Source organism: Adonisia turfae CCMR0081, assembly GCF_011009555.1.
GTDB classification, from domain to species: Bacteria; Cyanobacteriota; Cyanobacteriia; order Phormidesmidales; family Phormidesmidaceae; genus Leptothoe; species Leptothoe turfae.
The window spans coordinates 1,277,910-1,335,580 of sequence record NZ_QXHD01000004.1; the positions used below are offsets into that span (position 1 = coordinate 1,277,910).

The 57,671-nt window shown below is 47.5% G+C and carries 54 protein-coding genes (1 of these 54 only partly in view); 33 read left to right on the plus strand and 21 right to left on the minus strand.

Annotation, left to right across the window (positions count from 1 at the left end; translation table 11 throughout):
- The 13 genes from DXZ20_RS09590 to DXZ20_RS09650 form a co-directional block, all read left to right on the plus strand.
- Window positions 1–224: hypothetical protein (locus DXZ20_RS09590; protein ID WP_250565700.1), on the plus strand; the 224-nt coding region annotated here is incomplete at its 5' end.
- 95 nt (window positions 225–319) lie between these two features.
- Window positions 320–1,615: a S8 family peptidase gene (locus DXZ20_RS09595; protein WP_163697822.1), complete on the plus strand. Its 1,296-nt coding sequence runs from the start codon at window positions 320–322 to the stop codon at window positions 1,613–1,615.
- A 120-nt stretch (window positions 1,616–1,735) separates the two neighbouring features.
- Complete coding sequence (locus DXZ20_RS09600) at window positions 1,736–2,563, plus strand: hypothetical protein (RefSeq protein ID WP_163664373.1); 828 nt, start codon at window positions 1,736–1,738, stop codon at window positions 2,561–2,563.
- 123 nt (window positions 2,564–2,686) lie between these two features.
- A complete protein-coding gene (locus DXZ20_RS09605) occupies window positions 2,687–4,366 on the plus strand; it encodes a hypothetical protein (RefSeq protein ID WP_250564932.1) in 1,680 nt (559 codons plus the stop codon).
- Window positions 4,367–4,508: 142 nt separating this feature from the next.
- A complete protein-coding gene (locus DXZ20_RS09610) occupies window positions 4,509–5,540 on the plus strand; it encodes a hypothetical protein (RefSeq protein ID WP_163664375.1) in 1,032 nt (343 codons plus the stop codon).
- Window positions 5,541–5,594: 54 nt separating this feature from the next.
- A complete protein-coding gene (locus DXZ20_RS09615) occupies window positions 5,595–7,970 on the plus strand; it encodes a hypothetical protein (protein ID WP_163697824.1) in 2,376 nt (791 codons plus the stop codon).
- Window positions 7,960–8,292, plus strand: a complete 333-nt coding sequence (locus DXZ20_RS09620) for a hypothetical protein (protein WP_163697827.1) — start codon at window positions 7,960–7,962, stop codon at window positions 8,290–8,292. The genes DXZ20_RS09615 and DXZ20_RS09620 overlap by 11 nt, the downstream gene beginning before the upstream one ends.
- Window positions 8,282–9,046: a hypothetical protein gene (locus tag DXZ20_RS09625; RefSeq protein ID WP_163697829.1), complete on the plus strand. Its 765-nt coding sequence runs from the start codon at window positions 8,282–8,284 to the stop codon at window positions 9,044–9,046. The genes DXZ20_RS09620 and DXZ20_RS09625 overlap by 11 nt, the downstream gene beginning before the upstream one ends.
- 197 nt (window positions 9,047–9,243) lie before the next feature.
- Complete coding sequence (locus DXZ20_RS09630; protein ID WP_163697831.1) at window positions 9,244–10,524, plus strand: hypothetical protein; 1,281 nt, start codon at window positions 9,244–9,246, stop codon at window positions 10,522–10,524.
- 90 nt (window positions 10,525–10,614) lie between these two features.
- The gene (locus DXZ20_RS09635; RefSeq protein WP_163697833.1) at window positions 10,615–11,874 is read left to right on the plus strand and encodes a hypothetical protein; all 1,260 of its coding nucleotides are present in this window, start codon (window positions 10,615–10,617) and stop codon (window positions 11,872–11,874) included.
- 107 nt (window positions 11,875–11,981) lie between these two features.
- Entirely contained in the window at window positions 11,982–14,210 is a 2,229-nt protein-coding gene (locus DXZ20_RS09640; protein WP_163697835.1) for a hypothetical protein, read from the plus strand.
- A gap of 184 nt (window positions 14,211–14,394) precedes the next feature.
- Window positions 14,395–14,610, plus strand: coding sequence for a hypothetical protein (locus DXZ20_RS09645; RefSeq protein WP_036019430.1), 216 nt, complete (start codon window positions 14,395–14,397; stop codon window positions 14,608–14,610).
- A gap of 287 nt (window positions 14,611–14,897) precedes the next feature.
- Window positions 14,898–16,352, plus strand: a complete 1,455-nt coding sequence (locus DXZ20_RS09650) for a cation:proton antiporter (RefSeq protein WP_163664389.1) — start codon at window positions 14,898–14,900, stop codon at window positions 16,350–16,352.
- 13 nt (window positions 16,353–16,365) lie between these two features.
- Here the strand turns inward: DXZ20_RS09650 and DXZ20_RS09655 are convergent, their stop codons facing one another.
- Window positions 16,366–17,637, minus strand: a complete 1,272-nt coding sequence (locus DXZ20_RS09655; protein ID WP_163664391.1) for an adenylate/guanylate cyclase domain-containing protein — start codon at window positions 17,635–17,637, stop codon at window positions 16,366–16,368.
- 891 nt (window positions 17,638–18,528) lie between these two features.
- Here DXZ20_RS09655 and guaD point away from each other — a divergent pair.
- Window positions 18,529–19,872: a guanine deaminase gene (gene guaD / locus DXZ20_RS09660; RefSeq protein WP_163697837.1), complete on the plus strand. Its 1,344-nt coding sequence runs from the start codon at window positions 18,529–18,531 to the stop codon at window positions 19,870–19,872.
- A gap of 196 nt (window positions 19,873–20,068) precedes the next feature.
- On the plus strand, window positions 20,069–20,650 hold the full coding sequence (locus DXZ20_RS09665) for a PAS domain-containing protein (protein ID WP_163697839.1): 582 nt from the start codon (window positions 20,069–20,071) through the stop codon (window positions 20,648–20,650).
- Here DXZ20_RS09665 and DXZ20_RS09670 read toward each other — a convergent pair.
- From DXZ20_RS09670 to DXZ20_RS09685, 4 genes are all read right to left on the minus strand, one after another.
- Window positions 20,642–20,890 (minus strand): hypothetical protein, encoded by a 249-nt coding sequence (locus tag DXZ20_RS09670; protein WP_163664398.1) that lies wholly within the window; start codon window positions 20,888–20,890, stop codon window positions 20,642–20,644. The two genes, DXZ20_RS09665 and DXZ20_RS09670, sit on opposite strands and share 9 nt — an antisense overlap.
- 222 nt (window positions 20,891–21,112) lie before the next feature.
- Window positions 21,113–21,766 carry a response regulator transcription factor gene (locus DXZ20_RS09675; protein ID WP_250564933.1) on the minus strand — a complete coding sequence of 218 codons (654 nt, stop codon included), beginning with the start codon at window positions 21,764–21,766 and terminating at the stop codon, window positions 21,113–21,115.
- A gap of 322 nt (window positions 21,767–22,088) precedes the next feature.
- Window positions 22,089–23,057, minus strand: a complete 969-nt coding sequence (locus DXZ20_RS09680) for a sensor histidine kinase (RefSeq protein ID WP_163664402.1) — start codon at window positions 23,055–23,057, stop codon at window positions 22,089–22,091.
- A gap of 336 nt (window positions 23,058–23,393) precedes the next feature.
- Window positions 23,394–24,194, minus strand: a complete 801-nt coding sequence (locus DXZ20_RS09685; protein WP_163664404.1) for a pre-peptidase C-terminal domain-containing protein — start codon at window positions 24,192–24,194, stop codon at window positions 23,394–23,396.
- Window positions 24,195–24,272: 78 nt separating this feature from the next.
- On the opposite strand from DXZ20_RS09685, the gene DXZ20_RS37350 reads away from it, so the two are divergent.
- The gene (locus tag DXZ20_RS37350; RefSeq protein WP_250565701.1) at window positions 24,273–24,671 is read left to right on the plus strand and encodes a hypothetical protein; all 399 of its coding nucleotides are present in this window, start codon (window positions 24,273–24,275) and stop codon (window positions 24,669–24,671) included.
- Window positions 24,672–24,825: 154 nt separating this feature from the next.
- The gene (gene glgB / locus DXZ20_RS09695; protein WP_163664406.1) at window positions 24,826–27,126 is read left to right on the plus strand and encodes a 1,4-alpha-glucan branching enzyme; all 2,301 of its coding nucleotides are present in this window, start codon (window positions 24,826–24,828) and stop codon (window positions 27,124–27,126) included.
- Between the two features lie 56 nt (window positions 27,127–27,182).
- On the opposite strand, the gene DXZ20_RS09700 is transcribed toward glgB, so the two are convergent.
- Both DXZ20_RS09700 and DXZ20_RS09705 read right to left on the minus strand, forming a co-directional pair.
- On the minus strand, window positions 27,183–27,434 hold the full coding sequence (locus tag DXZ20_RS09700; protein ID WP_163664408.1) for a hypothetical protein: 252 nt from the start codon (window positions 27,432–27,434) through the stop codon (window positions 27,183–27,185).
- A 144-nt stretch (window positions 27,435–27,578) separates the two neighbouring features.
- Complete coding sequence (locus tag DXZ20_RS09705) at window positions 27,579–28,748, minus strand: metallophosphoesterase family protein (RefSeq protein ID WP_163697841.1); 1,170 nt, start codon at window positions 28,746–28,748, stop codon at window positions 27,579–27,581.
- A gap of 123 nt (window positions 28,749–28,871) precedes the next feature.
- Between DXZ20_RS09705 and DXZ20_RS09710 the strand changes: the two genes are divergently transcribed.
- The gene (locus DXZ20_RS09710) at window positions 28,872–30,488 is read left to right on the plus strand and encodes a tetratricopeptide repeat protein (protein ID WP_163697843.1); all 1,617 of its coding nucleotides are present in this window, start codon (window positions 28,872–28,874) and stop codon (window positions 30,486–30,488) included.
- Window positions 30,489–30,493: 5 nt separating this feature from the next.
- Here the strand turns inward: DXZ20_RS09710 and DXZ20_RS09715 are convergent, their stop codons facing one another.
- On the minus strand, window positions 30,494–31,993 hold the full coding sequence (locus DXZ20_RS09715; RefSeq protein ID WP_163697845.1) for an ISKra4 family transposase: 1,500 nt from the start codon (window positions 31,991–31,993) through the stop codon (window positions 30,494–30,496).
- Window positions 31,994–32,187: 194 nt separating this feature from the next.
- On the opposite strand from DXZ20_RS09715, the gene DXZ20_RS38720 reads away from it, so the two are divergent.
- A complete protein-coding gene (locus DXZ20_RS38720) occupies window positions 32,188–32,370 on the plus strand; it encodes a hypothetical protein (RefSeq protein WP_348917934.1) in 183 nt (60 codons plus the stop codon).
- Between the two features lie 27 nt (window positions 32,371–32,397).
- A complete protein-coding gene (locus DXZ20_RS38725) occupies window positions 32,398–32,781 on the plus strand; it encodes a Uma2 family endonuclease (RefSeq protein ID WP_431732098.1) in 384 nt (127 codons plus the stop codon).
- A gap of 224 nt (window positions 32,782–33,005) precedes the next feature.
- Here the strand turns inward: DXZ20_RS38725 and DXZ20_RS09725 are convergent, their stop codons facing one another.
- A complete protein-coding gene (locus DXZ20_RS09725) occupies window positions 33,006–34,850 on the minus strand; it encodes a hypothetical protein (RefSeq protein ID WP_163697847.1) in 1,845 nt (614 codons plus the stop codon).
- 5 nt (window positions 34,851–34,855) lie between these two features.
- Complete coding sequence (locus DXZ20_RS09730; RefSeq protein WP_163697849.1) at window positions 34,856–35,425, minus strand: hypothetical protein; 570 nt, start codon at window positions 35,423–35,425, stop codon at window positions 34,856–34,858.
- 370 nt (window positions 35,426–35,795) lie between these two features.
- Between DXZ20_RS09730 and DXZ20_RS09735 the strand changes: the two genes are divergently transcribed.
- Both DXZ20_RS09735 and DXZ20_RS09740 read left to right on the plus strand, forming a co-directional pair.
- Window positions 35,796–36,263: a type I restriction enzyme HsdR N-terminal domain-containing protein gene (locus tag DXZ20_RS09735; protein WP_163697851.1), complete on the plus strand. Its 468-nt coding sequence runs from the start codon at window positions 35,796–35,798 to the stop codon at window positions 36,261–36,263.
- Entirely contained in the window at window positions 36,260–36,928 is a 669-nt protein-coding gene (locus tag DXZ20_RS09740; protein ID WP_250565702.1) for a hypothetical protein, read from the plus strand. Before DXZ20_RS09735 ends, DXZ20_RS09740 begins: the two co-directional genes overlap by 4 nt.
- A 124-nt stretch (window positions 36,929–37,052) precedes the next feature.
- Here the strand turns inward: DXZ20_RS09740 and DXZ20_RS09745 are convergent, their stop codons facing one another.
- The 4 genes from DXZ20_RS09745 to DXZ20_RS09760 all read right to left on the minus strand — a co-directional run bounded on the left by DXZ20_RS09745 (window position 37,053) and on the right by DXZ20_RS09760 (window position 41,516).
- Window positions 37,053–37,286 carry a hypothetical protein gene (locus tag DXZ20_RS09745; RefSeq protein WP_163697855.1) on the minus strand — a complete coding sequence of 78 codons (234 nt, stop codon included), beginning with the start codon at window positions 37,284–37,286 and terminating at the stop codon, window positions 37,053–37,055.
- A 410-nt stretch (window positions 37,287–37,696) separates the two neighbouring features.
- Entirely contained in the window at window positions 37,697–38,590 is an 894-nt protein-coding gene (locus DXZ20_RS09750; protein ID WP_163697857.1) for a Uma2 family endonuclease, read from the minus strand.
- A 185-nt stretch (window positions 38,591–38,775) separates the two neighbouring features.
- Window positions 38,776–40,824 (minus strand): hypothetical protein, encoded by a 2,049-nt coding sequence (locus tag DXZ20_RS09755; RefSeq protein ID WP_163697859.1) that lies wholly within the window; start codon window positions 40,822–40,824, stop codon window positions 38,776–38,778.
- Window positions 40,825–41,099: 275 nt separating this feature from the next.
- A complete protein-coding gene (locus DXZ20_RS09760; RefSeq protein ID WP_163663794.1) occupies window positions 41,100–41,516 on the minus strand; it encodes a Fur family transcriptional regulator in 417 nt (138 codons plus the stop codon).
- A gap of 318 nt (window positions 41,517–41,834) precedes the next feature.
- Between DXZ20_RS09760 and DXZ20_RS09765 the strand changes: the two genes are divergently transcribed.
- From DXZ20_RS09765 to DXZ20_RS09775, 3 genes are all read left to right on the plus strand, one after another.
- Window positions 41,835–42,407 (plus strand): peroxiredoxin, encoded by a 573-nt coding sequence (locus DXZ20_RS09765; protein ID WP_163663792.1) that lies wholly within the window; start codon window positions 41,835–41,837, stop codon window positions 42,405–42,407.
- 292 nt (window positions 42,408–42,699) lie between these two features.
- On the plus strand, window positions 42,700–43,698 hold the full coding sequence (locus DXZ20_RS09770) for an NAD(P)/FAD-dependent oxidoreductase (RefSeq protein ID WP_163663790.1): 999 nt from the start codon (window positions 42,700–42,702) through the stop codon (window positions 43,696–43,698).
- A 112-nt stretch (window positions 43,699–43,810) separates the two neighbouring features.
- A complete protein-coding gene (locus tag DXZ20_RS09775) occupies window positions 43,811–44,689 on the plus strand; it encodes a phosphatidate cytidylyltransferase (protein ID WP_163663788.1) in 879 nt (292 codons plus the stop codon).
- Here the strand turns inward: DXZ20_RS09775 and DXZ20_RS09780 are convergent.
- Window positions 44,686–45,438, minus strand: a complete 753-nt coding sequence (locus DXZ20_RS09780) for an LmeA family phospholipid-binding protein (RefSeq protein ID WP_163663786.1) — start codon at window positions 45,436–45,438, stop codon at window positions 44,686–44,688. The genes DXZ20_RS09775 and DXZ20_RS09780 overlap by 4 nt on opposite strands.
- A 375-nt stretch (window positions 45,439–45,813) precedes the next feature.
- Between DXZ20_RS09780 and DXZ20_RS09785 the strand changes: the two genes are divergently transcribed.
- From DXZ20_RS09785 to DXZ20_RS09800, 4 genes are all read left to right on the plus strand, one after another.
- A complete protein-coding gene (locus DXZ20_RS09785) occupies window positions 45,814–47,022 on the plus strand; it encodes a DUF4912 domain-containing protein (RefSeq protein WP_163671631.1) in 1,209 nt (402 codons plus the stop codon).
- A 182-nt stretch (window positions 47,023–47,204) separates the two neighbouring features.
- Window positions 47,205–47,792 carry a hypothetical protein gene (locus DXZ20_RS09790; protein WP_163697860.1) on the plus strand — a complete coding sequence of 196 codons (588 nt, stop codon included), beginning with the start codon at window positions 47,205–47,207 and terminating at the stop codon, window positions 47,790–47,792.
- 10 nt (window positions 47,793–47,802) lie between these two features.
- Complete coding sequence (locus DXZ20_RS09795; protein ID WP_163703452.1) at window positions 47,803–48,183, plus strand: C6orf136 family protein; 381 nt, start codon at window positions 47,803–47,805, stop codon at window positions 48,181–48,183.
- 24 nt (window positions 48,184–48,207) lie between these two features.
- Window positions 48,208–48,969 carry a class I SAM-dependent methyltransferase gene (locus DXZ20_RS09800; RefSeq protein ID WP_163697862.1) on the plus strand — a complete coding sequence of 254 codons (762 nt, stop codon included), beginning with the start codon at window positions 48,208–48,210 and terminating at the stop codon, window positions 48,967–48,969.
- A 95-nt stretch (window positions 48,970–49,064) separates the two neighbouring features.
- On the opposite strand, the gene DXZ20_RS09805 is transcribed toward DXZ20_RS09800, so the two are convergent.
- Window positions 49,065–50,240: a TRC40/GET3/ArsA family transport-energizing ATPase gene (locus DXZ20_RS09805; RefSeq protein WP_163663781.1), complete on the minus strand. Its 1,176-nt coding sequence runs from the start codon at window positions 50,238–50,240 to the stop codon at window positions 49,065–49,067.
- A gap of 388 nt (window positions 50,241–50,628) precedes the next feature.
- On the opposite strand from DXZ20_RS09805, the gene DXZ20_RS09810 reads away from it, so the two are divergent.
- Both DXZ20_RS09810 and ruvB read left to right on the plus strand, forming a co-directional pair.
- Window positions 50,629–51,036, plus strand: coding sequence for a hypothetical protein (locus DXZ20_RS09810; protein WP_163697864.1), 408 nt, complete (start codon window positions 50,629–50,631; stop codon window positions 51,034–51,036).
- Between the two features lie 86 nt (window positions 51,037–51,122).
- Entirely contained in the window at window positions 51,123–52,280 is a 1,158-nt protein-coding gene (gene ruvB, locus DXZ20_RS09815) for a Holliday junction branch migration DNA helicase RuvB (protein WP_163663760.1), read from the plus strand.
- A gap of 35 nt (window positions 52,281–52,315) precedes the next feature.
- Here ruvB and vapC read toward each other — a convergent pair whose 3' ends face one another.
- Both vapC and DXZ20_RS09825 read right to left on the minus strand, forming a co-directional pair.
- Window positions 52,316–52,723 (minus strand): type II toxin-antitoxin system tRNA(fMet)-specific endonuclease VapC, encoded by a 408-nt coding sequence (gene vapC / locus DXZ20_RS09820; protein WP_163697866.1) that lies wholly within the window; start codon window positions 52,721–52,723, stop codon window positions 52,316–52,318.
- Window positions 52,724–52,725: 2 nt separating this feature from the next.
- Window positions 52,726–52,968, minus strand: coding sequence for a hypothetical protein (locus DXZ20_RS09825; RefSeq protein WP_163697868.1), 243 nt, complete (start codon window positions 52,966–52,968; stop codon window positions 52,726–52,728).
- 144 nt (window positions 52,969–53,112) lie between these two features.
- Here DXZ20_RS09825 and ccmP point away from each other — a divergent pair, with 144 nt between their 5' ends.
- Window positions 53,113–53,751 carry a beta-carboxysome protein CcmP gene (gene ccmP, locus DXZ20_RS09830; RefSeq protein ID WP_006517563.1) on the plus strand — a complete coding sequence of 213 codons (639 nt, stop codon included), beginning with the start codon at window positions 53,113–53,115 and terminating at the stop codon, window positions 53,749–53,751.
- A 402-nt stretch (window positions 53,752–54,153) separates the two neighbouring features.
- Here ccmP and DXZ20_RS09835 read toward each other — a convergent pair whose 3' ends face one another.
- Window positions 54,154–54,315 (minus strand): hypothetical protein, encoded by a 162-nt coding sequence (locus DXZ20_RS09835; protein WP_006517564.1) that lies wholly within the window; start codon window positions 54,313–54,315, stop codon window positions 54,154–54,156.
- Window positions 54,316–54,452: 137 nt separating this feature from the next.
- Here DXZ20_RS09835 and DXZ20_RS09840 point away from each other — a divergent pair, with 137 nt between their 5' ends.
- The gene (locus tag DXZ20_RS09840) at window positions 54,453–55,769 is read left to right on the plus strand and encodes an extracellular solute-binding protein (RefSeq protein WP_163697871.1); all 1,317 of its coding nucleotides are present in this window, start codon (window positions 54,453–54,455) and stop codon (window positions 55,767–55,769) included.
- On the opposite strand, the gene DXZ20_RS09845 is transcribed toward DXZ20_RS09840, so the two are convergent.
- Both DXZ20_RS09845 and DXZ20_RS09850 read right to left on the minus strand, forming a co-directional pair.
- Entirely contained in the window at window positions 55,708–56,787 is a 1,080-nt protein-coding gene (locus DXZ20_RS09845) for a serine/threonine protein kinase (RefSeq protein WP_163697874.1), read from the minus strand. The genes DXZ20_RS09840 and DXZ20_RS09845 overlap by 62 nt on opposite strands.
- Before the next feature lie 33 nt (window positions 56,788–56,820).
- Window positions 56,821–57,671, minus strand: the 3' portion of a protein-coding gene (locus tag DXZ20_RS09850) for an NB-ARC domain-containing protein (protein ID WP_163697876.1). Its footprint extends 460 nt past the window's final position; the window shows 851 of its 1,311 coding nt (coding positions 461–1,311); its start codon lies beyond the right edge, outside the window; it ends in the stop codon at window positions 56,821–56,823.

Genomic DNA, 57,671 nt, shown 5'->3' on the forward strand with positions numbered 1-57,671 from the left:
AAGTGGAGACTGGTGATTCTGGGTTAGACGGAGATGATTTAGTCCCCCTTAACGATCAAAGAAGTTGGTCGTTAGACCCAGGAGAAACAATTCTTTTCGTGGCCAATGGCGATCTTTCGCATGCTACAAAACATGAGGATGGGCAAGATGGAGATATTGATTGGACGTTTGAGAAGCATTCTGGTGAGATTGCAGTTAAGTGGACTGTAGTGGAGGTGAGCTAACCACAGAGTACCATTTTGAGCTCGATAACATATTGTCATCTGATGATTAACTGAGCGGTATAAAAAACGCTGCTGGCACCGATGATTGATTTTTTATGAAACCCCATATCCTAGTCACCTTAACAAAAGACGTTGCCCCTGGTCAGATTCCTTATTGGGAGGATGTTGCCCAGCATAAAGCAAAGGCTCCTACTCAGCTCACGCCAGCTGTGGATCAGGTGGCGAAGAAATATGGTCATTCGTTTCAGGTGACGCGGGAGTATAGGTCTGCTAAACCTAATGGTTGGGACCAACATGAACAAGAGAGCAAATTTGATCGCACATATCGTCTGATTTTGCAGCAGAATACAGAAATTCCCGCCGCATTAATTCAGGATATTACGGTTATTCCTAACGTCGAAGCTGTCAACTCCGGTAAGGTGGCGACAGCCGAGCTGCCGGTGATTGCTAAGGGATTGAGTTTTGATACAGATATGCGATCGCGCCAAGCCATCTACCTACCAAAGGCCCATGACTACAGCCAGGGCGATTCCAAAATTACAGTGGCGGTGTTAGATACCGGCATCGATCTCGATCATCCCGAGTTAAAAGAGGTGTTGCTTCCCGGCTATGACTTTGTCGATATTCTCGATGGATCTGGAAAGTTTCTCGGAGACTATTTGGACTATGATGAGGACCCGGAAGACGAGGTGGGTCATGGCACCCATGTCGCTGGAATCATTGCTGGCCAGGGCTTAAAAATGCCGTTAGGAGTGGTGCCCAAGTGCAAGATTTTGCCTGTGCGGGTGTTGGGAGCGATGAAACGTGGCTCTAAAAAGGTCGGCGCAGGTTTGGTGGATAACATCAATTCAGGCATTAAGTGGGCCATTGACCACGGTGCAAATGTGATCAATATGAGTCTTGGCATTGAGCACACAGACGGTGGGCTACCCCATGAAGAAGTAGTGAACTATGCTCGCCGTAAAGGCGTTTCAATTGTTGCCGCGTCTGGCAATGATGGCCAGGAACACCTTTATTATCCAGGGGCACTCCCCCATGTGATTGCGGTGGGAGCCTTGGATGAGTCAGGGGAAATCACGTCGTTTTCCACCTATGGCAAACAGGTTGATTTTGCCGCTCCTGGCACAGATATTTATAGCACTTACATCGGTAATGACTATGGTTTTTCCACGGGAACATCCCATGCTTCACCCTTTGTTGCCGGAGCGATCGCCTTGCTCAAGTCCTATGCTCGACAAAAATACAAGACTAACTTATCTGATCGGCAAGTGAAATATTTGCTCAAGCATACCGCCGACAAACTGGATAAACGGTTTAAACATCCCAAGGCAGGCTTTGGCAAGCTTAACTTATTAGATGCCCTGCGACTATTAGACTACAAGCTTGCCTGATAATACAAGGTTGCTCACGGGGAGGCATACAGTCTTAGGTGAACATGATTATTTTATCTCCAGTTGACTTTGAGATCACTGGTAACTATCCTCAAGCCCACTTCATCGGAGAATAATTTAATGTCAACAACAACGGTCGACCTTAATCTAGTTGTTTACGCAACTCCGGAAGAAATTCAAGCCGATAAGGCTTCTCTTGAAACAGACAACTACACTGCAAAGCTGGAAAATACTGCATATGCTCTGCTCAATGTGATTGAGGCTCTCAAAGACTATCTTCCAGATATTGAGGTATATAACGGTGTTTATCTTCCAGTTACAGTAGCATCAGCTGCCCTGGCAGAGCTTGCGAGGGTAGGAGAGACGCTGAGTCTAGCATCGTCATCAGCAAGTAGTTTTATTACAGAAATACAAGAGTCAGCCGAGTCAGCAGCCTCTTTCGATCCAGGTTCAACCGCAGCAACAGAGGCTCAAACATTACTAAGTAACGCTCAGACGATACAAACAACACTAGAAGAAAGTATCTCAAGCTTTAATGAAGATTCAGGTGAGATAGTTGAGAGTGGTAATTTCATAAAGTCTGTGCCTGCAAATATTCCAAAAATAAAAGAAGTAGCCTTGCTGTATATTTCGCAGCCTACTAAAAGCCCAGCCACCAACAATGATCCTTTAGAAGTAGCCACAGCTACACTAAAAAGTGCCATTCAAGAACAGGTTACTGACGTTTTAAGTGGTCTGGAAGCGAAAGTATTAGAGGCAGCAGCCTTAGCAGCTGCAGCAGCGGCTGCATATGATAATTGGGACACCCTAAGTGACCTATTTGGGATTGAGAGTGCTGAGGGGGAGAGTCCTACTGATGGGGAAAGCACCGATCTAGCTCTGAGTGAAGTGGATAATTGGCTGGTTGTTCAACAACAGTTTGGTCTCTCAGACTTACTCGTCGGCTAGGCTACAGTCGTTAGTAGGCTTAGAGTTTGAAGCACTAAGGTTTATTTGATGACAGTTTTTGCCTTGAGAAATTGAAATTTCTGACTTTATCAGTTTTTTATTGATTTATTGCGGGAAATTACCATGGTTCTTACCTACGCTAACGGTTCTACCACCTACACGGAATACACTGCTGAGTTGGTACTACAAATCAATCCACCAAGCGTCACCTTAGATTCCTATGCTGAAACAGCCTTAAGTAATACAGAAACCTATTTCATCAATCAGGCAGGAGATGACGATCCTAGAGATTACATAACCAGCGAGGGTTTGTTAAGTAGAGTTAATACCCTGACTGAAAAGCTAAATGGCTCTGGATTAGACAATATTCCAAAATTATTACTTTCCAGACCAATCATTTATGCCACCTTGATTAAGGCTGCCCGCGAAGACGAGAGCGTATCAGATGATGATCTTGAAGGGTTATATAGCTCGGTACTGCGAAATGTAAACAATATTCCCAAGCGCTATTTCCTAGCCCAGATGCTTACCCTGGTGCTCAACGATAGGCGCATTCGGCTAAAGTCCACTGATAAGCGTTGGGAACAATTAGACGACCTCACGCTGTCCCAGGGGCTGCCCATCACCATTGGCCAGGTGGAGCCTGCCGTTACCGACCTGCTTTCCACTCTTTACACTGAAGGGAATATTCCTTACTATGTAGCCCAGTTTGCTGAAAGAGACGACAATCCAATCTCTCCCTATTCCTTTACGGCCTCGCTTCAGCAGGGAATGACCGATTATTTGGTCAAGCTGGGTATTGAGATTGATGATGACACCTTTACGGCTGGCGGCTACGATCAGTACTTCCTGATGGCCTACAATGAGGCCCTCAAAACCAGTACGGTTGCTGAAGACCCCATTGATGCTGCACGGGTTAAAGGTGGAGAGACTACTTGGGATTTCTCTGTCGACACCTTTGAGAGTATCGAAGAACAAGGGGTAAGCTCGGACAATATTTTGGCGGCGGGCGCGCTGGACTACATCTACTGTATTGGGGAACGCATGCATGTGTTTGATGTGGCCAATGCACTGGTATTACGCTGGGCTAGCGGTATGCTGGATGTACCTGAGGGGACGACAGCTGCTGCACTTTATCGCTACCACAAACTCCGTAGCGAACGCTCCACACCTCAAGAGCGAGCCATGCTGTATCGCCGAGTCCTGAATCGAGGTGCTGGTCGCCTGCTCTCGAATATGGTTCCCAATGAAGATTTTCCCCGGCTATGGCACCAGCTGATGTCTGAGGTGGCTGAGTACATTCGCAAGGCGGAGGGCAGCTACTCAGCAGATGGTTGGGTCTCCCGAGCCCCCATTTACCAGGCGACGAAGAACCTGCAATATAACCTGAGTGAAAACATGACTGGGATGTCTCACCTACAGGTAACTGAAGATTATGCCCACTTGCAAGAGGCGCTAGATATCATCAAGTCTGAGGATGTGGTGATCTCCTACGGTGGTCGCCGTCAGAGTATTTGGACGGTGATTGAGCAGATTGCCAAAGAAGATTTGGGAATTATGGTCTCCAGTGCTCCCATTCGTACCGCTGCAGTGGAGGGCAACAAGGTTTTTCAGTGGATTGCCACCTTTAATGAAGGTTCGGTTCAAGACAGTATTTTCCAGAATTTCCTCTCTTCGGCAGAGGCTTGGATTATTGCCCAGGCCGCCATGGAAGAAGACGATGACTCCTTTGGGCAGGACGATGACGATATGGACGACGATATCGACATGGATGAGGATGACGATTTTGATGATTGGAATTAGGTAACGAGTGACAAGTAACGAATAACGAATAACAAGTAACAAGTAATAAGTAACAAGGACAGGAACAAGTTACAGGTTACTCGTTATGAGTCAAACGGGGTCCATTTAACAGTTCTATTTGGCGTAGAGAGGCTAAAGTGCCATGTCACAATTGATGTATGACGAAAATATTCAGACAGAAGCGCGGGCGCGGGCGCGATCGCTACTGTCCCAATCCCAATCATTCCGGAATATGGATCGCAATGAACAGGCGGCCATGTATAAGGACGTAGTCATGGCTCAGTGTAAAGAATTGGCTGATGAAGACGGTGGTCAATTAGCAACTCAAAAAGGATTGTCAACGGGCTTGGCTGCCAGTGATCAAATCGATGACAAACGCCATCTCAATGAGCGAATTGGCCCAGAAACGGGAGAGATGGCTGCTGACTTTATCAGTGATGTCGATTTTCCTCAATTTGTCGAAGACTTGCTCACGGGTGTTTTTGACGCGAACTTAAACGTCACCGTAACGCAGATGCAGGAATATCAGAGCCTGTTAAAATCTGCGACCAAATCTCTCAGCAGCTTTGTCAAAAATGTCAGTGATGAAGATGCCTTTGCCCACATGGCAGATAGTATGGGCGATCAATTTAGTTTTATTGAAGATGAGCAGGGGCAACCGGCCCTCGGTAATGCCAGTGGACAACAGCTGGATATTGGCGATAACGAAGTTAGAGCCAGAATTATGGACGCTAAACTGGCACTGGCTCAAGAACAACGAGCCCTGCTGCGAGAAACTATTTTGATGGGTATTTCTCGATTAGTGGTCGAACGTGGTACGGTCAAAGCAGCCGTTGTCTTTGATGTTAAAGCAACTGAAAAGATTAGTAAATCTGACAAGGCTGCCGATTCATCTACCACCAAATCTGGTGGCACCCGTGGAGGCGGCCTGTTTGGGTTCTTGGGCAGACGTAGTTCCAGCACGAACAAGCGCAGCAAGATTAGCGTGTCTTCTGCCAAGAGTACCGCAACTACTGATTTAGCTGCGCAAATTACCGGTTCGGTCGAGCTTGTTTTTAAATCTGATTACTTTAAGTTAGACAACTTTGCCTCGATGTATGGTGGGGAAGCACCAAAACCCCAAAAGCAGGCCCAACCAGGAGGACAACCGGGGCAGTATTTGCCGGGGCAGTAGCTGATGTTTTGTTTCTAGACTCTCTCTTGGTTTTAATGACATCGGGTAAGCACAATGGCTCTGGCAATCTTAAGGTGGCAAGACACGGACGACGACTATACCCACGTCGATATTGATATCGGAATTACCAATCGATATTACCGATATCAGATTGGCGATGAAGCGATCCGTCGTTTTAATGGCCTCAAGCAGTTAGAAGATCCAACCTTTATCTCGCCCCTAATGGGGCCGCTGCCAGAGGAAAGTTTGGGCCGTAAGACATTGGAAATTCCAAATGAGCAGTTTGATCGCAAACATCGTTATCTTCAACTCTTTAGTTTTCGAACGGCTCAGCTAGAAGGCCCCGCTCTTTCTGAAATTGTTCAGATCCCCGCTTTCGGTTTGCAACGTGAGCAGGATGATTCCCACAACGCTGTCTCCCTAAGTTTGGAGGACTCTATGCCATCACAAACCATCGAACAGCCTCCGGTTGAGGTGGTCGCTTTTTCCTATAAAGAAGCCTCTCCGGTGAGTACGGCCATGGCCTTCAAAGGCTTATCATCCGTCATTGGTGGCCTTAAAAAATTTGCCCCCCTGGCAAAAAAAGCTACGGCTGTTGTCACCAGTCCCCAGGCTCAGAACGCCCTGAAACAGGCAGGTACGTTTCTCAAGAACCCTCAAAATCAGCAAATGCTGATGAATGCAGGCACGTCACTCCTGTCAAAAACTGGGCTCACAGGACAGCAGCCCATGAATAACCAGGCGATGATGCAGCTCTTGATGAATTTTCTCAATCAGAGCGGTATGGCGGGTACGCCCCAGATGGGCATGATGCCAGGGGCAGGTACCATGCCTGCTATGACAGGAGCTAATCTAATGGGGGCTCAACAAAATCCAATGCTGGCGGCAGGAATGTTTCCAACCCAGCAAATGGGCTCTCAACTGCCCAACTCCTCGGCAGTGAATACAGCGATGTTGGCGCAACAACAGTTGCAGAAAAATCAGCTGCAACGATTCCCCACAGGGACTGCCAATCGCACTACTAACTTGAGTCGAGCCCGATCTTTTTCAACAGCCGCATCCGTCCCCTACAGTGATCAAATGGCCCTGCCAGCCTTGGCAGCCCTGCCGTCACTATTAGGAGGATTAGGTGGCGCGGGGGCAACGGGCGGAGCTTCGGCCCTGATGGGAGGTGCCAACATGAGCGGTTTGGTAACGTCCCTAATGCCTTTATTGCAGCAGGTCTTAACTCCTGAAACGGTGCAGATGATGATGCAAAACATATCCCCCACCAAGATGTTGGGGGCGGTCACCGACAGCGTCACCCAGGTAGCCAAAGTCAGTCTGGAAGATAAAAAACAAGATCAGCAGCACATTGAGAAATTAATCGCGAATGCAGACGATACTGCCATGGAAAAGTGGGCCTATGGAGCGGCGGTGGTCAATGCCCTAGCTTGGTCACCTGAAGTTGTTGACTATCGGCGGGTGGGTCGGGTGCGGCTGGACTTTATGGATGTTACACCCCTGATGCTCCACGGGCGTTCTCGGGTGCTCTACCATCAGGATCACGACATTGCTTTTCCCCTTAAGTTAGAAACACCCCGCCCGATCCGTAAGGGAATTCTCCAGATCCTGGTGAAGGATCCAGAGAGTCTGGAGATTTTGCTTGAGAAGAAGTACAAAGTTGACGATCTCACCAGTGGGCCGTTGGATGTGGTGCCCACCTTAAGGCGAGACCAGCTGGAACTGCTGGAACCCAACGAGGATTATTTAGTGACGGTGGTGCTGGCCTGGAAGGGGCGATCGCGACGAAACCCCAGCCCACGCCGCAAGAAACCCATGGGCACCAGCATGACCCAGATGATCACCCTGATGCGAGACTATTGCTTTGATCGCATTGAAGGTCAGTCGGAAACCGTTGCCCTCAATGATGTGGATCGCTATCGGTCTTACTGGCACAAGGTATGGCAGGGGCAACTCTCTAGTCGACGGCGTAGGTTGACCCTGGACTGTAAGTACTACTACACATTGGAACGCGATCGCACTGTCCTGGCCCGGATGGAAACCCTCTCCCGCATTCAACAGACCAGCGACACCCGTCAGGAAGGAAAACTCAAGGCTGGGATGATGCTCAACCCCGAGCGTTTGAACGAACTGCTCGGTCAAATCTCTGACCATGAGCCCCTCGACGACGAACAGTTAAACGCCCTGTTTAATACCGACAACATCAGTCTGTTCAATGCCCTGGCCCGCACTGAGGTCAAATTTAAAGGACGCAAAGGCAGCACCGTTGCCCTGTGGGTCTATCCAGAGTTAAAGATACAGCGGATTTTGCTAAAGCAAGCCTCAGAGATTGACGAAAACGGTCATGTCACCGAGCTAGTAGAAGCTCCGGTGTATTTCCCCATGCCCACCAAGGCCCACTTTATCGGAGTTAGCGATGATGACTAATGCAAATTCTTCTCCAGACGACCTCACTGGCCATGAACAGTTTGAGGAGCTGGATCCGTTGTTGCCCTTTGCCGATCTCGTTCATAGCCTGACGGACTACGAAAAACAGCGGGTAAACTCTGAGACGGGGCAGGTATTAACGGTGGAAGCAATTAAGGTGGATATGCCCATCGAGTTGCGGGTCACAGTGGATGATGCCGGTCAGGTCACCCTCAAGGGGGCGGCTCCCACCCAGCGGACGACAACAACAGTCTTGCCAGTGTTTCATCGTATGCAGCTGCGCATAGTTGAGGATCACGGGGAGGAGCGCCATGGCCAGTAGTGGAAACAAATCCTGGAATTTAGAATCTTTTCTTGACTCCTTGATCTTTGAGTTAGACAAGGCTCAAGACACCCTGTCGGTCAAAGGGTTAAACCGTCGGTTGACCTATATGGTGCAAGACATGAACCTAGAATTACAGTTGTTTCCAGAGTTTGATGGCGATAATGTGCGTTTTACCACCGCCAAACCCGGCGAAAAGGGGGCCTCTAAAATCTCTTTCCAGTTGGGGTCCATCAGCGATAGCCAAATTCGTGAAGTCACTCGGCCACCGATCCAACAGGGAGAAACCTCCATTGATGAGGTGGACCTGCCCGAAACTGAGCGCAAAGAGTTAAAAAAACTAGGGATTAAATCCACCGAAGATCTGCGTCGAACAGTCCAAGATCGCAATGTGGACCTGGGCAAAGTCACCGAAAAGAAACTCAACTACGGTAGCTTAGCCAACTTAATTAACAAAGCCCATCGTCAGGAAAAGCCCCCCAGTGTGGCCAAGGCCAGTCTCTCTAAATCCCAGGGTGACACGGTTTTAACCTTAGAAGGTAACAATCTAGCCAGTGCTCAGTCGTTGGATCAGTTTCCGGCAGCGGTGATCAACGATCAGCCGGTGGAGATTCTCTCAGCCAGTGATAAGCAGCTCAAGCTTAAAGTTAAGCAGACTCATCTGCAAGGTCAGGGAGGGAATCAGCTGAAAGTGGCGTTGGATCCCTACGCAGTATTTACGATGAATTTAGAATCGCAGGTGCAACCACCATAGGTCGGGGATTTTCGGGATCGGTTAGTGGCAATAGCGGTTAACCCACCCCGCCTTTTGGGAAGCCCCATTTTGCTATTTGGGATAACACTTCTCGATAGAGAAGCTCTATTGATCCCAGGAGAGGGATTTAAACAGAGACCTTATTAAAATCTTGTTACTTAAATTTTGAACTTTGAATTTTCACTTTTGAATTCACCATGTCTGCCTACATGCCACCTAGCCACAATCGTCTGTTAGCCCTGGAGCAACACATTCGACCCCAGCAGCCTCGGGTCAGGCCGTCGCGCCAGTCTCGCTTAAAACAGCCCCAGCCCCGGTACTATCGAGAGCTGACCACTCCTAACTCAGCGTTACAATCGCCCCGGCAGCCACAAACTCAGCAACCCGCCGGTCCCTATCGTCAGCTGGCGGCCCAGCTTGGTCAGCGTTACTATACTCCCTCCCAGACCCACACATCAAAATCCGACCTCCCCACCATTTCCACTCCCATTAGCCCAGCCATTGTCGAAACCTTTGAAGCAACTCCAACAACAGTTGCCCAAAAACATCGTCGCCAAACCCTCAACTCCCTACTGACATCTCCCCCTTGGGCTGAGGTTTCGACGGTAAGCTCAGCCGAATTACTTAAGCCCAAGGGCTCAGCCGAACTGCGTCAGTCGAAGCCTTCCCCTCGCTCACCCAAACCAAACCCGACTGCTCCCCTAGCCAGCTATAAGTCCCTTGCCACTAGTATCCGCCAGGCAAGACTAGGTCTCTCCACTGCCACTTCAGAGCCCACAACTCCGGTTGAACAGCCTCGCTCATCTGCAATGAATTGGGCTATTGACGAGGTTCTTACAACAGAAGCTGATGCCTCACCAGTAGCATTGAATAGTGTTGTGAAACAAGATGTTATGGAAGTAGAGAGTACACAACAGCCTATGACAAGGGAGACAATAGCATTAGAGGATAGTCTGCAAAATCCCGTCAGCGATTTGCCATTAGAGAATTACTCAGGGAGTGCTCCTGACCATGGGCAGGATACCCAGTCGGATGTTCCGTCGATTGAGATCCAAGTAATCGAGATATTCTCTGATGGTCAAGATCAGTCTCCATGTGAGGCTATGTCACCAGAAGAGGCTTTATCTGAGGATGATATCCTAGCTTCGGCAGCTACGATTGACGTAGTGCCAGTAGTCACTGCCAACGATACCTTTAGTGAGGTTGCACCACCGTCATTCTCTCAACCAATCGCAGATGAGTCCATCACTGTTCCTAAGAATTCTTCTGATGTCCCTCAGCAGGCCCATGAGAAAAGTGTGACTGCTGTTACATCGGCCTCTAATGCGGCAGCAGGATTACGCAACAATATGTTGCTGTTGACCTATCAGCTGGCCTGTCCGCCACAACTAGTGAACTATATGGCCCAGCTAAAACACAAACGCCATAAAAGAAAACGTTCCACACAACCCCCACCAATTACATCACCATTTGCCTAAAAAGTATCTTAATCACCTAATTAAATCCCAACCTCTCGCCCTTTTTACTTTTTACTTGTCCCTTTTTACTTGCCCTTAGGTACTGGTCCCATGAGAAATCGATTGCTGGAGTTAGAACGAAAAGTATATACCTCTCCAGGTAAGCCGGGCAAACCACCAAGAAAACGTCGGGGTAAACGCCGACCAGGCTTGCCCAAACGAGGACCACGCCCCGTGGCAGCCCGGTGTTGTCGTCGAGTACGGGTGAGGGCACAATCATTTGACTGGGATGAACCCATCGAGCTGATCTACAACAGCGAGCGTGATTCCTATGTGGCCCAAGAACCCTATGCAGCCGCCCATGACTATGAGGACGAGGGCTATGACGAGGGTTATGAAGCCAGTGCCTTTGGCTTAGACGAGGACGATGGGGCCGAAGCTTTTGAAGTAGAGTCCTTTGAGGTGGATGAGGATGACGAGTCGGATACACCCGTTGGGCAAGCATTTTCTGCCGTTGATCTCGATGAGGAGACATTGGCAGAAGATTTAGATTTTAGTGATCTGGATTCGGCACTAAAGCAAGAAACGCCAAGCAAGGCAATGAGTGATAGCGATTTTGCGGCGGATCTGCAGGCGATTATCACTGGTCAGAAAACCTATGACAAAGACCGTGGTGGCATGGTGAGCGCCAATCCAGATGAGCAACAGATGTCGACAGCTGCTGCGACAGATTCTACATCAGCTCTCCCTGACGACATCAGAGAGACAGCGGATAATCCCCACGATGTATTTTCTCAAATGGCTCAACACATGCCTCACAATCAGATGAACTCCACATCATTGCCCCTGGCAAGAAGTAAAGAGGACACATCTGACGATGAACAAAAACCTCATGATGTATTTGATCGCATGGGGCACAACATGAGTTATGCCAACTCATTTGATTTAGGCAGTATCTCCCTGGAGCAGCGCTTTGATGAATTTGATGACTTGTTAAACAAGGAGAAGACCATACAATCCACAGCTCAATCAGTTCTGATGGATGAGTTTGATGAATTGCTAGACAACGAGAAAAGAGCCCAATCCAGGGCTCAATCAGCTCAACTAGAGGAAGGGGCGAGTGCTCAGTCAGTCAGTGCGTCGTTAGCCTTAGATGAGGCCGCGTTAGAAGAGGATCTAGCACAGATGTATGGAGTGATGACGGAAGAGCGAGAACCTGAACTTCAAAAGACCACGCCTGAAATGCATAAGGCAATGCCTGAGCCGGATGAAACGACATCGAACGCAGAATCTCAATCGAGGATAGCACAGGAAACTGTTTCAGAACTACCCGAAAAAACCTCGAATGGGGAAACGGAGGAAACGAAGTGAATATTTCCTGTTTCAAGTTTTTAGCCGCAATTGCACACTAGCTGAGCTAAGCAATTTGATTAACAAAATTAATCCAAGTACCCATATCCAAACGAGAAAAAATTATCATGACTGACCTCTTTGACTTAGAAAACACTGTTGCTAAAGCAAAGCAACAAGCATCCCCAAAAATTGCGGACTCACAGTCATATAATGGCGGTTCTTCCACACAGAATACTTCAGGCAATCGCTTACTGGCTGTGCAACAAGAGCTAGCAAGAACTCAACTGAGACAATCTCATTTCAAAGTCCACCAATCAGACAATATTTCTAGTCAGCTATCTTTACAAACAGGTCATGGAGAGATTAGCCGTTATAGTCCAGACAAAGGTGTAGGTGCAATCAAGCACAAAAGTCCAAAGAATGGCGAATTTATGGGCCTGAAAACAGTTAAGTTCAAAGATGATAATATATCTGGTGATAGGGAAAAGCTGATTAAAAAAGGCACACTAGTCAAATACAGAATTGAGACAACTAAGATCAAGTACGGAGATGCTAACGTTGTTGGTAAATCTCTCAAGATTGATACTGCCCAAATTGCTCAAAGGCTAGTGGGTAAGAATGGAATTATAATGTCACTTCCAGGCGATAGTAGCTCCGGTAAAATTAAGCAAACTAACGGTACTATAGTCAGCTTTAAATGGGAGAACCTTCTTAACGGTGGACAACTAAAAATAGAATACGACGACGCAAATACTCGACCTAATATCAGGAAATATACGCAGGTTAGCTATCGAGTTGATCCAGACTCCCCTAATAAAGTTGCTGGCAAAACTCTTGAGTTCCGCAATGCAATGGTACGCCTAAATGCTCTACCGATTTTACTTGAGAGGCAGACTCAATTAGAAAGATACCTGAGCCATACTCAAGGAGTTGGTTTCGAGTTGGAGTGCGCAGATTTTTATTTAAATGGCGTGAAAGGGGTTACGAATCATGACACGTATGGAGACCCCGTAATCAGCACAACCCACTTCGCTTCAAAAATTGATGAAGGACTGTCTCTGGTTAACGCTGCAGATCGTTTACCTGTGATTCAGGTCGTGTTGGAAGAGAGAAAAGGTGGAGCCGATCCGCATATAGAAGTCGTCACTGCTCCTTTCCACGAGCGAGGCCTTTTAAGGCAACTCAAAAACTACATTAACAATACTGTTCTCGCAACAGCCAACGGCAACACTGCTGGAACTTGGGCAGCAGCCATACCCACACCAGGCCCACAAATTACAACCTTGTACCACGCTGGTGGCCCTGCTGTCCCCGGTGTTTCAAACCAGGTGAATCTAGCCTGGCAGCAAGACCCAGGCTATCCAGTGATGTTTAATAATCTGCGGTTAGCGAAGAAGAAAGCTGGAGCGCGGCTTGTTCAGTGTAATGTGGATCTGTTTTTGGATCAATTTTATCTTGCACCAGCTTTCATCCGCTCCATGATTCATGGCAAGTCACATTTGAAATTCTATAATGCGGCCTGGCGAACGGTAGATGCCTGGAAGCATACCTATCAAAACTTGTTAAGACCCAATGATCCTCGCCATCATGTAGCTGGACTCCTCACCTATGCTTTATACCAAGCCTTTGCTGCACGAGCATACGGTGGCAATTCTAAAGAGTTTGTTCAACCGCTCATCAAGTGTGGCGTTGATGTCCTTGCCAGAGTGGGGTTAAATGCAGCTGAGCGAGGATTGCTTTTAGATATTGCTAACTTTGTGGTTAATGGCTATGATGCAGCTACATCAGCTGCAGGCGCTGCACCTGTGTTGGGAGCACTAGCAGCGCAAACAGCAAGGCGTAATGAGTTAATGACCCCGTTGAATAAGGAGCTTGAAGGAGCCTTCTCTGTGGACGAAGATGGCTTGGAAAAGGATGATTTAGAAGGGCCATTAGACGACGTCCGCTTTTCTTTCGCTACATGGTTTTTAGTCAAGCAGGAAGTTACAAAAATCATCTCCAACAATGTTGATCGAGGCAATGCAACTGACTTAGTCAGTTTATATCCGGGAGGCCCGACTAATGAACAGCTGAGAAATTCTGGGATAAACGATAACCAGGATCTTGACAACTGGATAGATGACATACAGATGACTGATTCAGGCGACAATCTCATTGATTTGTATGATTCTTCACGCAGAGTCAGGACATTAGGCGATAGTGTAGATTGGGATGGCGAAAGGAAGGGAGGTGCTACCACAGCTGGGAAGCATCTAAAGCCAAGATTGCATGTGGCTGCAAACAAAACAATAGTTGTGGTTGAGGTTAGAAAGAGCGAGGCAAAATTCAACAAGCGTATGTATCACAACTTGTAATCAAGATTAGCGCCTCCGTGGGAGTATCCGAATTTTTGTGTCAGTACGGGCAGCTTGCCTGCGCATCCCCGTCTGATCGAATGCCACCCAGAGGGTCGGTATCAAAAATTGACTACTCTCCCCTTGGGGGGGTGCTAATCTGCGCAACTCAGCCTACTGGCTGTCTACCTCTACTAGTCAGGTAATGATGATGCCCCAGACACCTCACCCTTTTGGTCGAGCTTTGGATATCGATCCCCTAGACGATCTCGACGACCTCACTGAATCCGACTTAGACTCAGCCGATGAATCCAAGTCTCCCGTGTTGCTCAACGGTATGAAAATCCTCTTTGATAAAGCCGTTCCTGTTTCTCCTGTCAATTTGTTACCAAAAATATCACACAGACGCGATCGCACATAGGGTAGGCATTGTTATCTTCTTATTCCTTGAGGACGCGGAAGCTTTAGACGGATTGAAAGGCTTCCAAAAAGCCTGCGTGAACAATCCTATTGTATGCGTTTGTCATGGCTGATAGTGCCTGAGAGGCGGTAGAGTCTGGGTTATGTGCATTGAGTATCCCTGTATATAACTGGCAAGCCATATAAGTCAAAATCAACCACAGGATGCAAAGGCCTAGTTTTTTGCATCGATACACCTTGCTGGTCCGTCCCATGCTATTCCTACAATAGGATGCCTTAAAAGAAAAAATGATAGTAAACCATGAAACCCTTAGCCTTATTTGGATTGCCCTGCCCTTATTTATAGGCTTCAGCATTTACCTGCTACCCAAATTAGATCGGGCTCTGGCCATTATCATTTCATTGGTTTCATTCGGCTATGGGTTCTGGCATGTGCTCAATCCGGACCCGGTAACGTTTCAACTATTAGATAACTTCGGCGTCAGCTTACTTATTGATGGTCTGAGCGGCTTCTTTATCCTTACCAATGCCGTTGTCACCACAGCGGTCATTCTCTACTGCTGGCAAAGTAACAAAGGCGCTTTCTTCTACACCCAAGCTATCATTTTGCACGGCAGCGTTAACGCCGTCTTTATTAGCGCAGATTTAATTAGCGTCTATGTTGCCCTAGAAGTCATCAGCATTGCCGGATTTTTGTTGATCGCCTACCCCCGCACTGACCGTTCCATTTGGGTAGGGCTGCGTTATCTATTTGTCAGTAATACGGCCATGCTGTTTTACTTGCTCGGGGCTGTGCTGGTCTATCAAACCAATAATTCCTTTGCCTTCACTGGGTTGGCAAACGCTTCAGCAGAGGCCATTGCCCTCATTTTTATCGGCCTTTTAACCAAAGGCGGCATCTTTGTTTCAGGGCTGTGGCTACCGCTCACCCACTCTGAATCGGAATCACCCATATCCGCTCTGCTGTCAGGCGTCGTGGTCAAAACCGGTGTCTTTCCCCTCGTCCGGTTTGCACTCATGTTGCCTGAGATTGACACTATCGTTCGTTTCTTTGGTGTGGCAACCGCGCTTTTAGGTGTGGGCTACGCTGTATTTTCGAAAGATACCAAGCGTATCCTGGCATTTCATACCGTTTCTCAGCTCGGGTTTATCTTGGCGGCACCAGCTGTAGGTGGCTTTTATGCCCTCACCCATGGCTTGGTAAAATCAGCCCTTTTCCTGATTACGGGCAAGTTGTCCAGTCGCGACATTAAGGTACTGAAGAAAAACCCCATCCCCACGTCTATATGGGTAGCGTTAGCCATCGCCAGTTTTTCCATCTCAGGTTTTCCCTTACTGGCAGGGTTTGGCGCTAAAGTACTGACTTCTAAGAATCTGGTGCCCTGGCAAGTGATCGGCATGAATATTGCAGCCTTAGGCACAGCCATCTCATTTGCCAAGTTTATCTTTTTGCCCCATGTTCATAATTCGGAAAAATCCGAAAATAGCCCCAATGCAGGTTTTTGGTCAGCCCTGGTAATATTGCTGGGCGGATTGGTGTTGGCAAATGGCCTTTATTATGAAGCTTACAGTTTGAAAAATGTTGTCAAACCCCTGATCACCATTGCAGCTGGTTGGCTAGCGTACTTGCTAATTTTTCAAAAGCTATCGATCAAATTTCCCCGTGTACCTGAGCAGTTTGACCATTTGATTGGGACCATGAGCCTGATGTTAACCTTCCTGTTTTGGATGGTGCTGGCATAAGTGTGGGCTGAATCTACTTCTGCGTAAACTCCCAAATGCCTTGCCAGTCGTCGGGAAGTCCCTGTTTTTGTAGCAGCTGCAACCGCTCTAGATAAAGCTGCACCGTCTTATCGGTGGGGTTCGCTTGGCAAACCTGTTCAAAACAGGCCTGGGCTTTGGTTAGCTGGCCCTGTTGATAAAAATTTAGAGCCTCTAAATATTGAGGTAGGGTTTTGAGCTTGTGGGCTCGCAGGGTCTTTTCTTCGGCATCCAGCACTTCGTAGACAGTAATGGGGGTGTGCCGACCTTTGACAATGGCACGATCAATCAGGCGCACTGGGTAGCGATCGCAATCCGTCAGCTTCCGCAGAACATCTTCTGAAACCAGCAACTGAACGCCATAGTATTTGGTGAGTCCCTCCAGTCGGGCTGTGAGGTTCACATTGTCAGATAAGGCATCCCCTTGCATGCGATGGCTCTCACCCACAATGCCCACCATCATGCGCCCCACGTGAATACCCATGCCTACACTTAGGGGGATATGACCATGGGCCCGGCGATGTTGGTTATAGTCTCGCAATCGCTGGGCCTGGGCAATGCAGGCCTGCAGCGCATCATCCACCCCATCTGGGAAAACGGCCATTAAGCCATCGCCCATGTATTTCATAATCAGACCGTTGTGATTAGCAATTTCTGGGCTAACGTATCCCAAATAGGTATTGATAAAATTAAAGTTTTCCTGGGGTGTCATGGTCTCAGCCAGGGTAGTAAAGCCACGAATATCGGAAAACAAAATGGCCATTTCTTTGCTGACGTGATCCCCTAGCTGTAGATCAATCACGCTCTCTTTTTGTAAAAAATGCAACAGTTCCTGAGGAACAAAGCGACTGTACGCCTGCAATAGTTGTTCTAAATGTTGGTTAGTCTCCACCAATGTTTGTTCATGGTGTTTGACGGCTAACACTGTTTCTGTAAATACCTTGGCTAGATTACCTAGCTCATCATCACGCTGGGCAATTTTTTCTAAGTGTTGGGAGGTAAACACATTTTGTTGAACTGCTGCCGCTGCTGAGGTAACAATTTTCACCTGGTCAATGTAGCCCAGCATTTCCCGCTTTTGTTGATTGAGCGAATTTTCCAGCACGGTGGAATGTTCGGTCACAATATTAGCTAAGGCCTCTAAACTGTCACGTTCGCTCTGGACGAGCGCTAGTAAATCACGCAATCGCTTATTTTCTGCGGCAAGCTGTTGCAGCGATTGGCCGTCAAGGGCGTGATCATCAGAGTTAGAGGAAAGAACATTCATAGGGGAGAGCAGCACCTTTAGCCATGTTTACATGGATGCTAAAAAAATCCAGGAGTATTTACATAAGGACGACTCAGCCATTTGGCGGATTAGTCATGAATGCCAGATCATGGGGGTCGCAAAATACCTTATCGCACAGTGGAGCTACCTGGATCATTAGGGACCATGGTCCCATAGCGGAACACAGGCGTAGACCTTGGGAGTCCTATAAAGGGCGTTCCTTAAACAATCTAACGTGGTGCCCTGAATTCGCCAATTTAGAACCGGTACGGTGATGATGCGATCGCACAGTGGTTTGAATCAGCAGTGAACCTAAGGTAATAAATGGCACTGGGCTATCTATTTCTTAGTATTTTTTCCAGAGACGGAAAACTCAGACAGTCAATTAATATTAATCTCAGGGTAATCGACGGTTCGTTTGCTCAGCCACGATAGCTGTCCCTGATCAGCCATGGTGATGGGCATAGTGCTTAGGAAGGAGCCAAAATCAAACGTACGATTAACCTTGGGACATTCCTGGTAAAGAAGCCATCAGTTATCCAGGCCCCCTGTTAGGGGGAAAACTCCGGTCCTCCCCCTTGGTAAGGGGGAGTTAGAGGGGGTGATGCAATCTTCATCGCCATTTTCGATCACTTGTGTGTACACCGTAGCTTCCGTAAGGGGGGCCTTCAACCGATATAGTCTGTTCGAGAAAACCCCTTACAGAATAGTGGGGAGGGACCTGAAACCATGGTTTTACCCACATCATCTAAGTCAGAATTCTTTGGTCAGTTCGTTAGTGAGCTACAGGAAAAAAATCTGTATTGTTTTATGAGAGTGGAGAGTAGAGATTGGGGTTCTGGGGACAGGATATGATGAGGTGGCTTATTCCTTAGTTTCTCTTTCTAGTCAATGTCTGCTTCAGATGGTCAGTCAGGTTGGTCCCTGCTCAAGGGTATTCGTGGGTCGTTTTTAGATTTTATTGACGATCCCTTTTATCAGCCCGAGACAGACAGCGTTCGCTATATAGCCGATGGGCTACTGGTACTGGATAATGGCAAGATCAAGGATTTTGGCCATTATGCTGACATAAAAGCTAAATATGGAGATATTTCAATCATTGAATATGCCAATCGACTGATTATGCCGGGTTTTATCGATACCCACATCCACTATCCCCAAACTGGCATGATTGCCGCCTACGGAGAGCAACTCTTAGAATGGCTCAATCAATATACCTTTCCGACAGAAAGCAAATTTAAGGATAAGGCCTACGCCCGAGAGGTGGCTGAGATTTTCTTGAATGAGCTGTTGCGCAACGGTACCACAACAGCCCTGGTCTTTGCCTGTGTTTTTCCACAATCTGTTGATGCCTTTTTTGAAGCCGCAGAGCGTCGTAATCTTTGTATGATTGCCGGTAAGGTGATGATGGATCGCAATGCGCCTGAAGTGCTTTGTGACACAGCAGAATCATCCTATCAAGAGACTAAAGCGCTGATCCAAAAGTGGCATAAACGAGGTCGGTTACATTATGCAGTCACCCCTCGATTTGCCGTCACCTCGACCGATGAACAACTGCGCTTAGCTGGGAAGCTCTTAGCAGAATTTCCAGATGTTTATCTCCACACCCATTTGTCTGAGAATGTGGATGAAGTGGCCTGGGTAAAACAGCTTTTCCCTGATTATGAGGGGTATCTGGATACCTATGATCAGGCCGGTTTAGTTAAGGAGCGTTCGGTTTTTGCCCATGGGGTGCAGCTAACCGATAAAGAATTTAAACGTCTGGCAGAGGCTAAATCCGCCGTTTCTTTTTGCCCCACATCTAACCTGTTTCTTGGCAGTGGTTTGTTCAAAATCGAACAGGCCAAGTCAAAAGAGTATCCTGTCAAAGTAGGGCTGGGAACAGATGTAGGGGCAGGCACAAGCTTTTCAATGTTGCAAACGGCGAATGAAGCCTACAAAGTCGCCCAATTGCGTCGTCAAAAGCTGTCTCCTTTTAAAGCATTGTTCTTAGCGACCTTAGGTGGTGCCAGGGCGCTCTGCCTGGATGACGTCCTGGGTAATTTTGACATTGGTAAAGCTGCAGATTTTATTGTGCTGAATCCACGGGCCACACCGCTAATGGCCTTTCGTAATGCGTCTGAGGCCCCCAGTAATCTTCAAGAACTGGCCGATCGCACGTTTTCACTGATCATGATGGGGGACGATCGGGTGGTCGAGGCAACTTACATCTTAGGAGAACGGGTTTCAATCTGATTTGCCGTTACTGATTTAGGCCACCCATGGATTAGCGAATGTTTACAGCCAGTTGTCCACCCAAATATAGGGAGCCCAGAAAGGGTAATTTGTGTGCTTTTGATTAAGCCAGTCATAAGGTACGTAATTTTCCACTTTTGGAAAGTATCTGACCATCAGGTCCTTTACAGTACCAGTAGTTATTCTTATTCGAGTTATGTCAGATAGTGATCCAGTCCCTCACGCTGTCGATGTTTCAGATCAACAGGCTGTGTTAGAACATCGATTGTCAGAGCTAGAACAGGAAAAAAATGACCTACAGCTGATGCTGGATATGGCCCTTGAACACTCGGATACCCTTTTAGATACCCTACGAGAAGAAAATCAAAAGCTGGTGCTACAACTGGAGCATGCTACAGGCTTAACTGATTTTGAAGAAGCGCATAAAAATCAGTCAATAGAACAGTTTCAGCTTGTTGCAGAAGCGTTGCCAGTGGGGTTAATGATCGCTCGCCTTGTGGATGGGCATATTGTTTATGGCAATCCGACCATCTGTCAGTTTCTAGGAGTTTCTGTCGAACAGTTAGGGCAACAGAAAATAACAGATTTCTGTTCTGACCCAGGGGACTCTCAGCAGCTAATCATGGCCATGGTTAAGCAGCACACATTCAGTGGTCAATTCCGCTGGGCACAGCCTGATGGTAGCTCTCTTGATGCAACGGTTTCGCTTCAACCGTTTATCTTCAAAGATGAACAAACTATCCTTACTGTTATTCAGCCTGCAACAACATTAAGCTAGCAGCAGTCCAGGTCGCCACAGATTGGCTCGACACACAAAGGCACTGTAGTGACAAATTAACTGGCGTTGCAGTTCTTGAGGTTGACATTGGGCAATGTCGTACTTTGCGATCGCAACCGCAATTGATCGCGCATGTTGCTTGGGAATACCAATGTGGATCAGTTGTTGCCAATAGCTAGAACCCACTTCCTTAATCTTGAGAAACTGTTTGCACTCTGCTGACGTTTGAGGCACTGGCATGGTTGAATCTCCCTAGAAACACACTTGGTTTAAATCTCTTGCTTTGCGGAACAATGATGGGTTGAGTGCAAGTTCGTCAGCCGTAGGCTGTATTGCTCAACCTAAGTGTGGCTTAATTCAATGGAAAAATCTTTCCTTGGGTGGCAATTCGGACATCTGTTTTTTCCAAATTTGGCAATTTATAGTCCATCGTCAAACAGCGACGATGTGCCCCCGTAGCAATTAATGAATCAAGCCTATTTTGCGAGCTTCAATCTCAATTTGTACCTTTAGATCTTTGTCAGGCTCATCACCAATTAGCAAAGCATCCTGAATACGCACCCAATAGTTGCGAATGGTGCGATCGCTAGTGCCCATGCGTTTAGCCACAGCCTTATCCGTCAGCCCTTCCTGAAACCTGAGCTGCAGCAGTTCCAACCATTTAGGATGAAACTCCGGTCGTGACTTTACCTTTTGGGGTAAATACACCGACCCCCGCATCGCAAAATCAATATAGTTAAGCATCTCCTGTAGCGGCAAAGACTTATCCATGGCAGCAAAGCCCCCCTCATAGCCTTTAATCATGCTCTTCAACCGCACCAGAGGATTAATATCCGTACTAAGCACCGCAATGTTCGGAGCTAGGGTGCTGGTCAATAATTTCTCCACGAGTTTAAGACCCACCTCTGGGGTAGCCACCTCACCGGATGCATGGGGAATGCTCAGATCAACCACCATCAGCCCAGGTTGTACCTGTTGCATCTTCTGAATCGCCGCCCCATAGTCTTGGGCCGTAAAAATATCTGCCCAGGGATAGGCCTTTTGTAAAGCAGGCACCGTACCCTGCAACACAGCTTCATGGTCATCAACGACCAAAAAACATTGCTTTCTTGACATGTCTTCGCCTAAATCCATAGTGTTGCCCGATGGTATTTGGCATCACCATACTGGAGTAGAAAGGTGGGTGCAGCAAAACTGACAGCAAATTTTACCTATCTAGCAAGCCACAACCTCCATTTCCTACCCCATAAGCAAGACGATGCCCTGTGATGGAGTTACGTTCTAAAGCAAGAAAACTCAAAGATCAGAATTTCCAAGATTAGCAACCTAAAAACCAAAAACCAAGAACCAAGAACCAAGAACGAAAAACCAAAAACCAAAAACCAAAAACCAAGAACCAAAAACCAAAAACCAAGAACCAAGAACCAAGAACCAAGAACTAAGACGGCCAAACCAACTCACACCACATCCCCTGGGGCACATTACATCGGCGCTGGAATTTCCCAGACAGAGATTTAGCCAGTCGTTGGGCTTGATGCGTGCCCTGCTGGTCAGATGTGGAGAGCCCTTTTTCCTCAGTAAGGCCCTGGCCATTGTCCACAATGCTCAGATAGTGGCTATCTTGATGGCGTTCACACAGCACATCTAATCGGGTTGTACCTAAGGCATGTTTACCCACATTACATAGGGCCTCTTGCAAAAACAGACAGAGGCCTCGTTTCTGGTCCAGGGATAAGGCTGCCGTCGTCAGCGAGCTAAAGTCTGGCGTGATCTGAAACAGAATGGTCTTAAACCCAGGAAAGTCTCTTTCTAAGGTATGTTCAAAGGTTTGCAATAGTAGCCCCGGTAAATCTTCACTCAGGTCTAAGGTCAAGCCACCTTCTAGACAAAGAACTTCATGATGATTATCCACAGCCCCCCGCATGGATTGATAGATGCCCCGCAGATCGGTATTGACTTTTTGGAGTTGCGATCGCAACTGTTCATCCGAAAACGAACTAATATCCGTCCGTAGCAGAACCGCTAATTCTTGCAATGGACCATTGTGCACTGCCTCGTAGGTCCGTTCGATGGTGAGCGAACGCTGCTCTAAAACCTGCCGGGCCAACGCCATCGCTTCTTCCTGCGCCTGCTGACGCTCAGCAATCTCCCGAGCCAAATTCTGATTCGCCGCTTCCAACTCGGCGGTGCGCTGTTTCACCCGCTCTTCTAATACACCATTCAACTCCCTGACATGGCGTTCAGCCAACTGTAGCTCATGCTCCAATAGGGTGGAATGCTCCACAACCGTATCGAGCATGATCTCTGCATCGTGCTTTTGAGCCTCTAACGCCTGTAGTTTCTGGGTTAAATCCTTAACCAACACCAATAGGTCGTCACGGCTAGCATCCTCAAAAGATGAAGGCATAGGCATCTAAACGGGCCAGCGTCACAGCAAGCTAACACCTACATTACCAATACCGAGAAATATAGTGGTTGTGCACCGCCTAAACACTCGCTTTACTGCCCCTGCCGAGTTTTTCCTCAAAACCTAACCATCTACGCCAGCAACCACCATAGACCGGCATATCCAGTAAAAATTAAGACAAAAAAAATCCCTCAGCATTAACTGTGAGGGATATGTCAAGGTTCATCTACTCATTCACACTTTCTTAAAGACCCATAGCCATCCGGAAAGTTTTGACCATTGTGTAAAGAAATCGCCAATTTTCAATAAATCCAAAAAAATTGAAGTGTATTGATGCTACTGACCGGCACCATCCAATGAACCCTCAGGCGTCTGACCAGACCGGACAAATTCTGCCTGTTCGAGAATCAGCGAAGCAAAGTCCCCTTGCCCGTTCGCCCCATAAAGCTGAGCTGCTTTTTCATAGTTATCCACAATGTCTGCCCGAACGTCTGTCGGCAAACTGCCAGGCCCCGCAAACGATTCACCTTGCAATAACGCCTGTTGACGTAGCAAAGCATCAGCTCGACCCAAATAGGCATTTGGATCCTCAGGCATTAGAACGATGGCTGCCGAATAGGCCTCAGCCGCCTCACCATAGTCCTCAGACTGCATTAACTCTAATGCCCGATCATAAACCAGCTGATAGTCAGAAGCAGATTTGACCGAGAGGCGATAATTCCCCCCAAACTGTCCATAGAACGAGCCTGCTAGCAATGTATATTCACCATCTTCAGGCAACTCTGCCACAATCGTTGCCTGGGGAGTCCCGTTATAGTCATCATTCTGTTCCAGAATTTCCCCAGCTGGATTTAATAGCGTGACAAACGTATCAAACTCCTCGCTCACCATCTCGATAATGATGGCTTGACCGGCTTCAGCCGTAAACGTATAAGTATCTTGCTGCGGTTGAAACTCAACCTGCTGCTCGTCAAGCAGGGTTTGAGCCGCAACCGGGGTAGCTACAGCCGTACACACCACTAAGGCTGTCCCCGCGTAGATTGCCCGTTGAGCCAGTTTCAATAATCTACCGAGTCGTCCACTAGACTCGCGATGTATCTGACGACCCATTAAACTGAGTATGAAAAAGCTAGGCATAGAACTCCTTAGCGCTGCCCACAGCAGCAATTATGATTAGTAATGCATCACGATAGCGGAAATTTTCCATCTAAACCCATGGTGCCCTGGCAAAAAATCTTAGGTATTAGCATCAGCTGTCTCGGACTCTGGTCTCACCTCAGCACTAATGGATTAGCACAATCCATTAGTCCAGCTATCATGCCCGCTGACGAGCAGCCTGTAGCAAATCCTGCTACCACTTCGGGAGTCAATATAGACCAAATTGTGCTGCCCCCCGCTGACGATGTGCCAGAAGAAATATTGAGGACTGAAATTATCTTTGAAGCCCGCTCTCCATTAGATGGCGCTCCCCTATCACCCGCTGACTACGCCCAACTCCATTCAGAGCTCGCCACACGCCAAACCGTCCTCACCCTCAATTCTGACATTCGCTTCATCATTCTGCTATTGCAGGCCCGCCGTGCCTTTAAACCAGTGATTCCGTTTTTGCCATAGGGATACTTTTCTCAGAAAACAGATCTTTCGTAACAAGCATTTGTTGTTACGTTCTGTTAACCTAACTTCATAGTCTTTGCTCACACAAAGGCATTAAGAACCACCCTCTCTTTAAAAGCACGTTTTTATATACGGTTATTAGGTTTAGATTTCTATGGCACTTACAACGGCCCCAGAGCAAATTGACCGGATTGTTGGCAATTATCACCATAATCCTTTTGACGTTCTCGGTCCCCATCGCATTCAGATAGATGGCAAAGATGTATGGACGGTTCGTGCCTATTTACCCAAAGCTGAGTCTGCCTGGGTCATCATGCCTGATAGCCGTCAGGCAGTGTCGATGACTAACGAGCATCACGGTGATTTCTTTGAATGCATCCTGGACGTTGATGATTTAGCGAGCTATCAGCTTCGCTATGAAGCGGACGGCCACGAGCATGTGATTTACGATCCCTATGCCTTCCGGTCTCCCTTAGTTACTGAATACGATGCTCATCTATTTGGTGAAGGTAATCACCACCGGATTTACGAGAAACTAGGGGCACACCCCACCACCATTGATGATGTTACAGGCATTTATTTTGCCGTGTGGGCACCCAACGCTCGTAATGTATCGATTTTAGGAGACTTTAACGACTGGGACGGTCGCCAACACCAGATGAATATTGGCCATGGCGGCATTTGGGGCTTATTTATTCCAGAACTGACCGTCGGTGCCCACTATAAGTACGAAATTAAAAACCACGAGGGACACATTTACGAAAAGTCCGACCCCTATGGGTTTCAGCAGGAAGTTCGTCCCAAAACAGCGTCCATTGTAGCTGATCTCAACAGTTATGGATGGCAGGATGACGCCTGGATGGAACAACGCCGTCATCAGGAACCCTTATCTCAACCCATTTCGGTGTATGAATTGCATCTGGGTTCTTGGATGCATGAATCTTCTAACAATCCTGCTCTACAGCCAGACGGGACTGAATCACCGGTTGTAACCGTTGCAGACCTTAAACCCGGAGCCCGTTTTCTCACCTATCGAGAACTCGCCGATCGCTTAATTCCCTACATCAAAGAATTGGGATTCACCCACATTGAGCTATTACCCATAGCTGAGCATCCATTTGATGGATCCTGGGGCTATCAGGTCACAGGTTATTATGCCGCCACCTCTCGCTATGGCTCTCCCGAAGATTTGATGTACTTCATCGACCAGTGTCACCAAAACGGTATTGGGGTGCTGGTGGATTGGGTGCCAGGTCACTTCCCCAAGGATGGCCACGGTTTGGCATTCTTTGATGGCACTCATCTTTATGAGCATGCTGACCCCCGTAAAGGCGAACACAAGGAATGGGGCACTCTGGTCTTCAACTATGGCCGCAATGAGGTGCGCAATTTCTTGGTGGCTAATGCCCTATTTTGGTTTGACAAATACCACATTGATGGCATTCGCGTAGACGCCGTAGCGTCCATGCTCTATTTGGACTACAACCGTAAATCAGGTGAGTGGGTTGCCAATGAATACGGCGGTCGTGAAAACATTGAAGCTGCCGATTGTTTACGCCAGACAAACCATCTACTGTTTAGCTATTATCCCGGTATTCTCTCCATTGCAGAAGAGTCTACCTCCTGGCCGATGGTGTCTTGGCCCACTTATGTAGGCGGTCTTGGCTTTAACCTCAAATGGAATATGGGCTGGATGCATGACATGCTGGACTACTTCAGCATGGACCCCTGGTTCCGTCAGTTCCACCAAAACAACGTCACCTTCAGTATCTGGTACGCCTTTAGTGAGAACTTTATGCTAGCCCTGTCCCACGACGAAGTGGTGCATGGCAAGAGCAACATGATTGGCAAAATGCCCGGTGACGAGTGGCAAAAGCACGCTAACATGCGCTGTCTCTACACCTATATGTTTATGCATCCAGGTAAGAAGACCTTGTTCATGGGCATGGAGTTTGGCCAATGGAGCGAATGGAATGTCTGGGGTGATCTGGAATGGCACCTGCTACAGTATCAACCTCACAAAGAACTAAAGGCATTTTTTGAGCAGCTCAACACCACCTATCGGAGTGAGCCCGCCCTCTACACTCAAGACTTTGACCAACAAGGGTTTGAATGGATTGACTGTAGTGATAACAGACACAGTGTTGTGGCCTTTATCCGTCGGGCTAAGGATAGCGATGAATTTATCGTTGTTGTCTGTAACTTTACGCCTCAGCCCCATAGCCACTACCGAGTTGGTGTACCTGCCAAAGGTTACTATCGCGAAGTGTTTAATAGCGATGCCCGCGAATTTGGTGGTAGCAACATGGGCAATCTAGGCGGCAAGTGGTCCGAAGATTGGGCTTATCACAATCGGGCCTATTCGTTAGATTTGACCTTGCCTCCGTTGGCAACGGTTGTGTTTAAGCTGGATCCCGCAAGAACGTCTTCCGCAGCCTTGTCTGGATTTGTATAAAAAATAGGTCGGGTCCTTCTATAGAAGGACCCGACTTATTTGCGCCAGATCATTTTCTATGGCAGCCCCATGGTTTCCCAATCCTTGGCTCTTGACCCAAACATCTCCGCAGCCTTTTGCTCAGCGGTCTTGAGGGACGGGTGCCACTCTTTCAGGGTGTAATCACCGTCTAATTCTGTCGCCATCAGACAATAGCCATGGCCATCGAATTCGATGGTTAATCGAACAGTTGAACCAGGTGGCAACTCGGCTGGTCGGTTCGGCACATTTTGAGGAATTTGCCACGAACGAATTTGCTTAACCACCATAGAAGGCATGAATGATGAACAATTCGCCTTTAGAGACAAATTATTGCCACAACTTTTCCTTATACGTGATTTAGCGATGGATTCCGTATCGACTTAGTGGGCACTCCATGACAAGAAAGAGATAGGGAAAATCCGAGAAAGTACTTAGTTGTCGCTTCGAATGTAGGCCTGGCCCTGCTCGTCAGCTGTCAAGTCAGATAAAGTAATGTCGTTTCTTAGTACACGTCCGGTGGGGCCAACGATCTGTCGCGGTAGGGTTTGGGTGTCCACCAGTTCCATACGATTCATGTTGTAGGTGGTATAAACGGTTTCGCCAGTATCAAAGAAAAAGTCTAATACCGTCATTGTTTGCATGGCGGCATCGGTGCGATAGAGCCAGGTGCGAGGACCGCTGCCGAGGGCACCGCAGTGGAGCAGGTTTAGATTGCCAACGTGACCGGGATAGTAAGCGTGGTGGTGACCACTCATGTAGGTGTGGACGTTGTGACGTTCTAATATGGCCTGAAGTTGGTCGGCGTTATTGAGAAACTCACCGTAGCGATCGCGACCTTGAGAAATGGCATACAGCGGCAGATGCCCTAGAGCAATGCGAAACTTGGCAGACTGGGCCGCTTCGCTACTTAGCTGTTGGTCAGCCCAGGCAACTTGGTCAGTAGGCACATTCGCCGATGATGCATCCCAGACAATATAAAAAATATCGTTCTGCTTAAAGCTGTAATAGTAAGGAAAATCACCCATATCCACATACTGTAGGTCCAAATCATTTTGGTGGGCCTGCCAGTAGCGGGTAGTTACTTCGCGATCAACGGCATAAATATAGCCACCCCCCTCGTAGGTCTGGCTAGACCCATCGTGATTGCCAATGGTCAGCGCATAGGGAATATCAGCCTCGCGAATAGGCTTAAGAATGAGGTTATCAAACCCTTCCCACATGGCCTCCACTTCGGAGGTACTTAAGAAAGTGGCTTGACCTGCCACCATATCGCCCATGCACAGCACAATATCCGGTTCCCATTGGGGCAGGATGGAAACGCCTTTCATCACTTCACGGCGGTAGTCTACAGACCCATAGCGGGAATTCAGATCACTGATCACCACTGCTCGCACATCACCGCGTTTAGGTGCAGAGAGTTCTTCAGGGCCAATGGGTTGACCAAAGTTGGGATGACGTTTTGGGGCCACAGGTACTTCGCTTGGCGTAGACGCCAAGCTCTCAGCGGCTGACGTGCTAGGAATTGACTGGGCCACAGGACGAGTTGAGCAAGCGCTGATGGCGAGACTGCTAAGAAGAAGAAAGCGACGCCGATTGAGCATGGAAAGCAGAAAATTAGGTGTTTATGGGAAAGGTAACGCAGGAAATGAAAAGCGTAAAGTATTGTGGATGTTGGGTAAGGGGTCTTTTAGTATGGCGGTAGATAGGCAGGCATAGCAGTCAAGATGGCAGAAACAAAGGATAGTAGCTGGGCAAGACAGCAATATGATCTGGGTGTTGAGTGCCATAACCGTCGTACAGGTGAGCGGGCTGAAAATTTGGAGCAGGCGCTGATAGCTTTTGAAAATGCGCTGGCGGTTTTTACCCACAATAGGTTTTCCAGAGATTGGGCAAATACTCAAGAATGGTTGGGAACTATCTACAGTGCTCGTATCCAAGGTAAGCGTTCAGAAAACCTGGAGCAGGCCATTAACTATTATCAAAATGCTCTACAAATTCGTACGCGTGCTGCATTTCCTGAAGATTGGGCCAGAACCCAAATGAATCTGGGAAATACCTGTAGTGCTCGTATCCAAGGTAAGCGTTCAGAAAACCTGGAGCAGGCCATTGACTATTATCAAAACGCCTTACAGATATACACTCGTACTACATTTCCTGAAGATTGGGCCAGAACCCAAATGAATCTGGGAGTTACCTATCAAAATCGCATTCGAGGCGAACATTCAGAGAATCTGGAGCAAGCTATCGACTGCTACAAAAACGCCTTACAGATTCTTACACGCAATGAATTTCCTGAATATTGGGCTATGACCCAAATGAATCTGGGAGTTGCCTATCAAAATCGCACTCAAGGCGAGCGATCAGAGAACCTGGAGCAGGCTATTGATTGCTACCAAAATACCCTACAGGTCCATACTCGCAGCGCATTTCCTGAATATTGGGCCAGAACCCAACAAAATTTAGCTAATGTTTATCGAGATTCTCACCATGGAGAAGACTTAGAAATTCTCAACTTAGCTCTTGGGACCTACCAAAAAGTTGCTGAAGTCTTCACCCGTAAATCTTATCCCTACGATTGGGTTAACAATCAAAGTGATTGGGCCGAAGCTCTCCTTAAACTCGCTTCCTTCACAACAAATCCTACCCAAGTAGTAACTAATCTCACCACAAGTATTACTCTTCTAACCGAAGCTCTGGAAGTTGCCCCCTCTAGCAGCCCTGAATATATCGATTCCCTCTACCGCCTGGGCAATGCCCTCTTCCGTCGCTATGCCATCAGTCAAAACTCCAATGATCTAGACCGTGCCCTAAAAGCTTACAAAAACGCTCTGGACGCCATCGATCCCGAACATTACGATCGCAACAAAATCTGGCAGGCCCTACCCACCACCCAGTCTGTTCTCGGCAGTCGTCTAGTACGCGACGGACAGTGGCAGGATGGCCTACAGCTCCTGCTCAACAGCGTCAGCCAATTACGCAACAGCGACAATCGCCTCGCCCACGCCAGTGCCCTTTACGAAACTGCCTACGCCTACGAAACCATGTCCGACTGGGACAATGCTCGCTTGTATTATCGCGATGCCCTGCGACTCTACGACCATTTGGAGGAGCAGTCGGGCAAAGCCAAAAGTCTCACAGGACTAGGTACCACCCTCGGTGCCCAGGGTTACCTGGACAAAAGTATGGCCACATTTCAACAGGCCCGTGACCTTTATGAACAGTTACAACAACCGGAAAAAGTTACCGAAGTGGATAACCTGTACGACATTGCCAAGCGCACCTTAAATAACGAGGATATTGAGGCCCAGGATATGGAGATGGGTGCGGCTCTTTTTAAGTAAAGCAATTAAGATGCCAACAATCTTTCAGGATCTTGAAACTTGCTGACATGATTGCGTTTGAATTCCTGCAGTTTGTGAAACTCCCAATACTCATCGAAATCATCACTGGCCCTGAGCGCTCTAATTCTGAGGACGGCCTCAGCTCGGTCAAGTCGCCAACGAGCCCCAGTAATGGCCATGCGGTCATTAACCAAATGTCGGCAAGCCCCTTCAATCACGCCTGAGGCAATCGGATAGCCCTGCTCTAAATACTGGTCATAGTGCAGAAAGGGGCGATACTTCAACAAATAGTCGGCACATTTATCTGCGTTCTCTCTCTTCTTTTTGGATAAATTTTGCAGGGTGGCACTACGTCGAATCCCTGCTGCTACGTCACTGGCTTGGCCGTTGAGGATCCGTAAGGCTCGCTCCTGTACCCACCGTTCTGCCTCCTCACTGCCGGAGGCATGAAAGCAAAAAGCGGCTTTCCAAACATATTCCAACACATGAATGAAATCGATCACAATCGTTACCGCCACAGAGTGTTGTTTGGCGGTGGCTTTAATCGTATTCAACTGATGGAGTTCACCATCGACCAGCACGACCCAAGTTCTTTGATGCTCAGGGTCTCTACTAATGGCCTCATCAAAGGCACTGGCAATCATGCTCTTGGCATCTTGCCTAACACTAGCCCACACCCGTTTGTCACTGATAGACGGTCGCTTGGGCGGCTCTCTCTGGTCACCAATAATATCGTCAGGTTGACGGGAATAGGGGGGCACATGATAGACGGAGGCCACCATCGCCATCCGCTTGCGATTGCGTTTTTGACCGGGACTTAAGCGAGTCTGATGCGATTGTGCCGATTGTTGTGCTGCTTTAGCCGTCGCCTCTCTGAGATCATCGGGATGCATGACGATGCCTTTGCTATCGGTGGTGAGTACCAATAAATCATCCGCAGCCGCAGTCTCGGTCCCACTGCGTTGGGTATAGAAGTCCTCAAAGTCCTGAGCCACTGACACCGTCACCTCTTCGCATTGACGCTTGCCAACCTGTCCACCCGTGGTTTTGGCAATGGTTTGACTGGTTTCGGAAAACGATACTTTCGAGGCCTCTTCGGCCACACGCCGTCGCAACTCATCAGAATACTTATCAGGGGCCAAATTGAGCTTCCCGTCGCTCGGATAGAGGGCACTCACATTAGGCGTTTGCGTGCTGTAGCCCACACGGGGGACGACCACTCCACCGAACAGAGTTTCGAGTTGGCGCTGGGTCCGTTTGCGACGATGCGGTCGCTTTTCTCCATCGGTCCCATAGACTTCGCTTTGATAGCTCTCTTGTTGGTAGCGTAAGTCTAGATGTCCTTGCAATAATCGTCTGAGCAGTTCGGTGCCATGCTCATTGATATAGCGTTCTATCTCGCCATGTTCCCAGTCTTGAGCATCCTCTGAACTCAACGTCTTGATAAGCTCCTGATACTGCTCGTAGGCCTGTTCAAAGGTCTTTTGTTCTATGGTAGAAGACATGACTGATGAGAATGTTCGTAGAACAAACCAGGTTATAACCTATCTCTCAAAAAATGGATAAGTCTATACTCTGACTTCCTAATACATACCAGAACCTACTGGAGTCCATATTCTTCATGACAAAATTTTACTTTGAAAGAGCCGCACCCTTAGCCAATAAAGCTGAGGGATATTTTAATGCCATAAAACAATAAATGGTTAGAACACTTGCCCCGCCCGTTGAAGAAAAACGAGTTGTCTTACCCAACGTTACCTGCCAGGGCTATCAGCAGGTTTTTCATGCACTACCGGCTACTCGTGCTGCTCACCTTACTTATGACTGTGGTGTTTTAGAAATCTCTAGGCCTTTAGAAAAACATGAACGGGCTAGTGAGTAAATTGGTCTTTTTATTCGTATTTTGGTGGTGGAATTGGGTTTACGGCTGAAGTCGATGCGATCTACGACGTTGGACCGGGCCGATCTCGACAAGGGGGCAGAGCCAGATAATGCTTACTATATTCAGAATCAGCCTAAGGTTGCTGGTAAGACGGTTGACCTAAAAACGGATCCACCACCGGATATTGTGGTGGAGGTGGATATTACCCACACGGATATTGATAAGAATCGCCTCTATGCCAGTTTGGGGGTGCCAGAGTTTTGGAGGTTTGATAGTGAGGTTTGGCGAATTTATTGTCTGATGGGTGATGCGTATGAAGAAGCTGAAACGAGTCCGACGTTTGGCTTTGTGCGGAAAGAAGATCTCTATCGTTTTTTAGAGGAAGCACAGCAGGATGAGGTTGCAGCGTAAGTTAATCTGAGAAGTTGGGTACGAAAGTATCTAAATAGGTCTCGTTAAATAGAAGACCAACATACTCTACTCACCTCATCAATTGATTGCGGATGGTTAAGTCCACGCCATAGATTTCTAGTTTTTGCTAGTTGAGATTAGAAGTTGATTTTTCGCAGATATTTTTTCGAAATATTCGTGAAGATAACGATAATTTAATAGGCACCTGAGGCTCATCTATAAAATCAGGAAAAGTAAATCTCACCTTCTTGATGTTTGGCTAAAATTTTATTCTTAGTTTTCTCAGATAAAGACACTTTTTCAAACAGATTCTTAAGGTCTACATATGGACGATTACCAATAATTTTATCAAGTAGTTTACGCTGAATCCTTGCTCCCTTAAATGTAGCTTGAAGTTCAGATAAAGTAGCCCCATTAATATCGGATGAATGGCCTAACTTTTCTTGGATAGGTTTTCTCTTATTTTTTTCTTCATTAGGAGAAAAGCCATCTCCTAGTTGTGAGAAGTCTTCAATCTTATCAATTGCCACAAATCTGATTGCTTTTTTGTGTAGCTTTAAAAGCTTCTGATCACTGCATGCGGGCGCAATCATGAAAGCTAAATCATACTCTGAAGAAGTACGATAATCAAAGTCTTCTAACCACTCAAAAAAAGTAGACAGATGCTCCTGAATTAACTTATAGTTTTTTGCTTCGCCATAGGCTTGAGCGATTATATCCTCCCTATGTCTTAGTTCTATATAACAATCTAGATTATGTTTCTTGTAGTTTGTTGTTGTCTGAGCGATCAGCAAGGTGTGATTTTGCTTGCCTTTAAATTTTTTCCACTCACTGTGCCCTAAATATTGAAAAGAACCATCTTTAGGCAAACTCACCTCATCTGCGCAATCACCAATGAGGCTAAACCAATGCTGCCGAACCTCTCGCTCTAAGATCTCACGTGCTCTACCCTCGTATTTGTTGAATGATTCATCAAAGAATTTGAAGTATTTCTCATGGATCTCAATAATGCCTTGAACATATTTCTTGCAAAATTCTCTTAAAGTATTGAAATCATGCGGAACTTCTAGCTGAATATCTTTGATTTCACTCCAAGCTTTATCAAAATCTTTACAACCAGAATAAGCACCTCTTAGTCGCTCTTCTATATTCTTTCGAATTTGCTCACATTCTTCCATCCGACAAGGAACAAGCTTAATAACAGAATTAGAAACTCGACTACGTAGAGCTTCATCTGCCATGATGAAGGACTGAACATCATCTTGTCTACCAACGATATAAACCATCAGGCGAAGCTTTTGAAAATCAACAGCAGTGTTGATCAAATCCCGCATCACAGATCTTGCATCGTTTAGATAATCTTGATGCGCGTGCAATGCATCTAACTCATCAATAAGATAAACAAACTTAGCTTGAGGCTCTTTCTTTGAAATATACTTAATAAATTGAAAGAAAAGATCTTTGAAGTTCACTTTTATTTCTTCTAAAAGAGAATTCAATTTATTTTCGAACATGATTTTTTCATCAGCATTAGCCTCTATCAGAGCAACTTTTTCTTTATTGGTTACTCTAATCAAAAAATCTTTGGCAGCATCCTTTATTCTATCTGATATCTCTGATTTTTCCCTCCCAAATATATCCCAGAGCGTCTTTAAAAAGACAGCAGAATAAAACTTGACCCCAAAAACATCACTTCCAGGCTGAGAAAGCAATTCATTGAAGGCAAAGTTGACAACTACAGAAGTGTGCTGATGTTCAGGATTATTATCTATAAGCTCCTTAAGATAGCTAAGTGTAGTAGTTTTTCCACTACCAGGCACAGCAGCAATAAACCTAAATGTAAAAAGACCCTTTTCAAAAGTATGCTCAATATCATCTTTCAGAAGTTCACCTAAAGTCTGAACGGATTTTCCTGAGAGACTTCTTCCCGAGCTATAATTTTCTCCGGAACTAGGTGGTTTTAGTTTGCGATCAATCCAGATATCCTCAATATAACCAAGCCCATTGCTGATGCGATCTAAAAACTCTCTTATTCTTTCCTTTTTGCCAGAGTCTTCTCCTAATCCCATATTGCTTATTCAACCCACTCAATTATTTCGTCATCTCTTCCCTTGAAAACAGATATTTTCCCTGACTTTTTAAGTTTTTCAAAGTATTCAGCAAATACATTTATGGACAGGATGTAATGTGCAGAGATCCGCTTAAAAAGCTCACCCTTTTTAACAACCTCTACTCCATTCTCAGCTTGACTTTTTCTTTCTTCAAGATACTGTTTTCTGAATATAGTCTCAAACTCTGCATCGGTTATGATATTTTCTGCCTCCTCTGATTCGCAAGCTTTTTGGATACAGACTAATAATTCGTTAGTAACCTTATATCCTTTGCTAGACGTAAATCTATAGTCTGTTTTTCCTAATCCTTCAACTAAGGATTTATGGCCAGCACCTGTAACTGAAAATCGGTATCGTCTTGCGTAGACGATCAAGCCCAAATTTTCCAGAGCCTCATATATAGAGTTAGCTTTTGCTTGTATGGCTTTAGGCAAACGTGCTTTGACTGTTCCTTTAGTAATAGTGCCATCTTCGTCTTGATAAGCGCGTGCATACAGCAAGTAGAGTATTTGTTCGTTAGTCAGGTCTTTCATCTGTATTCCCTTATTTAATAGCTCTGAACTTCCCATACTCTAAAGTCTAGGGGCAATGTACTCCATTTCCTTAGAAAGTGCTAAGTATTTACTACTTTTGTAGGAGTTGTATTTGGAGATAAGTTGGCTCATTTACTGAGAGTTTCTATTGCAATTATTTGGATTCATTATGCGACAAAATATTTGAAGTATTCAAAGTTTTGACAGAGAATCAATCGGGTAGGATACGTTATGACGCATATATTAAAGAAAATATGAAGCGACCAGTAGGATATGTTGCAACGCATGCATAAATTCAAAGCTACACCTCATGATTCAATTGGATACAGGAATCATCGCTGATCCAGTCTGCACAAGCTACAATACGACTATGAGTAGAGCACATCCAGATATAGTCGTAGTAGGTCCTGATGGGGAGTATTTGGTTATTGTTGAGGTAAAACTCAATGATCACTTTTCCCATCGTCAAGATGCTATTGAGCAGCTTAAAAGACTCATGGCATCCATGAGCTGCTCAGTTGGGTTGGCCATAACTGGTGACCATATTTTGCTGCTCCGTGATTCCCTAGAAAAGTCTGATGGCGAATCGATTTCTGTGGTTAGCGAAGCATTACTACCAGAACATTTACTGCCCTCTGCAAATGAGCAGGGGCAGGGGCACTATGAGCTTGAGTTTGAATCACAGATTCAACAGTGGTTAGAAACACTCAAGCACACTTCAAGTTTAGAAAATTTGCCCAGTGATTTAAAGCAGCTTTTTAGTGAGCCCACCATTAGTCTTCTGAGACTTGGTGAAATTCGGGCAGCTGGCCCCAGGTGGAGCAGAGTAGCCAGTTGAAACCCAGCATAGTTTTAGTGGAAACAAATTGGGTTGTAGATCTTGCGGCACCAGCCCATTTACAGAGTCCACAGGCAATTCAGTTATTACAACGAGCTGACGCTGGCGAGTTTCGGCTATTTGTTCCCGCGATATGTCTGGCGGAAGCTCGTGAAACTGTACCTCGGAGATTTACACCCCGGTCGCGTTCAGAAGATTTACGCAAATTTGTGCGATGGGCGAGGGATGAGGGGCGCATAAACCTTGAAGATGCAGAAGCCGCATTTCGGGTATTTAACCAGTTTGATGGATTAGTCGTCAATGAACTGACAAAGGTTTCAGAAAGATTAGAAATGTTAGCCTCCCACCCAGGACTCAGTGTTTTTCCACTGTCCGAGTCGATGCTAGAGCGTCAAGTTACGATTGGTGCTATGGGCCTTTCTTTAAAACCCTATGATTTGGCGATTTTGGCAGCTGTGCTCGTTAAATCTGAAGAACTACAGCAAGATGGCTATCCTTGGGTTGGCTTTTGTGAATTGGATTCCGATCTTCAACCTTGGGATAGGTTGGGTACCCGCAAACCAATTCTCAGTAATCTTTATAATGACTCTCGGGTATGGGTTTATGGTGACTTCTTGCTAGAAGAACTTAATAAATTGCCCGAGGGTTGGATCTCTCAAACCTAGCAACTAGAGCCTCACTTCAAGGTCAGCAGCACTTGCTCATCAGGTGTCAATAGAATTCTCTCACCTTGATTTGTAGGATTCGGTGGATTGCGCGAATAATCGCTAATCCACCCTACATTTGTTGTTAATCGACTCTGATGCGCTTGGTCAGAATAGCCATTACCTCATTAGGTCGCCCGGTGGGTAAGGGCTTACTCCAATCATTGGGTTCGGCGTAGTTGAGTTTGTGCAACAGTGCAATGGTGTTGCGTACAGCGGTGAGGGTGCCAAACAGGATATGACGCACCGTTTCAAATTGGTGCTCTGGCAAGGGAGCTGGTTCAGATTTCGGCATGACTGCGGACTGGTTTTGAAACATGGATTCTGATCTCCAAAACGTAGCGTTTGCGAAGGAAACCAGAACCGAATGCCTTAGCAAACCACACAAGATGTATGCACACCGGGGATGCTAAGGCATAATAACCAAAGCCCGCAGTTGGCTAGATCAGCTGTGGGTCAGCTGTCGGTTAGGTGGTGACGCACCTGCCGACAGTGCCAGGTATTCAGTTCTGTAGTAGAGCCGCAAAGCGGCTTGCGAGAAACTATAAATCTCTTTTAGACCCCAGTCAAGATACAGATTGTTACAACCACTGACAAGAGTTTACTCTTCTTCAGGAAATACTGCACCCAAACAATTCAGGCACGATCACGAGAACTCATCAAATATTCTTGATGCATTGAGCCAGTCTCATGGATTTAGGAGACTATACAAATTCTGACTAATCTACCCTACACAAGATTGTTGTTCATGCTGTCTATCTCCTCTAGAGGTAGCCCCACTATTTCAGCAATATCAGCCGTATCCATCCCCGACTGTCGCAAATTCCTCACCACCTGCCGCAGCCGCGCCTCTGCCTCATCCGCCCTTTCTACAGCCTCATCCGCCCGCTGGGATTCTAATTCCGTATCTGTCAGCAGCCAGTTACCCGAATCATCACACCACCGCAGCCAGCCATGGTTAATGCCTTCAAATGTCCCAGTCCAGACACCCAATCCCAACTCTAACTCCGGTATCCATAGCTGCGGCTGAGTCTTCTGCACCACCTGTTCCTCATACCGTGCTCCTACAAGTCGAAAGAACCTAACTATGCCTGTATAGCGGCTAAACACTACATAATAAGGCACCCGCAAAATCTGCTCATATACTTGCCACTTACGTGGTGGTTTTGACTGACCGTTGGTACTCTGACCATTCGTTGCGTCAGTAGCCTCCCCATAAAACGGCCCCAAATCCTCCGCCTCAGTCCCCGGCGACAAAAACTCAACTACAACCAGCGGGCTAACACCCTCCTGCCACACCACATAGCTATTGCGCAAATCCTTGCCACCATAGAGCCTTGGCACATCCACCGCCAAAAACCAATCAGGTCGCTTATGCCACAGCGGGTTGCGCACATCATAGTAGAGGTTAATGTCCGTACCCGTGAAATAGTTATCAGCCGCATACTGAGTCAATCGCAGGGTACGACTCAGCAACTGAGGTTGTAAATCATGAAACTCGTCAGGCAAGCCAGGTTCCTCAGGAAATTCACTCGGCAGATCGTACATCGTCGGCAAACTCTCCGACGGTGGCACCGGTGGCACCGGTTGTAGCAACTCTGGGGACTCTTTAGCCTGAGTCATACAGGTACAGTTGTAGGTGTACATCTCAATAGTACTCTGCTACTCCGTAAACCACATCTAAATCACATACCAAGAGCTATAAAGCCCTTTTACCTATAAAGCCCGAAAGACATAGCTGTCTCTCGGGCTTTGAGCAGATATGTAACTATCGAAATATTAGATCGATAGCTGATGTTTTCTCTTCTCTAGTTAACACGACAGTTCTGAACAATTGCCTGAGTGACTTGCTTCACCTCAAGCGCCCACTCTTCATCATTCTGCACAGCTTTCTCCACACTCTCTAGAGCCTGATAAAACAACTGCCAACCAGCTTTCTCACCCTCATAGGTCTTTTGCAAGTCGCTGGGTTCTCCCTGGATAAAGTCTAGACCTTCTTGCAGCTGGAAAACACCTGTTTGGATAAACTCAGTTGCCTCGTCTGACTTGCCGGTATTAAACAGATTTGCCACCTTAAGAGAGAATCTCAACATCGCTACTGTGATGGGAAGTCGAGATACAAAGCAGCCTGTAAACGGAGCAATATCTGCCTTAATGCTTGCTGTCGCTTCGGGGAGTGCCTCAGCATACTTGGAGAACAACAGAATCCGTAGATAATCTCCTACCTGCTTACCCACCTTAGCCATGGCAATGGCTTCCTGGGCAAAGCCTTCTTTGTCATGGCGCATAATCAAACCAGACGCATGGGCATATCCCAGGTTAGGCTGCTGCCCACGGGCCGAGAGAATGTAAGCTTGATCTTCTGCACGACCAATAAAGCTAGGCGTAAATGTGTGATAACGGCGTAGAGTATCCACCAATATCCCGTTGGTACCACCGGTCACGTGAATCCGCTGAATTGCCTTAGTCTCTCCATCAAAGTCAGTGCCCGCCTCATAGCGAGTCATCATTTCTGCCTCTGTGGATAGCGCCTGGGGCAGTTTGCTAAAGAACACATACTCATCGGGAGCAAGCTTAGTTCCTGGAACTGTCACGTCAGGTGTAAATACACCTTTGTGAATATCCTTTTGGTTAACCAATGCGCCAGCAATCATGCCTAGCTCAATGGGCTGACCGGCGGAGTCTTTGCCTGTTGCACCCCAGAGAGGTGTCTTTAGATGGCCAAAGGCAGTGTCACCAGTTTGCTCTAGCAACTTAGCCTGGGGAAAGACCTGATCCAGATCAATCTTAAATGTGGCTTTAATCTTAGGATCGACTAGCGCATTCCACAAAGCAACAATCGCCTTTAGGAAGCTGTAGTGGCGGCCATAACGACCATCCACGCCAAAGACAGCCAACATTTCTTTGGCATCTTCACTAGAAGAGGATTTCTCTAAGATAGGCAGTAAGACTTTCTCAATTAGCTTATTAGTATCTGTCTCTGTGAAGGCAAAAATATTCAGATGGTCCAACGGCTCACTGGCCGCCAACACCTGCTTTAAATAGCTCTTACCCAATGTTTGCAAGCGCTCATGGGTGACTGACACTGACAACACACAGTTGACTTTGTCGGTGCTGCCTGATTGCTCATTCTCGTATGCAACTGCATGGTTCAGGTGCTTGAGACCATATAGAATCTCATTGTTCTCAGCGGCGACACCAATGGGAATGGGGTGGTCATACCAGTAAAGCTGAGGATCATCCGCCGCATCTGCTAGTTCGGATTGAAAGTCAGCATCAAATGCGGACAAGTCTGCTGAGCCCAGGGGCATTGTTAGCAGAGCATTAGAGGTGAAGAGCACCTGCTTGGCAGGGTTCTCAATTGGATTGGGGTTGAGCTGATCAATTGAAACTGTACGCTTTTCACGCAATGCGGCAACTTGTTCAGCTTCTCTTTCCCAAATGCCAGTACCTTCGGGAAACAGTACAGACCAAACTGTATTAGCGGCAGCAACTGTATCATCAGCTACACCGTCCAGGGTGGTGGCTACATACTCCAACTTGGACTTTAGATCAGCATCTTTCTCGCAAACTTGCTCTAATTCTTGATCAATCAGCTGAGCACTTTGGATGTAAAACTTAGCGGCTTTACCCCACTCTGGTGACGTGGATAATTTCTCTAGATAAGTTTGAGCGTTAGAAAAGCTGGGGTGGGTCTCACCAGCCAAAACCATAAGAAATGCCGCGTTAAGACTTTGCAATGACGCTGTTGTATCTTGCCCATCAGCGACACTTGTTAGCTCTAAAGGCAAAATCGCTGCAGTCCCAGAACTTGAGGGCTGGGTTAGAAAATTCAGAATAGGATTGAGGGCTGTCATACGTTTAAAAAAACCGTTTATGGGACAACTCAAACGAAGTAAATGGGATACACCCCATACAGTTTTATGCGAATTTGCCCTTGAATATGGTGATGCGGACTTCAAAATAAGTCGAAGTTCTGCTGAAGTTTTTTGCGAATACTCAAAATTGTGATGAAAAATTTTTGGCCCACGCGAAATGGGGTAGGCACAAGGCACTACCCCTACGTGATCCAACATCATTTTTTATACATGAAGGTGCCTGTGGGCATGGCTAGGCCGTTGCAATGGGCGATTTAATCGCAGCGATCGCAAACCCCATACACAGTCACTTCATAACTATCCACGGTCAATCCAGGACGCAGCTGCGCCGTATCCAGACACTGAAACTTTTCCCACGGGATATCTTCGATGGAGCCACACACCTTGCAGCGAAAATGGTGATGCTGGCCCACATTGGCATCGTAACGGCATACACCTTCTTCCAACAGCACCTCGCGTACCAGGCCGACATCCCGTAATGCCTGTAGCGAACTATATATGGTCGCCTGGGAAGACCGGGGCACATCCTTATTAACATCGCTCAGGATTTGCTCAGCTGTTGGATGATCCTCACGAGAAAGCAGGTTGGCATAGACTGCAAATCGCTGAGGGGTAACCCGCAGATGCTTAGATTTGAGGACTTTTACAATTTCTTCCGTCTGCAGAGACATCGCCGATTAAATCTAAAGAGAATGTGAATGGAGTTTCACACACAAAAGCATTAGAGCATGCAAGATATAGGCATGTATGACGCTGATAGTGCGAGCAAAGTAGTACCATCTTAGCATTCACATTATCTAACAGCTACTTCGAAATTTGAATAATTTCCAATGTTGACATTTTTTAAGATAAGAATTATTCTGATTTAGGAAGTGACCACTCAATGAAATCTGTAAGTCTGTCGTTTGTTCAGTTTGAGCTTTGCTGACAAACAGACAATACGTTTTCAGTTACTGATCCACCTAACAATTAATCTACAGGAAATTATCATGGCTGTTATTGAGAAAGTGCCCAGCGTTGTTTTTAAGACTCGCGTTCGTGATGAGTCCGTTGAAGGCCCTAACCCCTACCGCTGGCAGGATACTACTACCCAAGATATTTTTGCTGGTAAAAAAATCGTTGTCTTCTCTCTTCCTGGTGCGTTCACTCCCACTTGCTCCTCTAACCACTTACCCCGTTATGAAGAGCTAGCTGATGAAATGAAGGCTCTGGGTGTTGATGATATCTACTGTCTCTCCGTTAACGATGCCTTCGTTATGTTCCAGTGGGGCAAGCAACAGGGGGCTAAGAACGTGAAGCTATTACCCGATGGTAACGGCGAATTCAGCCGCAAGATGGGGATGTTGGTAGACAAGTCTAACCTGGGTTTTGGCATGCGCTCTTGGCGCTACTCCATGGTTGTTAACGATATGGCCATCGAGAAGCTATTTGCTGAGCCTGATTTTGGTGACAACTGTCCCACTGACCCCTTTGAGGTCTCTGACGCTGACACTATGCTGGCTTACCTCAAGGGTGCTGCTGCTCCTGGTGTATCTGCCCCTCGTAAAGAGTTTGTTGGCTAAGCCCCATCAAAATTAAATCCTATGGGCACTGAGACTTGTGTGTTCAACTGAGGTTTCAACGGTGAGGCTTCGACGGTGAGCTCAGCCGAACCGCTCAGCCGAACCGCTCACGCCGAAGTCCAGCCCTGCAACACTAGACGGCAAAGAAGGCTAATGGTAATGTCTTCTTTGCCGTCTGTATCTCTAGGTACTCAAGGTGTTCTCATTGCTTGAGATAAACACCCATGGAGTTATCCATATTCACTACCAACAGACTCATCCCCAACGCCCGCTTAGGGCAGGTTAGAAAACAATGAAACTATCTAGTGCAAATATTGAAAATCATCTTGATACCCTCTATGACGCGATTGTTGTCGGTGGTGGTATGGGAGGCCTATCAGCCGCTATTTATCTGGCGCGCTACGGTCTGAAATGTCTTGTTATTGAAAAAGGCAAGGGACGCTCCCTATGGATGCAGGATACTCGTAACTACCTTGGCTTAGACCCTAACACTCCGGGGCGAGACATCCTCACCCATGGTGCAAAGCAGGCTATGGATTGGGGCGCTGATCACCTGCGAGCATTTGTGGAAGAGGTGACTGATGAAGGGGATACCTTTGCGGTCAAGGTGAAAATCGGCAAGAAAAACGTCAAGTACTATACGCTTCGCAGTAAGTATTTGATTGCCGCCTCTGGCGTCATTGACGTCTTACCTGAGTTAGACGATATGCAAAATGTCTATGATTATGCGGGCTACACGCTGCACGTTTGCATGATCTGTGACGGCTTTGATATGTGGGACCAGAAAGCGGTAGTCATGGTCAGCCGCGAATCTCAAATTAATGTGGCCTTTGTGCTGAACTGGTTCACACCTTATATTTCTGTGCTCACTAATGGTTTCACCGTGGGTCCTGAAATGAAGCAAAAGTTAGCAGACCATGGCTATCCTCTCTATGAAGCACCCATTGCTCGTGTTTTGGGCGAGAACCACAAGATGAGCGGTGTGGAACTCAAGGACGGCACCATTGTGGAAGCGACCACAGGGCTGATTAATATGGGGTCGATTTATCATAATCATTACCTCAAAGGAATTGAGGGTCTGACCTGGGATGGTGAAAACTTGGTGACTAATGGGATGGCGCAAACGACCCACGATCGTATTTTTGCCGTGGGCGATTTGAAGCAGGGGCTGAACCAGGTATCGGTGGCTGTCGCCGACGGTACATTGGCGGCAACCCAGATCTGGCGATATATTCGCCGCGCGAGTGCACCACGGAAGTGGGAAGAAAATCTGATGTCAGTATCGGTTTAGATATTTGTCTAAAAGACCATTAAATACGTCCCCATGGGAGAGACGGGGCCATCAAGTGTTAAGCTTCTGAATCGGTCTATCCTGACTATTGGGCCCGTTTACTTATTCGCTTATGCCGTGGATCCGTATTGCTAGTGGTGGAGTTGCGATCGCAATTGCCCTACTGATGATCATCTTAGGGGGGTGGTATTTCACAATCGCGTTCGGCATTATCGTCTACCTAGGCCAGCTAGAGGTCTTTGCCCTGACCAAAGCCAAAGGTATTAACGCGGCTGTTAAAACCACCCTGATTGTCAGTCAGGTGCTGTTGATGTCAGCCCACATCGCCCCACCCCTAACGGATGCGATTTTATCTTTGGCAGGCACGTGCATCTGTTTTTACGTGTTATTCCAGCCCAAGTTTGCCACCATTGCTGACGTGGCAGCGTCTATTTTAGGCTTGTTTTACGGCGGCTATTTACCCAGCTACTGGATTCGCCTACGGGACTGGGGCAGTGATTTAACGAATTTGCCCCTGGGTGGCTATTGGCCCACCGATTGGCATTTAGAGAGCTTACCCATTGGTTTGGTGCATACCTTTTTAGCCTTTGCCTGCATTTGGGCGGCTGATATTGGTGCCTATGTAGCTGGCCGCACCTTTGGTCGCACTCCCCTGACCAACATTAGTCCTAAGAAGACGGTTGAGGGAGCCTTTTGCGGCATTATCGGTAGCCTATTCGTGGGTTGCACTGGAGCCTGGCTGATGCAGTGGCCCCTGTGGTGGATTACCGGCCCTGCCTTTGGCACCATGATCGGTGTGTCTAGCCTTTTGGGCGATTTGACCGAATCTTTGATGAAGCGCGATGCTGGTGTTAAGGACTCAGGTACCTTAATTCCAGGCCACGGAGGCATTCTAGACCGCACGGATAGTTATGTCTTTACCGCACCGCTAGTGTTTTATTTCATCACCATGTTGTTGCCTAGTTTGCCTGGTGTGTGGCCAGGTAGCTAGGGCTGCACCATAATTCGGCACTGGCACATCAGCTGATCATCTTGCACCTGAAGTGACTGCAAATCAGTCTGTTCGCCTAGATTCCAACAGAAATCTGTGAGGGCATCGCTGCGCACATGCTCTCCAGAAGGCAAGCGCCACTGGGCGGTGGTTAAGCGGAGGATATGGCCATGATCAACGTCTAGAGATCCCCTCAGGCCAATTTCTGATTGCTCGTTACGCACAAGATGCAACATCAAATCTGTGTCCAGGGTTTGCAATTTTGATTGGTACTCAGAGAGCTGTGGATCTTTGAGGGCGGCAATGTTGGCACCATAGTGAGTTGCTATTTCTGTGGCCACATCCTCTTTAGCCACAAGGGTTTGCCAGAAGTCAAGCAGACCATCCGCCAGAATCGATTCTGTGGCAGATGCTGCGAGCGCATCCATATCGAAGGCAACCTGCCCCTCAATGGGAAATTCCTGTTGCAGGCGTAAAGGCTTACCGCGTAGAACCTGACCAATATTGATCTTGATGTCACTGGCTTGCACATTGACATGAGTAATCCGCACGCCCTGATATATCGCCTGCTGTGCCGATAGGGTAATGCCAGGAATATAACCCGATAATACTTGCCGATCGGTGGCTTGAATTTCAAAGGCCAACTCCCCAATTTCATCGAGCTGCGTTTGCAGCCAAAATTTTACAGCCACAGGCAACACACGACTAATGAGACGGCTGCCTTTTGGTGCTGATGGGGCTTGGGTCATAGGACAGTGCTGAATAGTTCCGAACCAATCATTGCATATCTGCTAATGACATATCTGCTTATGGCATATTTGCCGATTGCTGGGTTGCGATCGCACACCCTACGTTCATTTCAAGCAGCATAGGCGAGAACTGATCCCCAAATGTCATGAAAATGTGACATTATTTGCGAGCTAAGTGGCTGCATGGGATCAATAAATCATGAATTCATGACATTTTGTTTCCTGAAAATACTGAATTCTCGATGTGGCCTTGATTTCGTGGGGATCATTTTGGTTGATCCCCACGGGCTTTCCTGGCATGATGAATTCCAAGAGCGATCCCCGGTGGGAGATTTAGCTGTTTGTTCTGCAGTGCTGGAAGTCAAAGGTATGGCCATGGGTAACGGTACAAGGGTTCCATTAGAAGAAATGACGTTGCGACAGCTGCGTCTGGTAGCAAGCGAGTACGAGGTATCTCGCTACAGCCGTATGCGTAAAGTTGACTTAGTTGAAGCAATTCGTTCAGCACAGGCGGCTCGTGGTGAGAGTGCACCTGCTCCCAAAGCGGCAACGGTTGCAACAACTATTGAAGCGCCTGCTCCAGGTATGACCATGGAAGAGCTAGCCGCTGTGGATGATGGGTTTGGTGATTTGCCTGGTGGCTACGGTGAAAGTCGCATTGTATTAATGCCTCGTGACCCTCAATGGGCCTATGCTTACTGGGATATTCCTGGTGTCCACAAAGAAGAAATGCGTCGTCAGGGCGGTGTGCGTCTAGCAATTCGTTTCTACGATGTGACTGACATTGATATCAACTCTGTTGCTCCCCACAGTCTTCAGCAGTATGAATGTGATGAGATGGCACGGGAATGGTTTTTGCCTATACCCGTTAGCGATCGCGACTATATTGCTGAAATCGGCTATGTGGCTGCCGACGGTCGTTGGTTGTTGATGGCGCGCTCTGCACCCATCCACGTTCCTCCCGTTTATCCCTCTGACTGGGTCGAAGACCACTTCGTTTCTGTTAACTGGGATGAAGATCTACGCGGCAAGACCGTGATGACCCTGGTGCCCCCCAGCAAGAAAGCTGCTGGTGTGATGGATGCTGAAGGTAACCCCATTTACGATGAGATCTTTGCCAAGGCTCAGTCCATGGAAGCTCAGCGTATTGCGGGTTCACTGTTTGGCTCCATGCATCAGGTCCCTGAGCAAGCCGTTAGCTCCTTTGTCTTCCCCTCTGGTGTGGGGATGTGGGCCCTGCCAACGGCTTCTGGTATTAACATGTCGGGCGTTGGCTTCTCTGCTTCTGCCCCGCCGGTTCGTCCTCGCAAATTCTGGTTGATCGCGGATGCTGAGCTAATTGTTTACGGTGCCACTGAGCCGGATGCAACCGTTACTATCGGTAGCCGTAAGATTGACCTGAAGCCCGACGGCACATTCCGCTTCCAAATGTCTTTCCAGGATGGTCTAATTGACTATCCCATCAAGGCTGTAGCGGCTGATGGTGAGCAAACTCGCTCCATCCATATGAAGTTCACCCGCGAGACTCCCGAGCGTAACACCAATACTAAGGCGGAAGCGGTTGAAGAATGGTTTGCGTTTTAGTCTAGTTAACGCAAATCGCTTGAGACACGGAAGACTGCTTCCTTAAATCAAATTAGATAGGCAAATTAGATAGGAGGTGTGCGATCGCACACCTCCTTTTTTATTGGGCAAAGTTAGGCGCTAAGTTGCGTTATGGTGCCATAAGGAGGTCTGCCATGGCCGTTGTTTTTGTTCATAGATGAATGACTCCCCAAGATATTACCCACCTGCTTCAGACACGCTTTGGTGATAGCGCCAGCAAAATGGATACGCCTGACGCTTGGCAGGTAGAAACCCCTGAAATGCGACTGCTAGTCCTTTTTACCAATAGCCAAACCTGGCTACGGCTCCTTGTCCCCATTGTCCCCATTGCCGAAGCTCAGCCTTTTTTAGGGGAGATTCTAGAGGCCAACTTTGAACAGACTCACATGGCTCACTACGCTAGCTATGACAACAATCTATGGGGAATATTTCGCCACAAGCTAGCCACCTTAGAAGCGGAAACATTCATGTCGGCAATCGATCAATTGCTCGCCATGAAAGAAGCCGGCGTCAGTCCTTTCTTCAATACCTTGATCGAAACTCGGGTACGCCAAATCATTCACGCGGCTAAATTACAGGGACAGTCCTTAGAAAATACCATGCAACTTATCAACCGTTTCTATGCAGAGGGCATCATGGGTGATATGAAAGACAGTGACTATGGTGATCGGGCGTTAGCTGCATGGCAACGTCAGCTAGAGCGGTTATGGTCAGAGGTTAATCCATCAGAATCTGCCAAAAATGAGTGAGCCAATAGCCATGACGGTAATCGAGCAGATTAAAGCAGATTATGCCCGTTTTCCTGAGGCGCAAAGCTATCAAATCTATGCCAAGGATGTCTATTTCAAAGACCCCATAAATGAGTTTCGTGGCATAGAACGCTATCAGCGCATGATCGGGTTTATTGCACAGTGGTTCCGTAATATCGATCTGGAACTGCACAAGGTAGAACAGCCTCAGGCGAATACAGTTATCACTCGATGGACGCTGCACTTTACAGCGCCTACGCCCTGGCAACCCAGAATCTCTATTCCGGGTTGGAGTGAGCTACAAATTAATACAGAGGGGCTCATCTGTGCCCACATTGACTATTGGAATTGTTCACGATGGGACGTATTCAAACAGCTATTCGCCCCATGAAATCTCCTATCTCAGTACCTTGCCATGACCAGTCTCAACCCAACGGAACGATTTTCAGATCGAGTGGCAGACTACATTAAGTATCGCCCCGACTATCCAGAAGCTCTTTTTGCACAATTAAAAGAACAGTTTAGTCTCTCAGCATCTCATGTTGTGGCAGACATCGGCTCAGGTACAGGTTTGCTAACAAAACACTTTTTAGACAATGGCCATCGGGTGTATGGAGTAGAACCCAATACCAATATGCGTCTTGCCGCAGAAAGTATTTTGAATGCATATCCTAGGTTTACCAGCATTAATGGCCAAGCCGAAGCCACTACTCTTCCCGATGCTTCTGTCGATTGGGTGGTGGCTGGTCAGGCTTTTCATTGGTTTGATCTAGAAAAAACACCCGGAGAATTTGAACGCATTCTGAAACCAGGCGGTCATGTCGCTGTGATTTGGAATGTTCGTCTAGAGAGTGATCCGTTTCAGCAAGCCTATGAAGAGTTTTTGCTAACCCACTGTATTGAGTACAAACAAGTTAACCACCGTCGTCTAACATCTGCAACGTTAGCGGATATTTTAGCCCCACGTTCTATGGAAATGGCCGCCTTTGAAAATTCTCAAATATTTGACTATGAAGGATTAAAAGGTCGCCTGTTATCGTGCTCCTATGCCCCCAAAGCAGATGCGTCTAACTATGACATGATGCTGACTGAGCTGAGAACCCTTTTCAATCGCTATAGCCAACAACGAGAAATTGTGTTTCGCTACCGAACCAAACTCTACTACTTTGGCATGTAGCCTTGCGAATAAAGCGGCCTCAATATTCACTCAATGGCCCTGATCTCTTCGCAGAAGAGATCAGGGCCATCAGATGCTTCAATTTTGCAACCGTCTTAAGCGGCAAACTTGATCTTTAAATAATCATCTTCCATCTTGGCACCAGCAGGTTGTAATGCGGCTAAAGCCTGGGGTAGAACCAAATTACGGCGGTGGTTACCAATACGAATATTCAATTCATCAGCACTTTTACTGAGTTCAATTTGGCTCTTAGGAATACCTGGTAGATAAACTTCCAGACTATAATTATCCTGCTCTTGAACGACCCGTAATGTAGTCTCCTTATAATATACCTGGGTAGGATCTTCATCGCCGTAAATTGTCTCTTTGAGACGCTCTAGAGCTTCAATGCCACACATCTCTTCAGAGAATAGGGGGACTTCCTTCACAGGCAAGGGACGGAAGTCATCATGAATCTCTTGTCGATAAATTTGCTGATTCTCTTTCCAACGCTGAAAGAACGGGTCAGTAACCGTCTCTGGAATGATTCGATTGGCCACCACCATGTCGGTGCCCACATTGTAGAGACTGAGATATGCATGGGCACGAAGAGATTCTTTGATAACCATCTTTTCAGGGTTGGTTACCAGCCGTACGGATGTGGTAGTAGTATCGGTGAGCACCTTCTCCAGCTCGACTAGCTGCTCGTAGAATTCATAAGGTGCATCCATCACCTCAGTAGTCGGCAAAGAGAATCCGGCAACGGGGCGGAAGAGAGGCTCCACAATGGGCCTTAGGGCTGCAGATACGGCCTGAAAAGGCTTATATAGCTTACGCATATACCAGCCTGCAACCTCTGGCAAACTCAATAAGCGCAGTGCGGTACCGGTGGGAGCTGAGTCAATAATCAGCACATCGTACTCACCTTCATCATGGTGACGCTTCATGCGCACCAGACTAAAGATTTCATCCATTCCGGGCAGAATCGCAAGCTCTTCAGCTTCTACCCCTTCTAGACCACGGGCCTGCAGCACCTGAGTGATATAGCGCTTGACCGCACCCCAATTACCTTCGAGTTCACGCAGGGCATCCAGTTCTGCACCCCAAAGATTGGGCTTGACCTCACGCGGTGTATGCTCCAGCTCCATATCAAAGCTATCGGCTAAAGAGTGTGCTGGATCAGTACTGAGCACTAAAGTCTTGTAGCCAAGTTCTGCACAGCGTAACCCCGTCGCCGCTGCCACCGACGTTTTACCCACGCCGCCTTTTCCAGTCATCAGGAGTACGCGCATATATACCTTAGAAACGTTTACATTGTTTTACTTTAGCGACTTTTCGCCGTTTCCGGCAGAAGTCTTTAGACTGCATTATGAAATCCTATGGGTTATGCAGCCCAAGGGCCAATTTTAAAGATAGCTAAGCAACTCGTACCCTCCATCAGTAACAGCAAAACATCTGTGCTTGGCTGCTGCATCACTAGCACGACGTTTAAGAAAAAACATGGCAGAGCTTTGCAACCGATAGCTTTGCACTGCTGAGGGAACTCTGAAGAGGATAACGGCCCATTGTCTGCGATGGCGGCCTCCAGCGTCTGCCATAACTGCCATTTCTCGGGCCTCAATCGCCAGCTATGGAACGCATCAATCCGTTAAGTCGGCTTCTACCTATAGAGGATTTGTCATGCTTAAAAACTTACTTTTTCTAAGCTCTGCTTTGGTGATCGCGATCGCGACTCCAGCTGTTCGAGCAGCTGACTGTGTCTACCGATGTGGCTCTAATGAAATCCAATTTGCCCCTGGCCAGGCAGTAACACTGCAAGTCGTCAACCGTACCGGGGGGCGCGTGAGCCTCGAACGTGTTTTGGATTTTGAACCCTACGGCATGTGGCCTGATCAGACCATCACTATTGATGCCCAGATTGGCATAGGCGATTTATCAGTTGTATTTTGGGAAGCGGCTCAGCGCCCGATTGAAGTCAGGCTGCATCGCCCAGAAGCAGATACCCTACAAATTGAATTGCTACCCAGTGGTGCAGTTAATGACAGTGCTGTACACATTGTTAACGACGGACGCGTGATGATTTATTAAACGATATAGTACATTTGTTGCCGTTGCTGATTTATACACGTAAAAATTAGCAGCCATCATTTGTCTTTATCGTTGGTTGAGTTGTCATGGCAATCATTTCTTCCAAGCAGCCGGAATCAAATAAGCCAGACGATCAGCCACAGAAAGCTCAGTCAAAACCATCACCACCGGCTGCTCCAGCCAAAAAAAACCAGCTCTTAGAAACCTCAGCTCGCCCCGATGAGGTGAGTCGTAATGAAGACGGTATCCGACCTCACAGTTTGGATGATTACATTGGCCAAAAAGCGCTGAAAGAAGTCCTACAAATTGCGATTCAGGCCGCGCAATCCCGTAAGGAGCCCTTGGACCATCTGTTGCTTTATGGACCGCCGGGTCTGGGCAAAACCACCATGGCCCTGATTCTGGCCCAGGAAATGAAGGTGGATTGCAAAATTACAACGGCTCCAGCCCTAGAGCGCCCTCGCGATATTGCGGGTCTACTGGTCAATGCAAAAGCCGGAGACATCTTATTTATTGATGAAATCCATCGGCTGTCGCGGGTGACCGAAGAAATTTTGTACCCAGCCATGGAAGATGCTCGCTTGGATATCACCATTGGTAAGGGGCAAAGTGCCAGAACCCGCAGTATTCCGCTCCAGCCCTTTACCCTCGTAGGTGCGACTACAAAAGTAGGTGCCCTAACATCACCCTTGAGGGACCGGTTTGGTTTGATCCAGCGGCTACGGTTCTATGAGTTAGATGAACTGACCAGCATCATTTTGCGTACAGCCACCGTGCTCAAAACCGATATTGAAGAATCGGGAGCCATGGAAATTGCCCGGCGAGCTCGAGGCACACCGCGTATTGCTAACCGGTTACTGAAGCGGGTGCGGGACTATGTGCAAGTCAAAGCGTCAGGGCCAATTACGGAACAGATTGCTGGGGAAGCGTTAGAGCTGTTTAATGTGGATCCCTGCGGTCTCGATTGGACCGATCGACGGTTGCTATCGGTGATGATTGAGAACTTTAACGGTGGTCCAGTGGGTTTGGACACTATGGCTGCGGCCACTGGCGAAGATGCCCAGACCATTGAAGAGGTCTACGAGCCTTATCTGCTACAGATTGGCTATTTGCAACGCACACCGCGAGGTCGGATTGCCACTCCAGCTGCTTGGAAACACTTAGGCTACGATATACCCGAGCGACCCATTTTAATAACATCCACTCAGATTGATAGTGACAACGATCAACTATCTCTCATGTAATACAATATGAGAGATAGAGACATAGATTCTATCCTTTACACGCCAAGCTCCCAATCCTCCAATCGTAATCCTTCAACTCGGTCAAATTCACGAGTATTATGGGTCACTAATGTTAAGCCATTAACCATTGCAATTGCCGCAATCTGCAAATCATATGCCCCAATTGGTGTTCCTACACTGGCCAATTGTGCTCGAATCCTCCCAAACGCTTTGGCAGCTTCATCGCCAAAAGGTAATGAAACAAATTGCTGCAAAAATTCTTGCTGACGTTTAACAGTTTCAGTGGGATTATTGCTTCGCATTGCACCATAAAAAAGCTCAGCTTTAACCACCGAACAAACTGCCATTTCATTCAAGGGTGTTGCCAGCAAACGATCTCGCACCTTGGTAGAACGTCCATTCAAATACACTACGCAGACGTTTGTATCCAACAGGTAGTGCATTCCTAATCAAAAGCTCCAGTTAGATCATCATCAAGAGTCTCTGCAACACCCTGGGTATCAAGACTAATTGGATCATTAGCGCATACCCCATAGAGTTGAGCCAGGGGAGATGTCGTCGCAACTAATACCTGTACTGGCTGGTAAATAACCATAACCTCGACTTCTCGATCGATTACCCCAACCGGAATCTCAAGATGAAGGATGCCATCGTTGCCAATATGCTGCCGTACTCTGACGCTCTCCATGCTGGATGACTCCAAACTTATAAACTGAATCTTCTTTTATTCTCGCAAGATCCTTTGTAATTCTGCCATAGCAGCTATGTCTCAACACATCTTTGCCTGACGGTTACCTGATAAGATCGGCAGGTTATAAATTTTGACACGACCTTGGGTGTAGAACTTCGTAGCTACGTATATATTGACAACTTGCAACCTCAGCACGCTGCCTATATGGGCAGCGTTTCCATTGGCTTTTTGCCACTTCCGGGTGATGCTTCTCTGTGGATTGAGATTTCGCCAGGGATTGAGATTAATCGTATTACTGACGTTGCCTTAAAGTCGGCTGTAGTTACCCCTGGTGTACAGATTGTTGAACGTTTATATGGTTTATTAGAAATTCACTCCGGTAGCCAAGGTGAAGTGAAAGCAGCTGGGCAAGCGATTTTAGATGTGCTTGGCGTGAAAATGCGCGATCGCTTAAAACCACGTATGGTGTCTAGCCAGGTGATCCGTAACTTGGACCCGCACCATGTGCAGCTGATCAACCGCACCCGACGCGGCAATATGATTCTGGCTGGGCAAACCCTATACGTCATGGAAGTGGAACCTGCAGCTTATGCATCTTTGGCCGCAAATGAAGCCGAAAAAGCCGCCCAGATCAACATCCTGCAAATTTCCTCCATCGGTAGCTTTGGCCGATTGTATCTGGGGGGTGCGGAACGGGATATTTTGGCCGCTGCACGGGCAGTTGAATCAACTTTGGAAAATGTACCGGGTCGCGATCGCAACACCCTAAAACTCGAATAACCGATACCCCATAACTCCAATCACAAAAAAGAAATCACAAAAAAGAAAATCAACGACCATCCCTAGCGCGTTATCCAAAGGATGGTCAGTTGATTAGCACTTTGCGTCCTGCCGCCAGAAAACCCGATATCACTTGATCAACGTCACTTGCTCAATGTTAGTGAAAGGGTCAGCTGCCAATGGCAACGAAAACCTGAACCGGGGATGTTATTGGGTAGATGCTAGGGACAGATATGGCCCGTAGACACGGAGGACGCAAATTGGCAGTTGACCGCCAGTGCATTTGCTATGTGGATATACGGTAAAGGTAAACAAGGTTATGCAGTTCATAACCAAAGTTATGAATTAAAGCGGACTCATCACCTACCGCCCCAAAATTGTCAGATCTAAACCAAATATCCCTTAGTGCAGTTCCAATTCTTGAGCCATCAGCACGGGTACATTCCTATCAAAAAGAAACTCGCTATAGTCTGCTAAGTCATCGATCCCCAGCATTGACAACACAATTTCTGCTGCTAACCACACAAAAAATTTACCGAAGACAAATCTCCATCGAATATCCATGCAAGGCTTCCTCGACTGACCTGTGCATCGTAGAAAAGCTGCCAATCAGGAGCGCCATAACTGTCGTTATGAATTTAGTGTGATTACCAAAAAACAAACAGGCCCTAGCGTGATCCCCTTATGATAGAGACGCCTATGTGGTTGATGGTATTAACGTGCGTTCTAAAAGCCTGACAAAACGATGGTTTAAGCTGCTCATACTGGCCATAGCGGCACAGGTGCTATGTCTGGTGTTGTGGGGGGTGACCTGGCCAAAACCACCCGCCACAGAACTTTCGTTTGTAGTTCCCCAAGATGAGGTGCAACCTTGGGAAACTGTCATCACCGGCTTTGAAAAGAAATACCCCAATATTCGCATTCACCTGGTTACCGATTTAGAGATTGGCTACACCACGGACCAGCGCAAAGCCATCTACACCGCTGATTTTCAAGCCAGTGTCGCCCAATACGACCTGGTGTATATGGATATCGTCTGGCCACTACAGTTTGCAGAGCATTTACGGGATTTAACCCCCTATGTCCAGAAAGACCACCTAGATTTGTCAGATTTTTTAGCCAGTGACGTGGCAGCGGGGCAGCTAGATAGCAGCCTGTATCGCTTACCCATGCGGGCAGATGTTGGGGTTTTGTACTATCGCCAAGATCTGCTTAAACAGGCAGGCATGACATTGCCCCAAACTCTGGATGAATTATCCCAGGCTGTGGACACGCTTAAATCCTCTATCAATACGGGTTACCTGTGGCAGGGCAGTCGTTATGAAGGCTTAATCGCGAATTTTGCAGAGGTCATGGATGGTCTGGGGGCTCAATGGATTGAGCCAGAAACGGACAATGTCGGCTTAGATACGCCCCAAGCGATCGCATCGGCCAACCTATTAAAACAGCTGATTCAACAGAGGATCTCACCTGATGAGGTGATTACTTACACCGAAAAGGATGGGCTCCAACGGTTTTTGGAGGGACAAACCGTATTTTTGAGGGGCTGGCCCTATTTTTGGGAAGAGATACAGCAGTCAGACCTGGCTGGGAAGGTTGCGATCGCACTCCCCTTTGCTTTCAATAACACCCCTGGCATAGGTTGTCGTGGCGGCTGGGGGTTTGGCATTGCCCAAAATGCCGCCCACCCTACAGAAGCGTGGACAGCCATCAAGTACTTCACCAGTGCAGCCGCCCAAAAGCAATTTGTTCTCGCCTCCGGCTTTTTGCCCAGTCGCGCCAGCCTATTCCAAGACCCAGAAATTGTGGCGAAATACCCACAAATGCCCCAGCTACTGGGCTACCTGGAAAATTCATCCACATTTCGTCCCTTTATCAAAGAATACGGAGCCGCCTCAGAAATTTTGCAAACAGCCCTGGGCGATGTTTTAAGCGGACAACAATCTGCCGAAACCGCTATGAAGTGGGCCCAAGCTGAGACGGAGAAATTGCTACGCCCGGTATCTCAGGGCGATTAGAGGTTTGCTCAGTCATGCGCTGACGTGCAGACCACCATTGCCAACCCACAAACAGTTGCAATAGCAACAGTCCTATGTTGATGGCCATTAGCCAACGAATTTTGGTTTTCTCACTGTTGCCGTTAGTTTGCTGAACTAGAGACGGATTATTCAGCCGTGCCAGGAGAACCTCAGCGTTGAGGGGACGCTGCCCTGGGAAGGGGGCCATCATGTCATCCAGCAGTTGGACAAACCAGGCATCTAGCTGAGCTGTCTGATCCAGCCAGGTAAGTCGCCCAGTGGTGTCATCTTCGGGTAAATCAATGGGATGTTTGCCAGTTAGCAGATATACAAAGGAGCGACCCAGGGCGTAAAAGTCAGACTGAGGCACGGCACGGCCATTGATCTGTTCCAGGGGGGTATATCCCGGTGATACCACACTGGTGATATCTCGCTGACCGGCCACTTTGGCAAAGTAGGTGCTGGTCATGGGGCGGACTGTGCCAAAGTCCACCAGGGCCAGCTGACCCGTGGGACGCAGCATAATGTTGGCTAGCTTAATATCCCGGTGAAAAAGTTCTTCCTTATGGAGCTGAGCCAGCAGATCCACCAGCTGTCTGATCCAATCTATGGCCTGAGCTTGATCGATGGGGCCATGCTGCTGTAACCATTTATCCAGGTTCACCCCCTGGATATTCTCCATCACCAAACAATACAGCTGTCGCCCTTCAATCTCTAACGAGAAATAGCCATCGGGGTCTACCTGAGGAATACCCGGATGCTTCAGGGTTTGCAACGTAGCAGCTTCGCGCTCAAACAGGGGCTGCAAAATTTTCTTTTTGAGCACCTTAAGCACTTTTGTCTGGCCCTGGTCATCAATTTCAAACACCTCAGATGGTTCCCATTCATCTAACTCCCGCAGCGGTCGCAGCAGGCGATAACGACCTTCTATCAATAAAGGCGTTTGACACGACTTACAGTGGGACAGCCCGTCGGGGTTATCGCGATGGCCACACCGGGGGTTAATGCAATAGCTCATGGGTGATTCAGGACGGTAATGTCCGATCGGGTCTTAGGGTAGCTGCTCACGCACATATTCCATCACCACGGGAATCAGGGTAAAACCAGCGGGGCTTTTTTCAATCAGGGATTTACTTAGGAGAGCACTGATGGCAGCGAGTCCATCAGGATGTTTGATGTCTTCAATGGACATGGGCTCTGCTTTTTCAGCCAGCTGCCCCAGAATATCTTGTTCTGCTTCGGACAGACGCTCATACTGCTGATCGATGAGATATTTAATATCGCCAAACATGGTTCTGCCATGTCTGCGGAAGCGATCCACATCGCCATCAAACAACTCCTGAATAGTCATGGCGACAATTCTCAGCATCAGTGGATTCCCCCGATACTGGTTGATCAGGCCTTTCCAATGGGGCTTACCTGAGGCGGGTAGCCGTTCTGCAGTTAAGAGCTGCGCCCCATCATCGTACTTTAGCCCCCCTAATTCTAAATAACGAACAGGACTATTGGCAGCCCTCGACCCGGCAAGTTCGCGGTTACGTTCACGACTGGTGACCACGATACAGCTCTGGTGAGGCTGTTCGCCCAGACGCTTTAATAGCTCGCGATAGTTGCTGTAGTCTGGTGCATACTCACTGACAAGACTGCCGCTGCTGAGAATACTTTCTAAGTTATCGAGTACCACCAGACAACGGTGCTGTTGCAGGTAAACCATTAGAGCGCTGAGCTGGTCATACCATTCATCTGAATGGGGAATCACATCGTCTGGTAATTCATTCAGCCACTGACCTAGAACATTATCGAGGGTAGGTCGATGACGCAGGGATTGCCAAATAACCCCATCAAACTGAGTTTGCACTGCCTTGGCCAGGGTAATGGCGAGGGATGTTTTGCCCATCCCCA

What these genes read in the sequence shown, in the direction of transcription:
- DXZ20_RS38720 (WP_348917934.1), top strand. Translation starts at nt 32,188, where the DNA reads ATGGTTAGAACACTTGCCCCGCCCGTTGAAGAAAAACGAGTTGTCTTA.
- DXZ20_RS09710 (WP_163697843.1), top strand. Translation starts at nt 28,872, where the DNA reads ATGGCAGAAACAAAGGATAGTAGCTGGGCAAGACAGCAATATGATCTG.
- DXZ20_RS09755 (WP_163697859.1), bottom strand. Translation starts at nt 40,824, where the DNA reads ATGACAGCCCTCAATCCTATTCTGAATTTTCTAACCCAGCCCTCAAGT.
- DXZ20_RS09805 (WP_163663781.1), bottom strand. Translation starts at nt 50,240, where the DNA reads ATGCGCGTACTCCTGATGACTGGAAAAGGCGGCGTGGGTAAAACGTCG.
- DXZ20_RS09680 (WP_163664402.1), bottom strand. Translation starts at nt 23,057, where the DNA reads ATGCCTTCATCTTTTGAGGATGCTAGCCGTGACGACCTATTGGTGTTG.
- DXZ20_RS09785 (WP_163671631.1), top strand. Translation starts at nt 45,814, where the DNA reads ATGGGTAACGGTACAAGGGTTCCATTAGAAGAAATGACGTTGCGACAG.
- DXZ20_RS09650 (WP_163664389.1), top strand. Translation starts at nt 14,898, where the DNA reads ATGATAGTAAACCATGAAACCCTTAGCCTTATTTGGATTGCCCTGCCC.
- DXZ20_RS09835 (WP_006517564.1), bottom strand. Translation starts at nt 54,315, where the DNA reads ATGGATATTCGATGGAGATTTGTCTTCGGTAAATTTTTTGTGTGGTTA.
- DXZ20_RS09665 (WP_163697839.1), top strand. Translation starts at nt 20,069, where the DNA reads ATGTCAGATAGTGATCCAGTCCCTCACGCTGTCGATGTTTCAGATCAA.
- DXZ20_RS09730 (WP_163697849.1), bottom strand. Translation starts at nt 35,425, where the DNA reads ATGAAAGACCTGACTAACGAACAAATACTCTACTTGCTGTATGCACGC.
- DXZ20_RS09620 (WP_163697827.1), top strand. Translation starts at nt 7,960, where the DNA reads ATGATGACTAATGCAAATTCTTCTCCAGACGACCTCACTGGCCATGAA.
- DXZ20_RS09725 (WP_163697847.1), bottom strand. Translation starts at nt 34,850, where the DNA reads ATGGGATTAGGAGAAGACTCTGGCAAAAAGGAAAGAATAAGAGAGTTT.
- DXZ20_RS09705 (WP_163697841.1), bottom strand. Translation starts at nt 28,748, where the DNA reads ATGCTCAATCGGCGTCGCTTTCTTCTTCTTAGCAGTCTCGCCATCAGC.
- DXZ20_RS09670 (WP_163664398.1), bottom strand. Translation starts at nt 20,890, where the DNA reads ATGCCAGTGCCTCAAACGTCAGCAGAGTGCAAACAGTTTCTCAAGATT.
- DXZ20_RS09790 (WP_163697860.1), top strand. Translation starts at nt 47,205, where the DNA reads ATGACTCCCCAAGATATTACCCACCTGCTTCAGACACGCTTTGGTGAT.
- DXZ20_RS09595 (WP_163697822.1), top strand. Translation starts at nt 320, where the DNA reads ATGAAACCCCATATCCTAGTCACCTTAACAAAAGACGTTGCCCCTGGT.
- DXZ20_RS09685 (WP_163664404.1), bottom strand. Translation starts at nt 24,194, where the DNA reads ATGCCTAGCTTTTTCATACTCAGTTTAATGGGTCGTCAGATACATCGC.
- DXZ20_RS09750 (WP_163697857.1), bottom strand. Translation starts at nt 38,590, where the DNA reads ATGACTCAGGCTAAAGAGTCCCCAGAGTTGCTACAACCGGTGCCACCG.
- DXZ20_RS09700 (WP_163664408.1), bottom strand. Translation starts at nt 27,434, where the DNA reads ATGGTGGTTAAGCAAATTCGTTCGTGGCAAATTCCTCAAAATGTGCCG.
- DXZ20_RS09760 (WP_163663794.1), bottom strand. Translation starts at nt 41,516, where the DNA reads ATGTCTCTGCAGACGGAAGAAATTGTAAAAGTCCTCAAATCTAAGCAT.
- DXZ20_RS09810 (WP_163697864.1), top strand. Translation starts at nt 50,629, where the DNA reads ATGCTTAAAAACTTACTTTTTCTAAGCTCTGCTTTGGTGATCGCGATC.
- DXZ20_RS09600 (WP_163664373.1), top strand. Translation starts at nt 1,736, where the DNA reads ATGTCAACAACAACGGTCGACCTTAATCTAGTTGTTTACGCAACTCCG.
- DXZ20_RS09655 (WP_163664391.1), bottom strand. Translation starts at nt 17,637, where the DNA reads ATGAATGTTCTTTCCTCTAACTCTGATGATCACGCCCTTGACGGCCAA.
- DXZ20_RS09800 (WP_163697862.1), top strand. Translation starts at nt 48,208, where the DNA reads ATGACCAGTCTCAACCCAACGGAACGATTTTCAGATCGAGTGGCAGAC.
- DXZ20_RS09640 (WP_163697835.1), top strand. Translation starts at nt 11,982, where the DNA reads ATGACTGACCTCTTTGACTTAGAAAACACTGTTGCTAAAGCAAAGCAA.
- DXZ20_RS09770 (WP_163663790.1), top strand. Translation starts at nt 42,700, where the DNA reads ATGAAACTATCTAGTGCAAATATTGAAAATCATCTTGATACCCTCTAT.
- vapC (WP_163697866.1), bottom strand. Translation starts at nt 52,723, where the DNA reads ATGCACTACCTGTTGGATACAAACGTCTGCGTAGTGTATTTGAATGGA.
- DXZ20_RS09735 (WP_163697851.1), top strand. Translation starts at nt 35,796, where the DNA reads ATGAGTAGAGCACATCCAGATATAGTCGTAGTAGGTCCTGATGGGGAG.
- ruvB (WP_163663760.1), top strand. Translation starts at nt 51,123, where the DNA reads ATGGCAATCATTTCTTCCAAGCAGCCGGAATCAAATAAGCCAGACGAT.
- guaD (WP_163697837.1), top strand. Translation starts at nt 18,529, where the DNA reads ATGTCTGCTTCAGATGGTCAGTCAGGTTGGTCCCTGCTCAAGGGTATT.
- DXZ20_RS09615 (WP_163697824.1), top strand. Translation starts at nt 5,595, where the DNA reads ATGGCTCTGGCAATCTTAAGGTGGCAAGACACGGACGACGACTATACC.
- DXZ20_RS09825 (WP_163697868.1), bottom strand. Translation starts at nt 52,968, where the DNA reads ATGGAGAGCGTCAGAGTACGGCAGCATATTGGCAACGATGGCATCCTT.
- DXZ20_RS09745 (WP_163697855.1), bottom strand. Translation starts at nt 37,286, where the DNA reads ATGTTTCAAAACCAGTCCGCAGTCATGCCGAAATCTGAACCAGCTCCC.
- DXZ20_RS09780 (WP_163663786.1), bottom strand. Translation starts at nt 45,438, where the DNA reads ATGACCCAAGCCCCATCAGCACCAAAAGGCAGCCGTCTCATTAGTCGT.
- DXZ20_RS09775 (WP_163663788.1), top strand. Translation starts at nt 43,811, where the DNA reads ATGCCGTGGATCCGTATTGCTAGTGGTGGAGTTGCGATCGCAATTGCC.
- glgB (WP_163664406.1), top strand. Translation starts at nt 24,826, where the DNA reads ATGGCACTTACAACGGCCCCAGAGCAAATTGACCGGATTGTTGGCAAT.
- DXZ20_RS09635 (WP_163697833.1), top strand. Translation starts at nt 10,615, where the DNA reads ATGAGAAATCGATTGCTGGAGTTAGAACGAAAAGTATATACCTCTCCA.
- DXZ20_RS09605 (WP_250564932.1), top strand. Translation starts at nt 2,687, where the DNA reads ATGGTTCTTACCTACGCTAACGGTTCTACCACCTACACGGAATACACT.
- DXZ20_RS09675 (WP_250564933.1), bottom strand. Translation starts at nt 21,766, where the DNA reads ATGTCAAGAAAGCAATGTTTTTTGGTCGTTGATGACCATGAAGCTGTG.
- DXZ20_RS09795 (WP_163703452.1), top strand. Translation starts at nt 47,803, where the DNA reads ATGACGGTAATCGAGCAGATTAAAGCAGATTATGCCCGTTTTCCTGAG.
- DXZ20_RS09610 (WP_163664375.1), top strand. Translation starts at nt 4,509, where the DNA reads ATGTCACAATTGATGTATGACGAAAATATTCAGACAGAAGCGCGGGCG.
- DXZ20_RS37350 (WP_250565701.1), top strand. Translation starts at nt 24,273, where the DNA reads ATGGTGCCCTGGCAAAAAATCTTAGGTATTAGCATCAGCTGTCTCGGA.
- DXZ20_RS09625 (WP_163697829.1), top strand. Translation starts at nt 8,282, where the DNA reads ATGGCCAGTAGTGGAAACAAATCCTGGAATTTAGAATCTTTTCTTGAC.
- DXZ20_RS09715 (WP_163697845.1), bottom strand. Translation starts at nt 31,993, where the DNA reads ATGTCTTCTACCATAGAACAAAAGACCTTTGAACAGGCCTACGAGCAG.
- DXZ20_RS09845 (WP_163697874.1), bottom strand. Translation starts at nt 56,787, where the DNA reads ATGAGCTATTGCATTAACCCCCGGTGTGGCCATCGCGATAACCCCGAC.
- DXZ20_RS09645 (WP_036019430.1), top strand. Translation starts at nt 14,395, where the DNA reads ATGATGATGCCCCAGACACCTCACCCTTTTGGTCGAGCTTTGGATATC.
- DXZ20_RS09765 (WP_163663792.1), top strand. Translation starts at nt 41,835, where the DNA reads ATGGCTGTTATTGAGAAAGTGCCCAGCGTTGTTTTTAAGACTCGCGTT.
- DXZ20_RS09630 (WP_163697831.1), top strand. Translation starts at nt 9,244, where the DNA reads ATGTCTGCCTACATGCCACCTAGCCACAATCGTCTGTTAGCCCTGGAG.